Here is a 56,040-nt window from a genome sequence, read left to right as displayed (position 1 = left end):
GCTTCGAGCCCTTGAGCGCCGCTTCCAGCGGCGAGTCGCCCTGCTCCAGGTAGCGGGCGATGTTCTCCACCATGACGATGGCGTCGTCGACCACGAAGCCGGTGGCGATGGTCAGCGCCATCAGGGTCAGGTTGTTGATCGAGAAGCCGGACAGGTACATCACGCCGAAGGTGCCGATCAGCGACAGCGGCACGGCGAAGCTGGGAATCAGGGTGGCGTAGACGTTGCGCAGGAACAGGAAGGTGACCATCACCACCAGCGCCACCGCCAGCGCCAGCTCGAACTGCACGTCCTTGACCGAGGCGCGGATGGTGGTGGTGCGGTCGGTCAGCACCTGCACGTCGAGATTCCCCGGCAGGGTCGATTGCAGCTGCGGCAGCAGCGCCTTGATCCGGTCGACCACCTCGATCACGTTGGCCCCCGGCTGGCGCTGGATGTTCAGCACCACCGCCGGCAGGTTGTTGGCCCAGGCGGCCAGGCGCACGTTCTCGGCGTCGTCCTCGACGCTGGCGACATCGCGGATGCGCAGCGGCGAGCCGTTCTTGTAGGCGATGATCAGGTCGCGGTAGGCGTCGGCCGAGCGCAACTGGTCGTTGGCGTCCAGGGTCGAGGCACGGGTCGGGCCGTCGAAGCTGCCCTTGGGGCCATTGAGGTTGTTGCTGGTCACCGTGCTGCGCAGGTCCTCCAGGCTCAGCCCGGCCGCCGCCAGCGCCGTCGGGTTGGCGCGCACCCGCACCGCCGGGCGCTGGCCGCCGCTGATGCTGACCAGGCCGACCCCGGAGATCTGCGAGATCTTCTGTGCCAGGCGGGTATCCACCAGGTCCTGGATCTGCGGCAGCGGCATGCCGTCGGACATCACCGCCAGGGTCAGGATCGGCGCGTCCGCCGGATTCACCTTGCTGAACACCGGCTGGTTCGGCAGGTCGTTGGGCAGCAGGCTCTGCGCGGCGTTGATCGCCGCCTGGACCTCCTGCTCGGCGACATCGAGGTTGCTCTGCAGGCTGAATTGCAGGGTGATCACCGAGGCGCCGCCGGAACTGCTGGAAGACATCTCGTTGAGCCCCGGAATCTGCCCGAGCTGGTTCTCCAGCGGCGCGGTGATCGACGAGGTCATGATCTCCGGGCTGGCACCGGGGTACAGGGTGACCACCTGGATGGTCGGGTAGTCCACTTCCGGCAACGCCGAGATCGGCAGGAAGCGGTAGGCGATCAGGCCCGAGAGCAGGATCGCCACCATCAGCAGGGTGGTCGCGACCGGCCGCAGGATGAACGGGCGGGACGGGTTCATTCAGCGCTCCCGCTACCCACCGAGTCGCCCTGGAGGCCGCTGGGGCGGCCAGTCTGCGGTTTCTGCGGCTCGCCCTCGAGGACCTGCGGGGAGGCCTCGGCGACACGCACTTCCATACCGTCGCGCAGGCGGTCGGTGCCTTCCACCACCACCTGCTCGCCGGCCTTCAGGCCGCTTTCCACCACCACCCGCTCGTTCTCGCTGGTGCCGATGGCGACGCTGCGCTGGCTGACCTTGTTGTCGGCGCCGACCACGTACACATAGATACCGTTGGTGCCGCGCTGCACGGCGTTGGCCGGAATGGTCAGCACGCCCTTGAGGGTCTGCGCCAGCAGGCGCACGTTGACGAACTGGTTGGGGAACAGCTTGCCGTCGGCGTTCTCGAAGCGTGCCTTGAGCTTGACCGTGCCGGTGGTGGTGTCGATCTGGTTGTCCAGGGTGGTCAGGGTGCCTTCGGCGAGAACCTTGTCCTGGTTGCGGTCCAGCGCGGTGACCGCCAGCTTGCCGGGGCCGTTCATCTGCTCGACGACGGTGCCGATCTGCTGCTGCGGCAGGCTGAACACCACCGAGATCGGCTTGACCTGGGTGATCACCACCAGCGGCGTGGTATCGCCGCTGGTGACCAGGTTGCCGATGTCCACCTGGCGCAGGCCGAGGCGCCCGGAAATCGGTGCGCGGACCTCGGTGAAGGTCAGGTTGAGGCGGGCGTCGTCGACCTGGCCCTGGTTGGTACGGATGGTGCCCTGCAACTGGCGGACCTGGGCTTCCTGGGTATCCAGGGTCTGCTTGGCGATCGAGTCCTCGGCGTACAGCCCCTTGTAGCGCTGCAGGTCGATCTCGGCGTTCTTCAGTTGCGCCTGGTTCTGCATCAGCGTGCCCTCGGCCTGGGCCAGCGCCGCCTTGTAGGTACGCGGGTCGACCACCGCCAGCAGGTCGCCGGCCTTGACCTCCTGCCCCTCCTGGAACAGCACCTTGACCAGCTCGCCGTTGACCCGCGGCTTGACGTTCACCGTGTTGAAGGCGGTGACGGTGCCAAGCGCGTTGAAATGCAGCGCCAGGTCGCCCTGCTCCACCCTGGCCACGCCGACGGTGAGCGCGTTGGCCTTGGGCAGCGCGGCGCCCGGCTTGCCGCCGCGACCGGGTCGCCCGTCGGAGGACGGTGCCGAGGCGGGCGCCGCCAGCCACATCACCAGGCCGATCACGGCGGCGAAGGCCAGGGCGGTGATCAGCCACGGGCGCAGGGTACGGAACTTGGATTTACCGGTCGTTGGAGTCATGGTTCTTCTTCAGGCTTAGAACGGAGGCGCTTTTTCCAGGCTGCACGATAAGCATTGCGGGGGCCCAGGCAAAGCCTCTTTACCCGCTATTTACCCTTGCTTTACCGATAGTTAGGCATTCCGCCCGCATGCTTCGGCGAGCCACCCGCAGCCTGGCACCAGGCTATGACAACAAACGGCTTGCTCCGTTACGGGCGAAGGCTTGAAATAGAGCGTCCTGCACTCGCCCACTCCGCAATCGGCCAGGGACGCACAGATGATCGACCCGTTGAAACACCGCTTCGCGGCGCTCCGCAGTCGCGCCGAATTCCACTCCTTGCGCTACGTCCAGCGTAGCGGCGAGTACCTCTCGGTGCGCCGCAACGTCAGCGAACCGCCGCACTTCAGCCAGGACCGCGGCGCCATGCTCTGCGTACGGCTGAACGGCGTGGAAGCCTACGCCGCCACCAACGATCTCTCCGCGGCCGGCCTGCAGGCCGCCCTGGAGCAGGCCGAGCGGCAAGCCGAGCGGATCGCCCGGCACGCCCTGTTCGACGTCCGCGGATTGCCGCCGGCAAGCGGCCGCTCGCAGTATCGCTCGCCGAACCAGGACGCCCCTTTCCCCTCCCTCGCCGAGTGCTACGAACTGCTCGCCGAGGAGTCCGCCAAGGTGCCGCGCGACGAGCGCCTGGTGAACTGGAGCGTATTCCTCGAAGTCAGCCGCCAGGAACAGCTCTACCTGAACAGCGCCGGCGCCGAGCAATACCACGAGCAGCGCTTCGTCTATCCCGGCGCCAGCGTCACCGCCTACGACGGCCATGACAGCCAGACCCGCAGTTTCGGCGGCCACCATGCCGGCCAGCAGGGCGGCGCCGAAGTGATCGAGCGCCTCGGCCTGGTCGGCGCCGCGCCGCGCATCGCCGACCAGGCCCTGCAACTGCTGGCGGCGCCGAACACCCCGAGCGGCCGCTGCGACCTGCTGCTGATGCCGGACCAGATGATCCTGCAGATCCATGAGTCGATCGGCCACCCGCTGGAGCTGGATCGCATCCTCGGCGACGAGCGCAACTACGCCGGTACCAGCTTCATCAAGACCGAGGACTTCGGTCGCTACCAGTACGGCTCCAGCCTGCTCAACGTCAGCTTCGACCCGGAAATCCCCGAGGAGCTGGCCAGCTACCGCCAGGACGACGACGGCAGCCCCGCGCGCAAGGAATACCTGATCCGCGAAGGCCGCCTGCTGCGCCCGCTCGGCGGCGCCCTGTCGCAACACCGCAGCGGCCTGGAGGGCGTCGCCAACAGCCGCGCCAGCAGTTGGAACCGCGCGCCCATCGACCGCATGGCCAATCTCAACCTGGAGCCCGGCGACAAGAGCTTCGCGCAGCTGGTGGGCGGTATCGAGCGCGGGGTGCTGATGTCCTACAACCGCTCCTGGTCGATCGACGACGCACGCAACAAGTTCCAGTTCGGCTGCGAATGGGGCCAGTTGATCGAGGACGGCGAACTCAAGGGCGTGGTGAAGAACCCCAACTACCGAGGCATCTCCGCGCAGTTCTGGCGCAACCTCAGCGCGGTGGGCGACGCCGGCACCTTCGAGGTGCTCGGCACGCCCTACTGCGGCAAGGGCGAGCCGAACCAGGTGATCCGTGTCGGCCATGCCTCGCCGGCCTGCGTATTCAGCGATGTGGACGTATTCGGGGGAGACGCCTGATGCACCAGAGACAGCATTTCGAAGCCCTCGCCGAGGACCTGCGCCGGCATCTGGCCGAGGGCGAGGACTTCACCCTCTGGTACAGCGCCGAGGACTCCGAGTTCATCCGCTTCAACCGGGCGCGGGTGCGCCAGGCCGGCCGGGTGCGCCAGGCCAGCGCGCTGCTCCGGCTGATCCGCGACGAACGCCAGGCGAGCCTCGACCTGACGCTCTCCGGCGCGCCGGAAGAAGACCGCCAGCGTCTGGTCGAAGGCCTTCGGCAACTGCGCCAGAGCCTGGCCTGGATTCCCGCCGATCCCTATCTGCTGCTCGACACCACGGCCTGGCAGCGAGAGAACCAGGACCTCAGCGCAGCGCCCAACAGCGGCGCGCTGCTGGCCAGCCTCGAACGCCAGGCGCGCGACCTCGACCTGGTCGGCATCTATGCCGCCGGACCGCTGTTCCGTGGCTTCGCCAACTCCTGGGGCGCCTTCGGCTGGCATGCCGGCAGCAGCTTCAACTTCGACTGGAGCCTGTTCCACGGCAACGGCCAGGCGGTGAAGGCCGACTACGCCGGCCAGCGCTGGGACGACGAAGCCTTCGCCCGGCGCTTCGAACAGGCCCGGGAGCAGCTCGGCCACCTGGGCAAGCCGCTGCGCCAGTTGCGCCCCGGCGACTACCGCGCCTACCTGGCGCCGGCGGCGCTCGAAGAAGTCATGCAGATGCTCTGCTGGGGCGGTTTCTCCGCACGCGCCCTGGCTACCGGCGAAAGCCCCCTGCAACGCCTGCAGAACGGCGACGCCCTGCTCAGCCCGCTGCTGAACCTCGCCGAGCGCCCTGCCACCTCGCCCTCCCCGGCATTCAGCGCGGAAGGCTCGCCGCGCGCCGAGGTCGAACTGGTCGGCAACGGCCGCCTGAGCGGACGCCTGGTGAGTTCGCGCAGCGCCCGCGAATACGGCCTGGTAGCCAATGGCGCCGGCGCCAACGAGGCGCCCACGGCGCTGGACATGGCCGGCGGCAGCCTGGAGCAGGCGCGCATCCTCGAGGCCCTGGATACCGGCCTGTACATCGGCAACCTGTGGTACCTGAACTACTCGGACATGCCCGCCGCACGCCTGACCGGAATGACCCGCTTCGCCACCTTCTGGGTGGAGAACGGCCAGATCCGGGCGCCGGTCAGCACCATGCGCTTCGACGACAGCCTGTACAGCTTCCTCGGCGCCCACCTGGAAGACCTCAGCCACGAGCGCGAACTGCGCCTGTCCAGCAATACCTACGGCGAACGCCAGACCGACTCGATGCACCTGCCGGGCGCGTTGACCGGGCGCTTCACCCTCACGCTCTGAGCCCGCGCGGCGCTCCCCGGCGGTTCGCCGCCCGGGAGCGCCGCGTGCGCAATCCGAAGAACACCCGCCGATATTCTGGCGCCATTATCACGCCACCATAAACGGACCGGCTCCCTCCTCGTTCTCCACTCTGGTGACACACGCCCGAGAGGAACCCACCGCACGCATATCCCATTCGGTACACGGAGGTGAAGCTATGCCCGCTTTGAGTCGTCGTTCGTTCGTGACCCTGACCGCCCTGGCCTCCAGCAGCATCCTGCTGAGCCCGCGAGCCTTCGCCGGGAGCGGCGCGACAAGCGCCGCCGGGAAGCCGCAAGAGACCTTCCTGGATTTCAACGAAAGCCCCTACGGCCCCTCCGCCAAGGCCAGGGCCGCCATGCAGCAGGCGGCCGCGCTCTGCGGCCGCTACGACTACGACGCGCAGGACGCCCTGGTCGGCCTGTTCGCCAAGCAGAACGGCATCCCCGCCGAATGCGTGCATGCCTACTGCGGCTCGCGCCAGCCGCTGCAATACGCCGTCGCGGCGTTCACCGGCAAGGAGCGCAGACTGGTCATGGCCGATCCCTCCTACGACTCCGTGGTCGGCGCCGCCCAGGCCCAGGGGGCGAAGGTCGCTGCCGTGCCGCTGGACGCCGAGGCGGCCCACGACATCGAGCGCATGCTCGCCGCCGCGCAACGCGACGCCGGGCTGATCTATATCTGCAACCCGAACAACCCGACCGGCACCCTCACCCCGCACGAGCGGATCGTCAGGGCGATCGAACGCAAGCCCGAGCGCAGCGTGGTGCTGGTCGACGAGGCGTATATCCATTTTTCCGACGCACCCAGCGTCGTTGGCCTGGCCGTCCAGCGCCAGGATGTGCTGGTCCTGCGTACCTTCTCGAAACTCTACGGGATGGCCGGCGCCCGGCTCGGCCTGGCCATCGGGCATCCGCAGCTGCTGGCGCGGCTGGAGCGCTTCGGCGGCCACAACGTGGTGCCCTCGCCGACCGCCCACGCCGGGCTGGAAAGCCTGCGTGACGACGATCTGGTGCCACGGCGCAAGCAGCAGAACGCAGAGGTCCGCGAGCGCACCATCGCCTGGCTGCGCCAGCAGGGCTTCCGCTGCACCGCCTCGCAGTCCAACTGTTTCATGGTGGATATGCGCCGTCCCGCCGAGCTGGTCATCGCCGAACTGGAGAAACAGCGGGTGCACGTCGGCCGCCCGTGGGCCTCCTGGCCCAACTGGGTCCGTGTGACGGTAGGCAGCGAGGAAGAGATGCAGGCGTTCCGGAGCGCCTTCGCCAGCGTCAGCCGGCGCCACCAGGTCGCCATGCGCTAGCGCTGCGTCTCTGCGACGCAGGGCGGATGACCGCGCTGCGATTATCCGCCCTGCTCATGGCCCGAGGCGAGCAGCCAAGGGAATCGGGTTCGCCCGTTACCAGCCAGCCTGGCCGACGGTCATGGGACGAAGCGGGTTGGCCGTGGGGCTCAGAGAGCCGCCAGGGCCGCCGCGTAGTTCGGCTCGTCGGCGATTTCGCCGACCAGTTCGCTGTGCAGCACCTTGTTCTGCTCGTCGAGCACCACCACGGCGCGCGCGGCCAGGCCGGCCAGCGGGCCGCTGGCGATGGCCACGCCATAGTTCTCGAGGAACTCGCGACCGCGCAGGGTCGACAGGTTGACTACGTTCTCCAGGCCTTCGGCGCCGCAGAAGCGCTTCTGCGCGAACGGCAGGTCGGCGGAGATGCACAGCACCACGGTGTTGGCCAGCTTGCCGGCCTCGACGTTGAACTTGCGCACCGAGGTGGCGCAGGTCGGGGTGTCGACGCTGGGGAAGATGTTCAGCACCTTGCGCTTGCCGGCGAAGTTTTCCAGGGTCACGTCGGCGAGGTCGCCGCCGACCAGGCTGAAGGCCGGAGCCTGGGCGCCTTTCTGCGGGAGCTGGCCATCGACGTTGACCGGGTTGCCCTTGAGAGTCACTTGAGCCATTGCGTTGATCCTTCTAGTCAGTGAGAAGCCGCCGGCCCTGTGGCCGGCAGCGGAAGCATTCGGGGCCGGCGACGATGCTAGCACGCTTTACCCGAGCGAAAACCTCGGGTTTGAGCGTCGCCGTCCCCCGAGGCTCAACTCCTGGCCTTGGCGAAATACTCCCGGGTCAGGCGGAACACCACCGGACTCAGTAGCAGCAAGGCGATCAGGTTGGGAATCGCCATCAGCGCGTTGAGGGTATCCGCCACCAGCCAGGCGAAGTCCAGCTGGGTCATGGCGCCGAACGGAATCGCCAGGGTCCAGACGATCCGGAACGGCAGGATCGCCCGGGTGCCCACCAGGTACTCCCAGCAGCGCTCGCCGTAGTAGCTCCAGCCGAGGATGGTGGTATAGGCGAACACCACCAGGGCCAGCGACAGGATGTAGTGGCCGACGCCCGGCATCGCCGCCTCGAACGCCGCCGAGGACAGCGCCGCGCCGCTGGCGCCGCTGGTCCAGACGCCCGAGGTGATGATCGCCAGGCCGGTCAGGCTGCAGATGATCAGGGTATCGATGAAGGTGCCGAGCATACCGATCAGGCCCGAACGCACCGCGCTATGGGTCGTGCCGGCGGCCTGGGCAATGCCGGCGGTGCCGAGGCCAGCCTCGTTGGAGAAGATCCCGCGTGCGACGCCGAAACGGATCGCCGCCATCACCGCTGCGCCGGCGAAGCCGCCGGTGGCGGCGATCGGCGTGAAGGCGTGGGTGAATATCAGTTGGAACGCGCCGGGAATCGCCTCGGCATGGACCACCAGGACGATCACCGAGGCGACGATGTAGCCGACGCACATGAACGGCACCAGGGCTTCGGCGACCTTGCCGATACGGCGGATGCCGCCAAGGATCACCAGCCCGGTGACGAGCATGGTGGCGACCCCGGTGACCCAGTCGGGCACGCCGAAGGAAACCTCCAGGGCATCGGCCATGCTGTTGACCTGGACCATGTTGCCGATACCGAAGCCGGCGAGCCCGCCGAACAGCGCGAAGGCCGCGCCGAGCCAGGCCCAGCGCTTGCCCAGACCGTTCTTGATGGCATACATCGGACCGCCGACGTGTTCGTTGCGCTCATCCTTCTCGCGGTAGTGCACCGCCAGCACCACTTCGGAGAACTTGGTGGCCATTCCCACCAGCGCGGTGCACCACATCCAGAACAGCGCGCCCGGGCCGCCGAGGAAGATCGCCGTGGCCACCCCGGCGATGTTGCCGGTACCGACGGTGGCCGCCAGGCAGGTCATCAGCGCCTGGAACGGGCTGATCTCGCCGCTGCTCTCGTCATCCTTGCTACGCCCCTGCCAGAGCAGGCGAAAGCCGACTCCCAGGCGCACCAGGGGCATGAACTTCAACCCCAGCATCAGGTACAGGCCGGTGCCGAGAATCAGCACCAGCATCAACGGCCCCCAGACCACGCCGTTCAGGTCGACCACCCACTTCTGCAAGCTTTCCATCAGCGATCCTTATTCTTGTTCGAATGAATGCGGCCTGGCGGCAGTGGGCATCCGGAACTCGGACGAACATCCCTGCTCGACAGGCCAAGGCTGCCGATCCTAACGAGGTTATCCCGGCGAAATCGAGAAAAATCTTCACCAGGAAGCCTGCGTCTCATTGCGTCTCGCCGGCCGCCTGGCGACCGAACAGTTCCACCAGCCAGTCGACGAACACCCTCACCCGCGGCGACAACTGGCGCTGCGAGGGATACACGGCATGCAGCGGCAGCGATGGCGGCAACCATTCGCCGAGCACTTGTCGGAGGCTGCCGTCGGCCAGGCCGGCGGCGACGTGATAGTGCGGCGCCTGGATCAGCCCGAGCCCGGCCCGGCAGGCGGCGACGTAGGCATCGGCGTTGTTGACGCTGACCCGGCTGCGCATCGGCAACGTGCGCAGGCGCCCGTCGACGCTGAACTCGAAGTCGAAGGTACGCCCACTGGAAGGCGACTGGTAGTTCACCGCGAGGTGCCCGCCGAGTTCGGCGAGCTGCCGCGGATGGCCATGACGCTCCAGGTAGGCGGCGCTGGCGCAGGTCACCTGCTGCAGGTCGGCCAGGTGCCGGCCGACCAGGCTGGAATCGTGCAGCTCGCCGACCCGCAGCACGCAGTCCGCACCCTCGCGCAGCAGGTCGACCAGGCGATCGTTGCTGCTCAACTGCAGCTCCAGTTCCGGGTAGCGCTCGCAGAACTCCGGCAGGAACGGAATCACCCGCATCCGCCCCAGTGCGCCCGGCAGGTCGACCCGCAAGCGCCCGCGCGGGTTGTTCAGGACGCGTGGAAAGCAGCTTTCCGCCTCCTCCAGGTCCGCCAGCAGGCGCACGCAACGCTCGTAGTAGGCCTGCCCGTCGAGGGTCAGGCTGACCTGGCGGGTGGTGCGCTGCAGCAACTGCACGCCAAGGTGCGCCTCCAGTTGCTGGATCGCCTGGGTCACGCTGGCGCGCGGCAGCTCCAGGCTGTCCGCGGCCTTGCCGAAGGCGCCCAGCTCGACGATGCGGGTGAAGGCCTGCATGGCCTGGAAACGATCCATCGGACGTCCTCGATTATTTGGAAAATACGAATGGTAAAACCGTAATTATGGGCTTTATCCAGGCCAATGCGGAGCGAAGAATGACGGCGTTTTCCTTCCCTCCCGCGAGGCTCGACACATGAAAACCCGTCAACTCGGCCACAACGGCCCTTCCGTCTCCGCCATCGGCCTCGGCTGCATGGGCATGACCGACTTCTACACCACCGGCGGCGACCGCCAGGAGGCCATCGCCACCCTGCATCGCGCCGTGGAACTCGGGCTGAACTTCTTCGATACCGCCGACATGTACGGCCCGCACAGCAACGAGGAACTGCTCGGCGAGGCCCTGCGCGGCAAACGCGAGCAGGTGTTCCTGGCCAGCAAGTTCGGCATCGTCCGCGACCCTGCCAATCCCCAGGCGCGCGGCGTCGACGGCAGCCCGGCATATATCCGCCGCGCCATCGAAGGCAGCCTGAAGCGCCTCGATACCGACCGCCTGGACCTTTACTATCAGCACCGCATGGACCCGCAGGTGCCCATCGAGGACAGCGTCGGCGCCCTCGCCGACCTGGTGAAGGCCGGCAAGATCCGCCACATCGGCCTCAGCGAAGCCTCGGCGGAAACCCTCGAACGTGCCCATCGGGTGCACCCGATCAGCGCGTTGCAGAGCGAGTACTCGCTGTGGACCCGCGATCCGGAGGACACCGGGGTGCTCGCCGCCTGCCGTCGCCTGGGCATCGCCTTCGTCCCCTACAGCCCGCTGGGCCGAGGTTTCCTTACCGGCACCCTGAAGCGCCCGGAAGACTTCGCCGCCGACGATTACCGTCGTTTCAGCCCGCGCTTCCAGGGCGAGAACTTCGCGAAGAACCTGAAGCTGGTGGACAAGGTCGGCGAACTGGCCGCGGCCAAGGGCGTGAAACCCTCGCAACTGGCGCTGGCCTGGGTGCTGGCGCAGGGCGATGACCTGATCCCGATTCCCGGCACCAAGCAGCAGCGCTACCTGGAGGAGAACGTCGCCGCGACGGAACTGCGCCTGAGCGCGGCGGAACTGGCCGAGCTGGATGCGATCTTCCCCGCCGAGGCGGTCGCCGGCAGTCGCTATAGCGAGGAAGGCATGCGCCTGGTCAATCTCTGAGACAGTGAAGCTGCGGTCACGTCTCCATATGCCGGAGCCTGGTTGTAGGGCGAATCACCGCTTGCGGTTATCCGCCGCTTATCCGGGGTATCGGCGGATACCGCCTGTGGCGGTATTCGCCCTACGGGTCTCTATCGCTCGCAATTTCCTGGCTGCCTACACGGCGGGGAAACGGCGCCAGGCGAACCTCAGGGCGTCCACCAGTAGCGCACCACGTGGAAGAAGATCGGCGCGGCGAAGCACACCGAGTCCAGGCGGTCGAGCATGCCACCGTGGCCTTCGATCATGTGCCCCCAGTCCTTGACCCCACGGTCGCGCTTGATCGCCGACATCACCAGGCCGCCGAAGAAGCCCAGCAGGTTGATCAGCAGCGCGATCAGCGCCGCCTGCCAGAGGTTGAACGGGGTGATCCACCACAGCGAGGCGCCGATGGCGGTGGCCAGGGCGATGCCGCCGACGAAGCCTTCGACGGTCTTCGACGGCGACAGGTTGGGAGCGATCTTGCGCTTGCCGAACAGCTTGCCGCAGATGTACTGCATCACGTCGGAGAGCTGCACGACGATCACCAGGTAGGCGATCAGCAGCAGGTTGCGCCCCTCGAAGCCGGGGATGTCGAGGGTCAGCAGCGCCGGCACGAAGGAGATACAGAACACCGCCAGCATCAGGCCCCACTGCACTTTCGAGGCGCGCTCGAGGAAGTGCTTGGTGTCGCCGCCCAGCGAGGCGAGGATCGGCAACAGCAGGAACACGTACACCGGGATGAAGATCGAGAACATGCTGTACCAGTCGATGTAGATCAGCAGGTACTGCATCGGCAGCACGAAGTAGAACGCCGCCACCAGCGCCGGGTAGTCGCTGCGCCGGGTCGGGGTGAGGGTGATGAACTCGCGCAGGGCGTAGAACGACACGCCATAGAACAGCAGGATCACCGCCGCCTGGCCGAGCCAGAAGGCGAAACCGATCACCAGGACCATCGCCCACCAGGCGTTGATCCGCGCGTTCAGGTTGTCGATCACCGCGTTCGGGCCGGGACCGGCGCGCCACTTGAGGACGAAGCCGACCAGCGAGGCGAGCAGCAGCAGCGCGCCGATCCCGCCGAAGAGCATCCAGGTCTGTTCGTTCATCTCAGGCCTCCTCTTCCGGCGCCAGGTCCAGCAGGGCCATGCGCGCTCGTTCGAGGAACGCCTCCTTGCCTTCTTCCGCCGTGGCGACCAGCGGCTTGCCGAAGCTCAGGGTGCAGAGCAGCGGCAACGGCAGCATGCGGCCCTTGGGCATGACCCGGTTGAGGTTGGCCAGCCAGACCGGCACCAGCTCGACCTCCGGGTGGGCCAGGGACAGGTGGTAGATACCGCTCTTGAATGGCAACAGCTTGACCTCGTCGTCCAGGTTGCGGGTGCCCTCGGGGAAGATGATCAGCGAATCGCCGCCGTCCAGGGCGCGGTCGAGGGGTTCGAGCGGATTGGCATTGGCATCGCTGCGCTGGCGGTCGACCAGCACGCCGTTGAACACCTTGTTGATCACGTAGCTGCGCAGGCCGGCCTTGTTCCAGTAGTCGGCGCCCGCCACCGGCCGGGTACGCCGCCGCACCTCCGGCGGCAACGAGGCCCAGAGCAGGACGAAGTCGCCATGGCTGCTGTGGTTGGCGTAATAGATGCGTTGCTTGGGGATCGGCGTGGTGCCCAGCCAGAGGCTGCGCAAGCCGGTGATGGCGCGGGCGCCGGCGATGATGCCATAGGCGACGACTGATTCGAGCATGGGAAGACTCTTCAGGTTTGAGCGTTGAATAGAGGGATCGACAACAGGCACGACAAGGCCAGCAGGAACTGGGCGCCACAGGCCAGCGCCTGCCAGCGTAGCAGGCGCAGGGCGCCGCGGCTGCGCTGGTTCCAGGTGCGCCCCGCGGCGTCCGCGCGGGCCAGGCCGAGGTCGGCCAGGGCCCGGTCCAGGTCTTGGGTCTGCGCCTCCAGCCTGTCGCCGGCGCGGCTGAAACGTTCGAACAGTTCGGCGTCCAGGGCCACTCGCAGCGCCCAGTACTTCTGCCACAGGCCGAGCATGGCGATCGCCAGCATCGCCGCAGCGAAATAGCGCCAGCCGATGCCCTGCACGGCCTGGTACAGGCCCAGCCCGATGGCCAGCAGGGTCAGTGCGGCGGACAGCCGGTCGATCTCGCGGCCACGGCGCAGCAGCGCCGCCACCAGGGCCAGGGATTGCTCAGGCATGGCGCACCTCGCCCAGTTCCGCCGATGGCTCCGGCACGCTCCCGCTCAGCGCCGCGAGGGTCCGCCGCTGGGCCTCGCCCAGCACCACTTGCGGTCGCGCCCGGCGTAACACCGCCACGGCCGACTCGACGTCCGCCGCGCGGCCGCTGAGCAGCAGCCAGGCGGCGACCAGCGTGGCGCTGCGCGAATAGCCCAGGGCACAGGCCACCAGCAGCGGCCCTTGCGCCAGCAGTTCGTCGATCAGCGCGGCGGCGCGCCGGCAGTCCCCGACGTCCGGCGCGACCAGGTCGAGCAACGGCAGGCTGCGATAGGCCAGCCCCTGCGGCTCGCAGGAAAGTTCGGCGGTAGCGTCGAGCAATGCGCGGAAGCGGCCGTCGGCCAGTTCCGCGGACGACGGCAGGCGCCCCAGCCAGAGGCCCGGCAGCACCTCGTCCGGCTGCGGCCGGCGACGGGTCCAGAGCCAGGCATTGATCCGCGCGGCAAGCAGATATGGCGCCAGCAGCCAACGCGCGGCGGCGCTCAGGCGGCCAGTGCTGCCCTTCTGGAAGCCGGCGGCGCCGAACAGCAGGTAGTTCAGCGCCACCAGCGCCAGCGCCAGCGCCGGCCAGCACAGCCACAACGCCGCACCGCCGACGGCAAAGGCGACGGCGGCGCAGGCCAGCGCGCCGAGGCCGTAGCGAGCAGCCAGCCGCCGCCGTTGCCGGTCGCGGCTCAGGCTGGCGCGGGCGAACGGCGCGGGCTGCGCCTGCGGCCACAGCCAGACGCACAGCCAGCCGGCCAGCGCACCGGTGGGCACGTCGATGAAATGGTGCTGCCAGGTGGTCAGCACCGACAGCCCGATCAGCGCGAACCAGCCATGCAGCAGCCAGCGCCAGGCGCCGCTGGCGTAGCGCGCGTAGCAGACCCAGAGCACTACCAGCAGGGCGATGTGCAGCGACGGTGCCTGGTTGTACGGTTTGTCGAACCCCATCAGCACGTCGAACAGCCAGCCGAACACGCCGCCCAGTTCCGGCCGTTCGAAGGTGAAGCGCAGGGGGAACAGCAGGAAGCAGGTCACCGACAGCACCTGGGCGCTGAGCAGGCGCAGGCAGTGGGTGTCCAGCTCGCGCTTGTCTCGCGGCAACAACAGCGACAGGCCGTAGAGCAGGTCGATCGACCAGTACGGCAGGATGGTCCAGGGCCACAGCGGCATCCCGCGTTCCCAGTCGAAGACCAGGCTGCCGACGTCGCCGCGCTGGCTGGTCAACCAGTTGGCCAGGCCATAGCTGGCGAAGAAGAACGGGCCGAGGAACAGCAGCCAGAGCACCGCCCGTTTCAGTACCCCCGGCTCGCGCGGCGCCATCAGCGGGCGACCTTCTGCGCCAGCGATACGCTGAAGATGCCCCACTGGTCGACCCGCTGGGTGATCTTGCGGAAGCCGGCGGCGGCCACCAGTTGGTCCATTTCCGCCTGGGTCCGGCGCCGCATCACCCAGGCCTGGCCCTGGCGGTGGCTGGTCAGCGCGCGGGCGATCAGTTCCAGCTGCGGGTGCCAGGGCTGTCCGGTGTAGACCAGGTAGCCGCCCTCCTCCAGCGCCTCGCCGAGGCCGGCGAGGGAGTCGCCGACCATGCGGTTGTCGGCGAACAGCTCGTAGAGCCCGGAAACCACCCCGAGGCTCGGCTTCGGTTGCAGCGCCGCCAGGTCGGCGCGATCGAAGGCGTCGCCCTTGACGAAGCGGGCGATGCCGGCGAGGCCCTTGCTTTCGATCAGGGCGCTGCCGTCACGCACGTTGATCTCGCTGTAGTCGCGCAGAAGGATGCTTTCCGGCAGCGGCTCGACGCCTTGCAGGGCTTCGAGGATGTAGCGGCCGTGGCCGGCGGCGATGTCGACGATGCGCACCTCGCGCTGCTCCTCGCGCAACCGCTGCATGGCCAGGCGCAGCAGCTCCTCGGCGTGCAGCTTGCGCTGGCGGATGCCGCGCCAGCCGATGGAGTCCAGGTAGTTGCGGTCGATCAGGCGACCCAGCGGGCCGCTGCCGCTGGGCTGGTTGCGGTAGACGTAGTCGAGGGTGCTGCCGGAATCGAAGCCGGTGTCGAAGCCCAGCTTGACCCCGTCCGACCACAGGCTGCCCAGGCGCAGGCCGGCACGGGTGGCGCGCCAGTAGAGATCACGCGGCGAGTTCTTCGGCAACGGCGCGGCCAGCGCCTCGGCCTCGGCGCAGGTATGACCCAGGCGGTCGGCATCGAGCAGGCTCGGTCGTTCGGGGGCCGTGGCGAATGCCTCGAGGAGGAAGCGCCGGGCACGGCCGACGGCCAGGTGACGATCGCGCTCGCCAAGGGTGTCGTGGAAGAAGCCGGGCAGGATGTGCTTTTCCTTGCGCAGGCTGCCGAGACGCTCGAAGAAGCGCTCCTGCGGCGCACGGTGGACGACGAAGTCGGCCCCGGAAATCAGCAGTTGGGTGGGAATCTGGATCGCCTGTGCGTCCGCTACCACCCGCTCGGCAGCTTCGTAGAGGCCGAGCAGGACGTTCACCGAGATCGCCTTGGCGATCAGCGGGTCGCTGTCGTAGGAGGCGATCCGCTGCGGGTCGTGACTGAGGAAGCGTGCCTTGACATAGCTGTTGACGAAGAAATTGCCGCGCCACAGGCGCATCAGTTTCAGCCCGCTGCGGGCGAACGGCACGTAGAGCTTGACCTGGAACGCCGGCGAAGCCAGCACCAGTGCGCGCACCTTCGGCGCGTAGTCGTGGGCCCAGGTGGCAACCAGCACCGCGCCGACGCTCTGCGCCACCACCGCCATCCGCTCTTCGGCGATACCGTGGACGGCCTGGATATGGTCGACGAAGGTCTGTACGTCGCGCACGCTGGTGGCGAAGCTCGGGCTGTCGCCGCGGGCGCCTGGCGAGAGGCCGTGGCCACGGGCGTCCCAGGCGAAGAAGTCGTGTTCCGGCAGGTCGAGTTCGTCGACCAGGTGGGCGATCCGCCCGGAGTGCTCATGGCCGCGGTGGAACAGCAACACCGCCTGGCGCGTGCCGTCCAGCGCCGGGCGGCTGGCCGGCCAGTGGCGGTAGAAGAGTTCTACCCCGTCGTGGGTGGTGAAACGCAATTCCTGTACGTCGCGCATGTGATGTCCCTATGTCGTTGCCCCGGCCGGGAACCCGGCGGGGTTGCTTCCTGCGGGCGCCCACCTCCATGGTGCTCGCCCATTCCCGCTCAGGCCTGCTCGTCGCGGCCCCGCCGACTCGCGGCCAGCTCGGCCAGGCCCTGGCGCACACGGTTGCCGATGGTCAGCAGCAGCAGGGCCGCGATCAGCAACATCAGCCAGTCGATCCAGGCCAGCGGCAACAGGCCGCTGGCCACCCCGGCGCCGATCACGCCGAAACACACCGCCCGGTCGCTCTTGCCCATCGGGCCGTCGTAGCGGCGCGAAGCGCCGACCATGGTGCCCAGCGCGCCGGCATATTCGCTGATCACCGCCAGCAGCACCACCAGCACCACCCACAGCGGATTGACTCCCGGCAACAGGGCGAACGGCAGGTACAGGCCGCTGTCGGCGATCACGTCGGTGAGTTCGTTGAGGTAGGCGCCCAGGTCGGATTTCTGGCCGAACTCGCGGGCGAGCATGCCGTCCACCGCGTTCAGCGCCATGCGCAGGAACATCCACAGCGGAACGAGGGCGAACAGCCAGAGATGGCTGGCGAAACCGGCGACCAGCGCGCCGACCAGCAGGGACAGCAGGCAGGCCGCCAGGGTCACCTGGTTGGCAGTGATGCCGCGCTGGTAGAGGCGCTGCACGCCGGGACGAAGAAGATTCTGAAAGCGCGGTTTGAGTTGATAGACGGAAATCATGTCAGCCAGTCCTTGTGCCGAGTTGCTTCGGGCACCGACCTGGCGGTCGGCGCCCGCTCCATTCTACGACGTCGATGCGCCGCTAAAAGTGACACACTTTTATGCGTTACGCATGGTCCGTATCAGCGCATCCGTCAGAAATCGCGCTTGAAGAACAGGTCCAGCGAACTGGCCAGGCCGCTCGCCGCTTCGAGATAGAGGCGTTTGGTCAACTGGTAGCGCAAGGCGATGGTATTTGCCGGTTCGAACACTCCAACACCATAGCGCAGGCTGAGCTTGTCGGTGATATTCCCGCTGGCGACCACGCTGGTGCTGTTGCCGGTGCCCTCGGTGTCCAGCTGGAAGTCCTGGATGCCGAGCTGCTTGGCGATTTCCCCGGTGAGCGGTGCGCTACCCGCCAGGCCCAGGGCCAGGGCCGCCTCGCCGAGCATGTTGCTGTCTTCGCCGGTGCTCATCGGCCGCCCCAGCACCAGGTAGGACAGCGCCTGCTCCTGGCTCATCGCCGGTTCGGAGAATACCGCGCTGGTCGGCTGCTCGGCGCTGCCGGTCAGGCGCAGGCCGGCGACCACATCGTCGACCCGGCGGATCGCCTCGATATCCAGGTACGGCTGGTCGATCGGTCCGGCGAAGAACAGCCGCGCCCTACGGATCGTCAGGCGCTGGCCGTAGGCACGATAGCGGCCCTTGTTCAGGTTCAGCTCGCCGCGGGTATCCAGGTTGTCGCCGATGTGCAGGTGGCCGGCCAGTTCGGCGCTGAGGCCGAAGCCGGAGAACGCCAGCTTGTCCTGGCCGACCTCGACATCGATGTCCATCTTCATCTTCAGCGGCTGCTGCTCGGGCTGCTCGGAGCCGACGATCACCGCGTCGTCGGAGACCTTGACCGTCGATGGCGGCAACTGGCGGATGGTGATGTCGCCACGCGGCACCAGGACCTTGCCGGAGATCGCCAGCTCCTGGCCGGCCATGCCGATCTTCAGGTCCGGTTCCACCTCCAGTTGCGCATAGGGATCGACCACCACCGGCAGGCGGTTGCCACGAATGTTCAGGGCGACGTTCAGCGCCTCGCCCCAGCTCAGGTTGCCGGACAGGCTGCCCTGGCCGTACCTGCCGCTGCGCCAGCCGCCGCCGAGTTCCAGGCTTTCGCCAGCGATGCGAGCGTCGAGGGAAAGGTTCTCGAAGCTGGTCGGCAGCTCGCCGCCGCCGATGTTGCCGTCGCTCAGCGTCACCCGTCCGTCGACCCGCGGCGCCAGCAGGCCGCCGGACAGCCGGCCGCTGCCGTTCAGCCTGCCTTGCAGTTTCTCCACCATCGGCACGAACGGGCGCGCCACCGACAGATCGAGGCCGGCCAGGCTGAACTCGCCGCTCAGCGGCTTGCTCGCCGGGCGCGGGTCGATCTGCGCCTGCACCCGCAACTCGCCGAGCTTCGGTCCGCGGAAGTCGAGGGAGGTATCGACGCGGTTGGGCGCCAACCGGCTCTCCAGGCGCAGTCTGTCGTAGCCGACGTCGACCCACTGGCCCTGGTCGCGCAGGCGCAGCGTACCGCTGCCGGCGTCCAGGCTGACCACGCCGCTCGGGCCGCGGGCCGGAACGTCCAGTTGCAGATCGCCGTTCAGCTTGCCCTGCCAGGCGAAATCCTCGGGGAACCATTGCTTCAGGCTGTCCAGCGGGAAGTCGCGCAAGGTGTAGCGCAGCCGCGGCTCGGGCAGCAGGCGCTGCTCGCCGCCGCAGAGGCTGGCGGCGCCGGATACCCAGCAATGTGCGCCGAAATTGACCCTGCCGTCGGCCAACCGCTCCAGGCGCGCCGGCTGCTGTAGCTTCCAGTCCTGGCCGCCACTGCTCAACTCGCCGCGCGCCAGGCGACCGCGCCAGTTGCCGCGCTCCAGTTGCCCGTCGAAGGCCAGGCCGAGCTTGAGCAAGGCACCTTGCAGGTCCAGTTCCAGTTGCTGGCGGCGTTGGTCGCCGCGGGCATTGGCCTTGAACAGGCCGAGATCGGTTTCGCCGCTGCGCAGGCCGGAAGCGACCAGCGCCAGGGTGCCGTTCTGCCGGGCATCGAGGTTCGCCTGCAGGTCGAGGCCGGCGATGCGCTGCTCGGCGTAGGCGATCTGCTGTCCCTTGAGGTTCAGCCTGCCTTGCGGCGCCGCGAGGCTGCCAGCCAGGTCGAGGCGTCCGTCGAGGCGACCGAAGAGTTGCGGCCAAAGCTGGCCGAGACGGTTCAGGGCGATGTCCAGGCGGCCTTGCAGGCGCTGGTCGAGCGCCCCGCTGCCCTGCACCTTGTTATCCCCCAGGCGCAGGTCGAGGTTGCCCAGCGTCCAGCGCTGCCCCTCGCCTTCGGCGCGCGCCTGGAATAGCGCCGGCTGGCCGCGCAGGCGGCCCTTGACGTCGAGATCCACGCCCAACGCCAGGCGCTCGTCGCGAACACTTCCCTGGCTGCGCAAGGGACCGGCCAGTGAACCCGGCAGCTCGGCGACCCAGTACGCCGGGTTCAGTTCGCTGAGCTGCAGGGCGGTATCCCAAGCCACGCCATTGTCGAAACGCAACGTCACCCGGCCCTCGGCCTGGCCTTGCCCGGCGCGGAGCTGCAACGACGGCAGGTTGAGCTGGACGAGGTCGCCGGACACCGGGCTGGCCAGCGTGAAGTCGCCCGCCGGACCGCTCGCCGCCGCGCTGAAATTGCCCAGGTAGCGCTGGTCCTGGTAATGCACTTCCGCCTTGAAGGTCTTCAGCGTCACCGGCGGCGGCTCCGCCAGCGGATACAGGCGCAGCCAGGGGAAGTCCTTCCAGTCCAGGGTCGCGTCGGCGGCCAGGCTTTCGCGCCAGTCCAGGCGTCCGACCAGCTCCAGGCGCTGCTCGCCGCCAGCGTCCAGGCGCAGTTGGCGGATATCCGCGCCCTGGGCGTCGACCCGCCCGTCCAGGCTCAACGCCACCGCCCCGCCCTCGCCCGGCAGGCTGGCGCCGCCGCGGATCAGGTAACCGCTCTTGAGATCGCCGCCGGCATCGAGCTGGATGGCATTCAGGGTCAAGGTGTCCGGTAGTCCGGCCGTACCCTTGAAACCGTCGGCGCGGATCAGCAATCGTGCCGGCAGGTTTTCCGCCAGCGCCTGCAACTGTCCTTCCAGGCTGCCGTCCAGGTAACCGCTGCTGCGGCCTTTCAGGGTCAGCGCCTGCTGCAGCTCACCGCCGACCTGGACGGCCAGCTTCCACGGCTTGCCTTCGGGAGCGGGCAGGCCGAGCGTGGCTTCGGCCTGCAAGGGCCAGTCGCCGCTCGGCTGCAAGCGCCCCTGGAGCGCCAGGTCCAGGCCGAAGCCCCGCGCCGTCAGCGAGTCGATGTGCAGGCCGTCGGCCAGCCAATGGGCCGCCAGCTTGAGTTCGGCGACCTGCTGGTTGCCGTCGAGCAGGAAGCTGCCGACCGCCACTTCGCCGAGTTCGATGCTCAGCGGCAGTTTCAGCGTCGGCAGGCTGATCGGCCCGCTGTCGGCGCTGTCGCCGCTCGGCGGCAGGTCCAGCGCGACCCGCTCGGCGGCCACCCGCTGCAGGCACAGGCGCAGCCCCGCCAGGCAAGCCGGCGACCAGCGCAGTTCCGGCCGCTCGACGACCAGTTGCGTACCGTCCTGCGCCCAGGACAGCCGCTGTGCCTGCCAGGCGCCACCGAGGCGACCCTCGAAGCCGCTGACCTGCAGGCCCGGCACGCGGCCGAGCAGCCAGGCGCTGCCGGCCTGGGTGCCGAGCAGCGCAGCGAGTCCCAGGAGCAGCGCGAGGAGCAACCCGACTATGGCCAGCAGGGTGATCTTCAGCGCCTTCACAGTTCTGGCCCCATGGAGAAGTGCAGGCGGAAACCGCCGTCGTCGTCGAGCGCATGGGCCAGGTCGAGGCGCAACGGGCCGACCGGCGAGACCCAGCGCACGCCGAAGCCGACCCCGGTCTTGATCGACGGGAAGTCCAGCGAGTTGAAGGCGTTGCCCTGGTCGACGAAGGTCGCCAGGCGCCAGCGCTCGGCCAGCGGATATTGATACTCGACGCTGCCGGCGATCATGTAGCGGCCGCCGATCTTGTCGCCATCGGAATTCTCCGGCGACAGCGTCCGGTAGTCGTAGCCGCGCACGCTCTGGTCGCCGCCGGCGAAGAAGCGCAGCGAGGGCGGGATCGACTTGTAGTCGTTGGTGGCGATTCCGCCTACCTGCAGGCGGCCGAGCAGGCGATGGCCGCCGGCGAAGCTGGTCAGGCCCTTGGCCATGGCGTCGACATGGAGTACGTCGGCGTCGGCCAGCAGGCCTTCCTTCGCCCCCTTGACGTTGAACTGCAGGCGGTAGCCATGGCTGGGGTCGACCTTGTTGTCGGTCTCCAGCAGCGAGTAGCCGATCCCCGGCATCAGGAAGCTGCTCAGCCCGGAGTCGTCGCCCAGCTTGTACTCCTCGCGCATCCAGTTCAGCGAAACCACCCGCTGCCAGCCATCGGGCTGCTTGCTGTGCCATTCGCCGCCAAGGGTCAGCAGCTTGCTCTCGGTGTCGACCAGGTCTTCGAACTGGTAGCCGCTGGTGAAGCGCAGCTTGTCGGTGAGCGGCGGATCGAGGGGAATCTCGTACCAGGCGCCGACGTTCTGCCGTGGTGCGGAGATTTCCGACTCGAATCCCAGGCTATGCCCTTCGGCATTCACCCAATGGCGGGTCCAGTTGAACCTCGCGCGCGCCCCGACGTCGGTCGAGAAGCCGAGGCCGACGCCCATGGTCCGGGGCTTGCGCGCGTCCAGCCGGACCGCTACCGGGATCGCCTGGCGCGCGCCGTCGGCCTGCGCCTGGGTCGGCGCGGCGTCGACCCGCACGCCCTCGAAGTAGCCGCTGGATTGCAGGTTCTGGTTGAGTTCGGCGATCAGTTCGGAGTCATAGGGTTGGCCGGCCTTGAACGGCACCATGCGGCGCAACAGTTCTTCCTCGATGATCGAGTCGCCGTCGAAGCTCACCTTGCCGAAGGTGTAGCGCTGGCCGCTGTCATAGACCAGGTCGATGTCGGCGATGCCGGCGCGCGGATCGATGCTCAGGCGCTGGGTGCTGAAGCGGCCCTGGAAGAAGCCGTAGCGCGAGGCCTGGTTCTGGATCAGCCGCTTGGCGTCCTCGTAGACACCCTGGTTCAGCTTCGCGCCCGGTTTCAGCTGCTTGCCCGACGGCAAGCGGAAGCTCTCCAGGCTGGCGGCCTCGCCGAGCACCTGGATGTTCACCTGGCGCAGGCGCACGGGCTCGCCGGGCACTACCTTGAGCGTGAGCTTCGGCGGCTTGCCATCCTTCACCTCGCTGTCGATCTGCGCCTGGAAGTAGCCGAGCGCCTGGGCCGCCTTTTCCGCCTGCGCCTCGGCATTGCGACGGAAACGTTGCAACGCCGCCTCGTCCCGCTCGCCGAGGCTACCCACGTAGGCCTCGATATTGGCCTTCAGGGCGGCATTGGCGGGGGTGACGCGCACGCTAAGCTGGCTCTCCGCGAAGGCGGCCGTACTCAGGCACAGCAGCCCGGCCAGCGGGAACCGGAACAATCCTTGAGTCAGTCTCATGGCGCGGATGCTACGCAGGCGGGTGGCGCGCGTCCAGATTTGCGCGGACGCCGCCGACCACCTCCTGACATTCGGGTTTTATGACGCCAAGCGCCTGACAGGCATGGCTTTTCTCGCGCGTCCGGGGGAACGCTCAGGTCGCCGCCGGCGTCTCGCCAGGATGCAGGAGGACGTGCTCGCGCACCGCTCCCAGCGTCACTTCGCCGATCTCGCGGTAGCCGTGCCGCTGGTAGAAGTCCAGGTAGCGCGCATTGCCAGTATCCAGGACCAGCCCCTGCGAAGCGGAGTCCTCGGCGCACCAGCGCTGCACGGCCGCCAGCAACTGCTCGCCGATCTGCCTGCCCTGGTACTCGGGATGCACGCCGAGCATCGGCAACTGGTGATGGGGGCCGACCGGCAGGCAGGCCTGCACCGCCCGGTGGTAATCCAGGTAGCGCCGGGTCGCGGCCAGGCCGACGCTGAACAGCATGCGCAGGCGCCAGCTCCAGCTCTCGGTGATATCCAGGCGCCGCTGCGGCGGCGTGATCAGGGCCGCCGCGACCAGCCGATCGTCGATGAACAGGCCGATGGCCGGCAACTCTTCGCCCAGATGGCGCTCGACCATCTCCCGGACGCAGGCACGCACGCGCTGGTCGTAGCCGGCGCGCTGCGCATCCATCAGGTAGGCGAAGGTCGGTTCGTGGCGGTAGGCGTGGTAGAAAAGCGAGCGGACTTCGCGGCTATAGCCGTCGTCGAGCAGACGGACATCGGTGACCTGATCAGGCATGGAACGCATTCCTTGTCGGCCGCCGGCGCAGCGACACGCACGCTTCGCCACGGCGATTGGTCGAGCGGATGGCCTGGCCATCCCCGTCCGCGGCAGACCACAGGGCCGGCAAAGCGCCAAGCCACACAGCCATCGGGTACCCGGCGGACACTAGCACAGCGCCTCCAGGGTCGCCAGGCATCCCCCGGCTGGGCTAGCATTCCTGTTTTTGCCAGGACGCCCACCATGAAAATCGTCTCTTTCAATATCAACGGTCTGCGCGCCCGGCCGCACCAGCTGGCGGCGCTGATCGAGCGGCACCAGCCCGACGTGATCGGGCTGCAGGAAACCAAGGTCGCCGACGACCAGTTTCCCCAGGCCGAGATCGAGGCGCTCGGCTACCACGTCCACTACCACGGGCAGAAAGGCCACTACGGCGTCGCCCTGCTCTCCCGCCAGGCGCCCCTGGAACTGCACCGCGGCTTCCCGAGCGACGGCGAGGAGTCCCAGCGTCGCTTCATCTGGGGCACCTTCAGCGACGCCCAGGGCAACCCGATCACCGTGATGAACGGTTACTTCCCGCAAGGCGAGAACCGCGAGCATCCGACCAAGTTCCCGGCCAAGCAGCGCTTCTACGCCGATCTCCAGTCGCTGCTGGAGAACAGCTTCAAGCCCGAGCAGGCCCTGGTGGTGATGGGCGACATCAATATCTCGCCGGAGGACTGCGACATCGGCATCGGCGAGGAAAACCGCAAGCGCTGGCTGAAGACCGGCAAGTGCAGCTTCCTGCCGGAAGAGCGCGAATGGCTGGCTACCTTGAAGAACTGGGGCCTGGTCGACAGCTTCCGGGCCCTGAATCCGGAGGTGAACGACCGCTTCAGCTGGTTCGACTACCGCAGCCGTGGCTTCGAGGACACCCCCAAGCGCGGCCTGCGCATCGATGTGATCCTGGCCAGCCGGGTGCTGCAGTCGCGCTTCAAGGACGCCGGCATCGACTACGACCTGCGCGGTATGGAGAAACCCTCCGATCACGCCCCGATCTGGCTGGAACTGGCCTGAGACCCAGCCTAAGGAAAAGGCTCATCCCCGGATGAGCCTTCAGGCGGTCGCTGCCTGGCCCGGGCGATCTCGCCGACGCCCCCCTATCCGGCGCGCGACCTTTCCCTCAGGCAGGATTGTCCACCCGCGGCCCCTTCAGCTCCACTCGATTGCCGTCCGGATCGAAGAAGTATAGCGACCAGCCGTCGCCCTCGGCGCCGAAGCGGATTTCCGCGGGAACCTGCGGGACCAGGCCGAACCCCTCGAGATGGGCGATCAGCGCGGCCTCGTCGAACGGCTCGATGCGCACGCAGAAATGATCGACGTTGCGCCCTTCCCCACCCGGCGCCGCACCGCCCTCCCGGCCGAGCGACCCGGACACCGCGACCAGGTCGAGCATCGACGTGCCCAGGCGCAGATGGGCCAGCTCCAGGTCGTCGCGCCACTTCACCACCACGCAACCGAGGACATCGCGATAGAACGCGATGCTGCGTTCCAGGTCGCGGACCCGCAGGACGATGTGATCGAGACGTTCGACGACGAAGGGTTGCATGGTCATTCACCTCTAGGACCGTGGACTATGGCGAGACTTTAGCCAGCACACCTCGGGTTGATAATGCTTTAATCCCTGATTCATTGATTACTGACAGTGAATTATCCCTGTGGATCACCTCACCGCCCTCAAGGTCTTCCGCGCCGTGGCCGCGAATGGCGGCTTCGCCGCCGCGGCCCGGCAGATGAATCTCTCGCCGGCCGCCGTGAGCAAGAACGTCGCCGAGCTGGAAGCGCACCTCAAGGTGCGCCTGATCAATCGCACCACCCGCAGCATGAGCCTGACCGAGGCGGGCGAAGTCTACCGGCAGCGCCTGGAGCGCATCCTCGACGACCTTGAGGCCGCCGACGCCGCGCTCACTTCGATGCAGCAGGGCCCCAGCGGCCTGCTGCGGGTCAGCGCCCCGCTGACCCTCGCCCTCACCTGCCTGACCCCGGCCATTCCGGCTTTTCTCCAGCGTTATCCGGACCTGCGCCTGGAACTGCTCCTGCAGGACGGCCGCCAGGACCTGATCGCCGAAGGCATCGACCTGGCCCTGCGCGGTAGCGACCGGGTTGCGGACTCCGGCCTGGTCGCCCGCCCGCTGCTAGTCTTGGAGCACGTGCTCTGCGCGGCGCCGGCCTACCTCGGTCAGCATGGCCAGCCGCTGCGGCCGGAGGCCCTGCGCGAACACGAGTGCATCCGCTTCAGCCTCTCTGGCCATGCCGACCGCTGGACCTTCCGCAAGGAACGCGAGTGCATAGCGGTGCCTATCGCCGGGCGTTACCGGGTGTCCTCCAGCCTGGCGGTGCGCGATGCCCTGCTCGCCGGCTTCGGCTTGAGCCTGATCCCACGGCTGTACGTACAGGCGGAACTGGCCGAAGGCCGCCTGGTTGAATTGCTGGCCGGCTGGAAGGCCGACGAGACGGCGATCCACGCGGTCTATCCATCACGCCAACTGGCCGGCAAGACCCGAGTGTTTCTCGACTTCCTGACCGAGACAATGGCGCAGGGCCATGATTCCCCAACGCTGTAACCTTAGCGTCACCCGTCTGACTTAATCTCGCCGGCAAATTCCCTTCCCCCATAGAAGACGATGCCCGCGATGCCACACCGCCAGCGCGCCAGTGACAAAGACCTCTGGAGCCGTACCCTGAGCCTGGTTTTCCTCGGATTCCTCTGTTACGCCTTCCGCTGGACGGTATTCGCCGCCCCCTTGCCGATCCCCTCGGACGACACGCCGGCGCTGCGCATCCAGGGTTCCAACACCATCGGCGCAAAGCTCCTGCCGGCCCTGGTCGAGGGCCTGATGGAAGAGGAAGGCCTGGAGGATATCCGCCGTACCCCCGGAGAACGGGAAAACGAACTCCATCTGCTCGGCAAGAGCCGCGACGGCCGCCTGGTGAGGGTGGAGCTATCCGCCCACGGTTCGAGCACCGGCTTCGCCGCCCTCCTCGAACGCCACGCCGAACTCGCCGCGGCCTCGCGCCCCGTCAAGGACAGCGAAGTTCGCGCCCTGGCCGGCTTCGGCGACCTGCGCAGCCCATATGCCGAGCAGGTGATCGCCATCGACGGACTGGCGATCATCCTGCATCCGGACAACCCGCTGGCCTCGCTGGACACCGCGCAACTGGCGGCGGTGTTCGCCGGCGAGGTGCGTACCTGGGAAGAACTGGGCGGCAAGGGCGGCGCCATCCGCCTGTACGCTCGCGACGAGCAGTCCGGCACCTACGACACCTTCAAGGAACTGGTGCTGGCCAGTCACGGCAAGAGCCTGGCCAGCGACGCCCGCCGCTTCGAATCCAACGATCGGCTGGCGGCCGCGGTGAGCGCCGATCCGCACGCCATCGGCTTCGTCGGCATCGCGTCGGTGGGCCGGGCCCGCGCCTTGGCCATCGCCGACGGCGAATCGCTGCCGATGGCGCCCCAGGAAAGCCTGATCGCCACCGAGGACTACCCGCTGTCGCGCCGCCTGTTCCTCTACCTGAAGCCCGGCGAGAAGAACCCCTGGGCCCAGGCCCTGGTACGTTTCGCCCAGGGCCCGCGCGGCCAGGCGATCGTCACCCGCAGCGGCTTCGTCGCGCAGAAGATCCAGGCGGTGCAGATCGCACCGCGCCCGCAGATGCCCGCCGAATACCGCAAGCTCGCGGAACAGGCGCGGCGCCTGACGGTGAACTTCCGCTTCCAGGAAGGCAGCGCGCTGCTCGACAACAAGGCACTGCTCGACGTACAGCGTTTGCTGGACTACCTGCGGCAAAATCGGAAGTTGCAGGAGCGCACCGTGCTGGTGGGCTTCGGCGATCCCAAGTCCGACGCCGAGCGTTCGGTCCTGCTTTCGCGTCTGCGCGCCATGGCCGTGCGCCGCGAACTGGCCCGCGGCGGCGTGAGTTTCCGCGAGATCGCCGGCTTCGGCGACGAGTTGCCGGTCGCCAGCAACGACCAGGAACTGGGCCGACAGAAGAACCGGCGGGTGGAAGTCTGGGTCTACTGAACGCTGTAGCACTTTGTAACCTCGCCGTTTTGCCGGCGCCCGGAGCCTGGTTTATTTTTTCCGAGTGACTGCGGGCCCCTCTGACGGTAAGCAATTGCCGCCATGTCGGAGTCACATGACCATCCGACAATTCGAAGCGAGGGGGCCCAATGGCAGCTCTGCATGCATTTCTCACCGAACCGTTCCTCGGTACGGCTATCTGGTTCTGGCTGGCCTTCCTGGCCATCGTCATCGTTCTCCTGGTCCTCGACCTCGGCGTGCTGCAACGCGACCACCACGAAATCGGCGTGCGCGAAAGCCTGCTGCTGTCCGCCGGCTACTTCGCCTGCGGCCTGGCCTTCGGCGGCTGGGTCTGGTACGCCTTCGGCCCCACCAGCGCGGTGGAGTACTACACCGGCTTCCTGGTCGAACAGTCGCTATCGATGGACAACGTGTTCGTCATGGCGATGATCTTCAGTTTCTTCGGCATCCCCCGCCGCTACCAGCACCAGGTGCTGTTCTGGGGCATCCTCGGCGCCATCGTCCTGCGGGCCATCATGATCGGCCTGGGCGCCGCGCTGGTGAAGGAATTCGACTGGATCATGTACGTGTTCGGCGCCTTCCTGCTGTTCAGCGGCGTGAAGATGCTGTTCAACAAGCACGAGGAAGAACCCGACCTGGAGCACAACCCGGTGCTGCGCTTCCTGCGCAAGCACATGCGGGTGACCAAGGAACTGCACGAGCATCACTTCTTCGTCCGCCTGCCGGACGCCAGCGGCAAGCTGGTGCGCTACGCCACCCCGCTGTTCTTCGCCCTGGTGCTGATCGAGCTGGCCGACCTGGTGTTCGCGGTGGACAGCGTGCCGGCGATCTTCGCCATCACCCAGGACCCGTTCATCGTCTACACCTCGAACATCTTCGCCATCCTCGGCCTGCGCGCCCTGTACTTCTCGCTGGCGGCGATGATCCACCGCTTCGTCTACCTGAAATACGCCCTGGCCCTGGTGCTGGTGTTCATCGGTGCGAAGATCATGCTCCATGGTGTGATCGGCAAGATTCCCGCCGGCCTCTCGCTTGGCGTAACCTTCGGCCTGCTGGCGGGCGGTATCCTGCTCTCCCTGCTGAAGACCCGCACGCCGAAAGCCACCGTCGAGGACAAGGCCGAACCGAATGCCGAACACGCTCTGGATCGAACGTCTGGACACCCACGCTGAACCTTTCTGGCGGGTCCGCCTCGGCACGCGTGGGATCTGCTTCCGCAACGAGCGGGCGGCCCGCGAGTTCGCCGCCCTGCTGCACAGCCGTCGCGCGTGGCAGCTGGAACGCAACGCCGAGGAAAAAGGGGCGGACTCCCCGGAATGAAAAAGGCCCGCACCCGCGGGCCTTTCCCCTATACCACAGCCGTCAGCGGCTGCTGCGCAGCATCTCCCTGGGCACGTACTTGCCCAGCTCGAACTTGCCGATCGCCGCGCGGTGCACCTCGTCCGGACCGTCGGCCAGGCGCAGGGTGCGCTGCATGGCGTACCAGTAGGCCAGCGGGAAGTCGTTGGAAACCCCGGCGCCACCGTGCATCTGGATCGCCCGGTCGATCACCTTCAACGCCACGTTGGGCGCCACCACCTTGATCTGGGCGATTTCGCTCTGGGCAATCTTATTGCCCACGGTATCCATCATGTAGGCGGCCTGCAGAGTCAGCAGGCGCGCCATGTTGATCTCCATCCGCGAGTCGGCGATGTGGTCGATGTTGCCGCCCAGGCGCGCCAGCGGCTTGCCGAACGCGGTACGGCTGACCGCGCGCTTGCACATCAGTTCGAGGGCGCGCTCGGCCATGCCGATGGAGCGCATGCAGTGGTGGATGCGGCCCGGGCCGAGGCGCCCCTGGGCGATCTCGAAACCGCGGCCCTCGCCGAGGATGACGTTCTCGTAGGGCACCCGCACGTTCTCGAACAGCACTTCGGCATGGCCATGCGGCGCGTCGTCGTAGCCGAACACCGGCAGCGGACGGAGGATCTTCACCCCGGGGGTATCGACCGGTACCAGGATCATCGAGTGCTGCTGGTGGCGCGGCGCGTCCGGGTTGGTCAGGCCCATGAAGATCAGGATCTTGCAGCGCGGATCGCAGGCGCCGGAAGTCCACCACTTGCGCCCGTTGATCACCCAGTCGTCGCCCTGGCGCTCGGCGCGCGCCTCCATATTGGTGGCGTCGGACGAGGCCACGCCCGGTTCGGTCATGGCGAAGGCCGAGCGGATCTCGCCGCTCAGCAGCGGTTCCAGCCAGGTGCGCTTCTGCTCCTCGCTGCCGTAGCGCACCAGCACCTCCATGTTGCCGGTATCCGGCGCGGCGCAGTTGAAGGGTTCCGGCCCGATCAGCGAACGGCCCATGATTTCCGCCAGCGGCGCGTATTCGTGGTTGGCCAGCCCGGCACCATACTCGGACTCGGGCAGGAACAGGTTCCACAGCCCTTCGGCCTTGGCCTTGGCCTTCAGCTCTTCCATGATCGCCGTCGGCTGCCAGCGGTCGCCCTCGGCGACCTGGCGCTCGAACACGGCCTCGGCGGGATAGACATGCGCTTCCATGAACGCGCTGACACGTTCACGCAGCTCCTGGACCTTGGGGGAATAGGCGAAATCCATGGGGGATACCTTCTGACGGGTTGGCAGGCGAGGCATCGGACAAAGGCGCTGGTAACGATGCCGGAACAGGGCTTAAGATTTGCCCAGTCTATTTTTTCCGTCCATGAACATTCATGATCCATATGGGGGTCATCCAAGCCCCCAATAACAAGAAAAGTCGCGGAGCCAGTGCCATGAACCTGAACAAAGTCGACCTGAACCTGTTCATCGTGTTCGATGCGATCTATACCGAAGCCAACCTGACCCGCGCCGGGCAGATCGTCGGCATCACCCAGCCAGCCGTATCCAACGCCCTTTCCCGCCTGCGCGAGACCTTCAACGACCCGCTGTTCGTGCGCACCGCCCAGGGCATGGTGCCGACCCCGATGGCGCAGAACATCATCGGCCCGGTGCGCAACGCGCTGCAGTTGCTGCGGGTTTCGGTGCAGGAGAGCCGCAGCTTCGATCCGCAGCAGGCGAACAAGACCTACCGCATCAGCATGACCGACCTCACCGAGGCGGTCATCCTCCCCCCGCTGTTCCAGCGCTTGCGCCGCCTGGCGCCGAACGTGCATATCGAGAGCTTCCTCGCCAAGCGCCGCGAGACCACCAAGGAACTCGCCGCCGGCCGCCTCGACTTCGCCGTCGACGCGCCGCTGAACACCGATCCCCAGGTGCGCCACGTCAAGCTGATGGAGGACCGCTACGTCTGCGCCATGCGCCGCGGCCACCCACTGGCGGGCAAGCCGAAGCTGGCCCTGGACGATTACCTGGGCCTGACCCACATCCATATTTCCAGCCGCCGCAGCGGCCTCGGCTACATCGACCTGGCGCTGGGCAAGATGGGCATCCAGCGCAAGATCGCGCTGCGCTCGCAGCACTACCTGATGGCCTCCACGGTGGTCCAGCAGACCGACATGGCGATGACCGTGCCGGAACGCTTCGCCCGTCACCACGACCTGCACTACGCGGTGCTGCCGGTGAGCGACGTGCCGAAACTGGAAACCCACCTGTACTGGCACGAGAGCACCGACCAGGACCCGGCCAACCGCTGGATGCGCGAACAGATCATCGAGCTGTGCCAGCAGGTCACCGCGCGCGAGAACAAGGCGGCACAGCCGGCGTGAGCGCCTGCCAAGGGGCGTAGGGCGAACGAGGCCACAGTCGTTTGCTTCCGAGGCGCCTCAGCGCGCCCTCTCCCTGAAGGGAGAGGGCGCCGTTGCGGAAACGACGGATAGTCGCCGCTACAGGCTGCGCGCGATCACCAGGCGCTGCACGTCGCTGGTGCCCTCGTAGATCTGGCAGACCCGCACGTCCCGATAGATGCGCTCCACCGGGAAGTCCTTGAGATAGCCGTAGCCACCGAGGGTCTGGATCGCCGCGGAGCAGACTTCCTCGGCCATTTCCGAGGCGAACAGCTTGGCCATCGAGGCTTCGGTCAGACACGGCAGGCCGGCTTCGCGCAGGCTGGCGGCGTGGTGGACCATCTGCCGCGCCACGGCGATGCGGGTAGCCATGTCGGCCAGGCGGAAGGCCACTGCCTGGTGCTCGATGATCGGCTTGCCGAAGGTTTCCCGCTCGTGGGCGTAGTCGCGCGCCGCCTCGAACGCCGCGCGCGCCATGCCGACCGCCTGGGCGGCGATGCCGATGCGGCCGCCTTCGAGGTTGGCCAGGGCGATGCGGTAGCCCTCGCCCTCCTCGCCCAGGCGCAGCGCGGCCGGGATACGCAGGTCGTTGAAGGCCAGCTGGCAGGTGTCCGAGGCGTGCTGGCCGAGCTTGTCCTCGATCCGCACCACCTCGTAGCCGGGCGTGTCGGTGGGCACGATGAACGCGCTGATGCCGCGCTTCCCGGCATCCGGATCGGTGACCGCGAAGACGATCACCATCCCCGCGTGGCTGCCCGAAGTGATGAACTGCTTGGCACCGTTCAGCACGTAGTGGTCACCGTCGCGGCGGGCGCGGGTCTTCAGGAAGCTGGCGTCGGAACCGGCCTGCGGCTCGGTCAGGGCGAAGGCGCCGAGCATCGAACCCTGGGCCAGCGGACGGAGGAAGCGCTCCTTCTGCTCGGCGCTGCCGAACTTGTGGATCGGCATGCAGCCGACCGAGTTGTGCACGCTCATGATGGTCGAGCAGGCGCCGTCGCCAGCGGCGATCTCCTCGAGGGCCATGGCGTAGGCCAGGTGCCCGGTCTGCGCGCCGCCCCACTCCTCGGGCACCAGCATGCCGAGGAAGCCGAGGTCGGCCATCTCGCGAATCGCCTCGGCCGGAAAACGGTGCTCGCGGTCCCAGTCGGCGGCGAACGGTTTCAGCCGTTCCTGGGCGAACTGCCGCGCCATGTCACGGATCTGGATCTCTTCTTCGCAGGGAATCATCGCGGGTTCCTCTTCTTCACTGCCTGCATCAGCGCAAGCGCTCGACGGCGATCGCGGTCGCCTCGCCGCCGCCGATGCAGACCGCCGCCACGCCGCGTTCCAGGTCGTACTGCTGCAGGGCGTTGAGCAGGGTCACGACGATCCGTGCGCCGGACGCGCCGATCGGGTGGCCCAGCGCACAGGCGCCGCCGTGGACGTTGAGGCGTTCGTGGGACAGGTCGAGGTCGCGCATCGCCGCCATGCCGACCACGGCGAAGGCTTCGTTGACCTCGAACAGGTCGACCTCGCCCAGCGACCAGCCGGTACGCTGCATCAGGCGCTTCACCGCACCGACCGGCGCGGTGGGGAACAGGTTCGGCGCGTCGGCGAACGAAGCATGCCCACGGATCGCCGCCAACGGCGCGAGCCCGCGTCGCTCGGCCTCGGAAAGGCGCATCAGGACCAGCGCGGCGGCACCGTCGGAAATCGAACTGGAGTTGGCCGCGGTCACCGTGCCGCCTTCGCGGAACGCCGGCTTCAGGGTCGGGATCTTGTCCAGCCGGGCCTTCGGCGGCTGCTCGTCGCTATCCACCAGGCGCTCGGTCTTGCCGGCGGTGACCGTCAGCGGCACGATCTCGGCCTGGAAGCGCCCGTCGCGCATGGCTTGCTGCGCGCGGGTCAGCGAGGCCACGGCGAACTCGTCCTGTGCTTCGCGGGTGAAGCCGTAGGCCTCGGCGCAGTCCTCGGCGAAGGTGCCCATCAGGCGGCCCTTGTCGTAGGCGTCTTCGAGGCCGTCGAGGAACATGTGGTCGAGCACCTTGCCGTGGCCCATGCGGTAGCCGCTACGGGCGCGCTCCAGCAAGTAGGGCGCGTTGGACATGCTTTCCATGCCCCCGGCCAGCGCGACCCCGGCGCTGCCGGCGAGCAACGTGTCGTGGGCGAGCATCAGCGCCTTCATGCCCGAGCCACACATCTTGTTCAGCGTCGAGCACGGCGTGCCGCGCGCCAACCCGGCGCCAAGCACCGCCTGGCGCGCCGGCGCCTGGCCCTGGCCGGCGGCGAGCACGCAGCCGAGCACGGCCTCGTCCACTTCGTCGGCTTGCAGGCGCGCCCGCTCCACCGCGGCGCGCACCGCCGCGGCGCCGAGGGTAGCGGCGTTGACGTCCTTGAAGTCGCCGAGGAAGCCGCCCATCGGGGTGCGGACGGCGCTGACGATGACGATCGGATCTTCGCGGGTCATGGGATCTTCCTCCTGTATTAGCGGGCGGCCATGCGGATGGCGCCGTCGAGGCGAATCACTTCGCCGTTGAGCATGCTGTTCTCGATGATCTGCCGGACCAGCGCGGCGTATTCGTCCGGACGCCCCAGGCGCGGCGGGAACGGCACGCTGGCGCCGAGGGAGTCGCGCACCTCCTGGGGCATGCCGGCCATCATCGGTGTCTCGAAGATGCCCGGGGCGATGGTCATCACTCGGATGCCGAAGCGCGCCAGCTCGCGGGCGATGGGCAGGGTCATGCCGACCACCCCGCTCTTCGAGGCGGAATAGGCGGCCTGGCCAATCTGCCCGTCGAACGCCGCCACCGAGGCGGTATTGACGATCACCCCGCGCTCGCCGCCCTCGTCCGGCTGGCCCTGGGACATGGCCTCGGCGGCCAGGCGCAGCATGTTGAAGCTGCCCACCAGGTTGATGTCGATGACCCGGCGGAAACTCTCCAGGGCATGGATGCCATTGCGTCCGAGGACCTTCTCGGCCGGCGCCACGCCCGCGCAATTGGCCAGGCCATGGAGGCCGCCGAAGGCCTCCAGTGCAGTGGCCACGGCCTGGCGGCCGTCGGCCTCGCTGGCGATGTCGGCCCTGACGAAGCGCGCCTGGGCGCCAAGCTCGGCGGCCTTGGCCGCGCCGGCCTCGGCGTTGATGTCGGCCAGCACCACCTTGCCGCCCTGCTCCACCAGCATCTTCGCGGTGGCGGCGCCGAGCCCGGAGCTACCGCCGGTGACCAGGAACACTCGATTTTCGATACGCACGTCGTTTTCTCCTGCTGAATCAGTTCGCGGCGGCCGCCTGTGGGGCCGCCTCGCGTTGCCGGGCGATCTCCTGGTTGCGCAGGAGAAAGCGCTGGATCTTGCCGCTGGGGGTCTTCGGCAGTTCCTCGAGGAACTCGATCTCCCGCGGGTAGGCGTGCGCCGACAGGCGCTGGCGCACGTATCGCTGCAGTTCGTCCGCCAGTTCCGGCGTCGGCCGGTGGCCGGCGCAGAGCACGACGAAGGCCTTGACCAGTTCGGTGCGCTCCGGGTCGGGCTTGCCGATCACCGCCGCCTCCATCACTGCCGGGTGTTCGATCAGCGCGCTCTCCACATCGAACGGGCCGACCCGGTAGCCAGAGGTGGTAATGACGTCGTCGGCGCGGCCGACGAAGCTGATGCTGCCGTCTTCGTTGAGTTCGACGGTATCGCCGCTCAGGTAGTAGTCGCCGACGAAGGCTGCGGTTTCCAGGCCCTGGTAGCCGGGGAACCACATCAGCGGCGAACGCCGCCGGTCGAGGGCGAGGATGCCCGGCTGGCCGGGCGGCAGTTCGTTGAGATCGTCGTCCAGCACTACCACCCGGTGCCCGGGACAGGCGAATCCGGCGGCGCCGACCCGCACCGGATGCGCCAGGGCATGGTGGTTGCACAGCACCATGCCCAGCTCGGTCTGCCCGTAATGGTCGTGGATGGTGGTGCCGAGCCTGTCGGCGAACCAGCGGATCACCTCCGGCGTCAACGGCTCGCCGGCGCTGCTGACCGCGCGCAGGCGCCCCTTCAGCGCAGTTTCCGCGGCCGCGCCGGCGGCCATCAGCAGGCGATAGGCGGTGGGCGATCCGGCGAGGTTGGTGATGCCGTAGTCACGGATGATCCGGCAGGTGCTTTCTACGCTGAACGGCCCTTCGTAGAAGGTGGTCGGATGGCCCATGGCGAGGGGACCGGCGACAGCGTAGTAGAGGCCGTAGGCCCAGCCCGGATCGGCGAGGTTCCAGAAGGCGTCCTCGGGGCGCAGGTCCACCGCCTCGCGCAGGTAGCCGACGAAGGCGAGGATCGCCTTGAGCGGCACCGGCACCGGTTTGGCCAGGCCGGTGGTGCCGGAGGTGAACATCATCAGGAACGGATCCTCGCCGCTGCGCGGAACCGGCTCGAATTCGGCCTGATAGCGCTCCAGCTCGGCCCAGAAGCTGAAATCGCCGCGACGGATGCCCTGCCCCTTCGGTCCGCCGACGGTGACGGCCAGAGGCGGATCGGCGAGTTCGTCGAGCTTGTCGCGGTTGGCCGCATCGGTGACCAGCACCTTGCTGCCGGCGGTCGCCACGCGGTGTTCGATGGCCTTCGGGCCGAAGGCGGTGAACAGCGGCTGGTACACCGCGCCCAGGCGCCAGGCGCCGAAGATGGTGACCAGCAGCTCGGGCGTGCGCGGCAACAGGCCGGCGACGCAATCGCCCGGGCGTACGCCCTGGGCCTGGAGGAAATTGGCGAAACGTCCGGAGAGCGCTTTCAGCTCGCTGAAGGTATAGCTGGCGCGACTGCCATCCTTGCCCTCCCAGAACAACGCGATCCGACCCGGCAGGGCATGCCGGTCGCAGCATTCGACGCAGGCGTTGAGCGCCTGGAGCGTGCCGGAAAGCGTGGCGGCGGCGGTCCGCTGCAAGTCGAACCCGGCGGCAGTGGTGGCGTAGTCGCGCATTGCAGGACTCCTCGGCTTGTTTTTGTATGGAGTAGCCGGAATCTTCACGCCGTGGCTGGCGCGGGGCAATGTCGAAAGGCTTCAATCTGCCTGAGCGGTTTGGACAATCCGGGCTGGCTGCCTGTCCCCCCGAACCGTTCGCGACATACCGCGGATGATGCTGCGCGGCATTCGCCCTATCGACGGCCGAGCGTTTCGGACAAGACGCCTGACGACTCGGCCGACGCGGTTTCCGCCGCGACCTGCGCCCGGTACTGCCCGGGGGTCGAGCCGGTCCACTTCTTGAACGCCTTGTGGAACGCGCTGCCATCGGCGAAGCCCAGCTCCAGCGCCAGTTCGGCGAAATTCGCCGCGCCGGCGTCCAGCCGCGCGATGGCCAGGTCGCGGCGGACCTGGTCCTTCAGCGCCTGGTAGCTCTGCCCTTCCAGGGACAGCTTGCGGCGCAGGGTCGAGGGCGCCATGAAGAAATGCCCGGCGAGCGCGTCCGCGTCCGGCCAGCGTCCCGGCCGCAGGCTGCGCAGGTAGGCCTTGATCCGCGCCGCCAGGCTCTGCGGATCGCGATAGCGGACCAGGATGTTGGCCGGCGCGCCGAGCAGGAAGCGTCGCAGCTCCCGCTTGTCGCGGCGGACCGGCAGAGCCAGGCAGTCGGCATTGAACAGCAGGCGGCTGAGGGGACGGGAGAAACGCAGGTTGTCGCTGAACATCACCCGGTAGTCCTCGATGTAGTCCGGCTGCGGACAGCGCAGGTCGATGGCCAGGATCGGGATGCGCCGGCCGACCAGCCAGCAGGCCAGGCCATGGGTGATCATCCACAGGGTGAAGTAGGACAGCGCTCGCCCGTACCGGCCCGGCGCCTCGTCGAGGACGATTTCCGCCAGGCCGCCGCGGCGCTGCAGGCGCGGCTGGAAGTCGTCGAACTGCAGGCAGAGGAATCGCAGGATGCCGGTCAGCGCCGGTTCCAGGGTCTGCTCGTGGATCGCGCAGCGGCTCATGAAAGCGAAGCTGCCACTCTTCAGGCGCCGCGCGTCCATGCCGAAGAACTCGTCGTCCATGCGCCGAGCCAGATCCAGCCAGAGCCGCGAATAGGCGTGCGAGGTGACCCGCGCGTAGGGTTTGCCGAGCAACTGCGGATCGATACCGGCGGCCTGGAGGACCTCCCCCTCCTCGCCGCCCTGCCGGCGCCACTCCACCAGCGCCTCGCCGACCAGGCGCACCGAGATGGTGCCCTTGGTGCTCGCCTGAGTCTCGCCGTCGTTCTTCACCCGTCCCTCTCGCCTCGCTGCGCGCCGCCCGCCACCTTAGCGCAGGAGCGGGGCGCGGCTCCATCCTCTCAATCGCGCCCCTGGCGCAGCGCGAGCAGGCGAATCTCTTCGATGCTGACTTCGCGCATGCGGAACTTCTGGATCTTGCCGGTAACGGTCATCGGGAACTCGTCGACGAACTTGAAGTGGCGCGGGATCTTGAAGTGAGCGATACGCGCCTTGCAGAACGCCCGCAACTGTTCGTCATCGGCGTGGTGGCCCGGATGCAGCTTGATCCAGGCGACGATTTCCTCGCCATAGCGCTCGTCGGGGATGCCGATCACCTGCACGTCGGCCACCGCCGGGTGAGTGAAGAAGAACTCCTCCAGTTCGCGCGGATAGATGTTCTCGCCGCCGCGGATGATCATGTCCTTGCTGCGCCCGACGATCCGCACGTAGCCGTCGTCGTCCATCACCGCCAGGTCGCCGGTGTGCATCCAGCGCGCCGGGTCGATGGCCTCGGCGGTGGCCTGGGGGTCGTTCCAGTAGCCGAGCATCACGCTGTAGCCGCGGGTGCACAGCTCGCCGATCTCGCCGCGCGGCACCACCCTGCCCGTCTGGTCGACGATCTTGCTCTCCAGCCTCGGCTGGGTGCGTCCGACAGTGGTCACGCGCAGCTCCAGGCCATCGTCCGGACCGGTCTGCAGCGACACCGGGCTGGTCTCGGTCATGCCGTAGGCGATCTGCACCTCGGCCATGTGCATGTCGCCAATGACCCGCCGCATCACCTCGATCGGGCAGGTGGCGCCGGCCATGATTCCGGTGCGCAGGCTGGAAAGGTCGAATTCGCGGCGGCGCGGATGATCCAGCTCGGCGATGAACATGGTCGGTACCCCGTACAGCGCGGTGGCGCGCTCCTCGGCCACGGCCAGCAGGGTCGCCTCGGCGTCGAAGCTGGGCGCCGGGTAGATCATGGTCGAGCCGTGGGTGACGCAGCCGAGGTTGCCCATCACCATGCCGAAGCAGTGATACAGCGGCACCGGGATCACCAGGCGGTCTTCCGCGCCGAGTCCGAGGCTTTCGCCGACCATGTAGCCGTTGTTGAGGATGTTGTAGTGGCTGAGGGTGGCGCCCTTGGGGAAGCCGGTGGTACCGGAGGTGTACTGGATGTTGATCGGCTCGTCGAACTGTAGCGAGGCCTGGCGCTGGCGCAGTTCCTCGGCGCCTACCGCGGCGGCCAGCCCCGGCAGGCCCTGCCAGTGCAGGAAGCCCGCCGGCGCCCGCTCGGCCAGGCTGATCACGCCGCGCAGCTCCGGCAGGCGCTCGCTGGCCAGTTCGCCCGGACGCGCCCGCGCCAGCTCCGGCAGCAGGTCGCCGAGCATCGCATGGTAGTCGCTGGTCTTGAAGGCGTCGGCGCAGATCAGCCAACTGCAACCGGACTGCTTGAGAGCGTATTCCAGCTCACTGCTGCGGTATGCCGGGTTGATGTTCACCAGGACCGCGCCGACCTTGGCGCTGGCGAACTGGGTAATGCACCATTCGGCGCAGTTCGGCGCCCAGATCCCCAGGCGTTCGCCGGGGCGCAGGCCCAGGGCGATGAAGGCACGGGCGTAGGCATCGACCCGCTCCGCCAGTTGCCGCCAGCTGTAGCGCAGGCGTTGATGCCGCACCACCAGCGCCTCGCGCTCGGCATGACGCGCGACGGTGGCATCGAAGGCGTCGCCGACGGTGGTCGCCAGCAAGGCGACATCCTGGCGACCCGAGGTATAGCTCGGCTGATTCATGGCTTTCCCTTGTTGTGGTTGTTCTGGGAATGTCGCTGAACCGTCGTCCTGCGCCGCCGGGGCGCTACGACGGACACCGGCGAACGGTGTCGGTGAAGTCGATGAGCATGTTTACGTTAACGTAAAGGTAAACGCAAGAGGCTTGTCCGCCCGGGGCCGCTGGTCCCGGCGTGAACCAGCGGAACGGCGTACAATGGGCGGTTTCTCACAGGAGCACAGCATGACCCCGGAAATCGCCATCGGCCTGGTGACGGCCCTCGGCCTCGGTGCGCTGGTCGGTCTCGAGCGGCAATGGCGACAACGCTCTTCCGGCATGGCCACCCACGCGATGGTCGCACTCGGTGCGGCCAGCTTCTCGATCCTGCCGCTGTTGCTCGACAACGAGGTCAGCGTGACCCGCATGGCGGCCCAGGTAGTCAGCGGCATCGGCTTTCTCGGCGCCGGCGTGATCATGCGCGACGGCCTCAGCGTACGCGGCCTGAGCACTGCGGCGAGCATCTGGAGCACCGGCGCGATCGGCGTACTGGCCGGCAGCGGTTTCATCCTGGCGGCCTGCATGACGACCGCGCTGATCGTCATCGCCAACCTGTTCCTGCCCGCTCTCGGCCGGGTGGTGGACCGCCACACCTCGGGCGAGGCCGAGCAGGAGCGCTTCTACCAGATCAGCGTGTCCTGCGAGGCGCGCAACGAAGCGCTGGTGCGCATGCAGTTGCTGCAACGCATGGGCGACAACCGCCTGAACCTGCAGAGCCTGGAAAGCCACGCGCTGAAAGGCAGCGGCAACGTGGAAGTGAACGCCGTGGTGTTCACCCTGCACAAGGAGGATTCGCTGGTGGAACAGATGGTCGGCGAGCTGTGCCTGGCACCGCAGGTCACCGCCGCCAGTTGGGTGATGAATCCCGCCGCGGAATGAACCGGCGAATTTAGGTTGCCCATTCTAGACGCTTCGCCGCAGGCTTTTCCCACCTCCAGACAAGAACAAGCCGGAGTGAACCACACCACCACTGCCTGTTTCGTGGACGGGGCGAGCCGCCCCGCGGGGAGGAGTCATGCGCTTGCGTTGTTTCTTGCGAGGTTGCCGCTGGGACGAAGGTAGCCTGGTCACGGTAGGCCCCGACCTGATGCTGCGCCAACGTTGCCGGCGTTGCGGCGCCCATCGCTATCTCAGCGTCGAGGCGCCGCCCGAGGAAGCCTGAGCGACGCCGGTCGCGTCCAGGCGTCGAGCGGCTGGCCCTTCAGCGCAGGACCAGGCTGGCCCGGGTGCGCAGGTAGCTCTGCCGGTAGACCACGCTGTTGGCCGGACTGGCGGTATATACCAGGGAGTACATCGCGCGCTGTCCCAAGGCCATCGCCACGATCTGGGTCAGCAGCACCTCGTTGCCCTGGCTGATCCGGCAGTGGGTCTCCAGCGATGCCAGGCCGCCGAGGTTCGAGCGGATCGGTGTGGTGCAGCGCGAGCCCAGCCCGGCCTTGCGGTAGCCCGATTGGACGACATCGAAGACACTCTGGAACTGGCCGTCGATCTCCACCGACTCCTCTTCCATCATCTTCAGGCTGAGCAACTCGATGCTGGCTTCCTTCTCACCTCCCGGCCCGAGCTTGGTCGCCAGTTGCCGGGAGCCCAGTTGCTCCACGTCGCTGGCCTCGGGTGGGATGCTCTCGGTGATCACCTGCCAGCCGGCCGGCCAGTCGACCTCGGGCTGATAGCCACTGCTGGCGCAACCCGCCACAAGCCCCGCCACTACCACCAGCGCCAAGCCGGACGCCTTGCTTCTCATAGCATTTCCTTACTCGCAAAACCCATCGGAGGGAAAGGTCGGACCTGTCGCCATGGCGCCGTCCGCGCAGTCTCCGAGCCCATGGCGACAAGGTTCCCAGCTTACCGGAGAGACGGCGAGCGCCAAGGCGCAAGCCTGAACAAGCTAGCCGACTTGGCGAGGAACGCACAAATTTCATCGGCTGGCGTACAGGTATGGGACATCGGTACCAATAGCGAAGTCGCGCAATCCGTCAGTTTTTTTTGAATTTTTGCCATTGGAAAAAGTCTGTTCAGCGCAGCGTTTTTCCAAGTCCCATCCGGCCCGCAAGGAGAACCCATGGCTGAACCCCAGGACAAGTACACCCGGCGCACAGGTAGGACCTGGGCGGACGACCAGGCGACCTACAACCGTCTGCGCGAAGAAGCCGACGCCGCTCGCCAGAAGCTGCGCGAAAGCGGCTACAGCGGCGCCGAGTACGACCAGTTGCGTCAAGCCGCCTTCGATCTCAACCGCAAGGCCAACCAGTACTGGGAGCAGATGCTCAGCGACCTGCGCCAGGAAGACTGATCAGCGCCACGCCGGGAGACTGCCGCTCTCGGCCCGCACACCCCCTCCACTCTTTGCGTGCTCCTGGCGTCGGCTCATTCGGGCGCATCCGGGTATTGCACCTCGTCCAGCAGGCGAAACCCCACGCTGTCGGCGTCCAGCGCGCCGAGCAGCTCGATCTGTCGATCGATGTCCTGGTTGATATTGGCCAATTGGCCGATGAAGGCATTGGCCGCCTGGCGGGTGCCAGGGTCGGAGCTGCGCGACAGCTCGAAGCCGAGCTGGGTCAGGGCGGCAGCCAAGTGAGCGAGATTGCGCACACTCAACGAGTGCAACTGGCGGGAAACGGCCTGTTCATCCTGAACGGTGGGAGGGACATCCATGAGTCAGATCCTTCGACTGGCACAATGTGACATTCGTCACAGAGATTAACCGAAGCCCCGCAGAACATCCATGCCAGCTATTTCCCTTCGTCGGCTCTGGCCCGGCCCCTGCGTCGTCCTCAAGTTGTCAGATCCGCTGTCGATACTCTGCGAGCCGGAACACGCGCCATGCCCGCCTCGCCGGGCCACAGGGACGTCCTCGGCTGCCTCGTCGCAGCCTGCGTGCCGGTCCAACCTGGCAATCCATCGAGGCGTTCCATGCTGCAACAATCCCTACGTGCGCAAATCCTTGTCCTGCTCGGCGGCAGCCTGGCGGCGCTGCTACTCATAGCCCTGGCCTGCTTCGGCTCGCTGACCGGCGACGTACGCGCCTACCGCGAGCTGCTCGGCGGCCCCGTGCGGGCGGCGCAACTGATCGACGAGGCCAACCTGCAATTCCGCGGCCAGGTCCAGGAATGGAAGAATGTCCTGCTGCGCGGACGCCAGGCAGAGGCCCAGACGAAATACTGGAGCCAGTTCGAAGCCCAGGAACGAGCGGTGCAGGACATCCTCGGGCGCCTGGGCAGCGTGGCCGAAGGCGAGTTGAAGGATCGTGTCGAGCGCCTGCGCGAAGAGCACCGGCGACTCGGTACGGCTTACCGACAAGGCAGGCAACGGTTCCTCGAGGCGGGCGCCGACCCCATCGCCGGCGACCAGGCGGTGACCGGCATCGACCGCGCCACCACCGCGCAGATGCAGGCCTTGCGTGACGAACTGCACCAGGCCAGTGATCTCCGTTCCGCCGCCATCAGCGCGGAGGCCCGGCGCACCATGCTGCTCGGCAGCCTGGTGCTGATCGGCGCCAGCCTGGCCGTCGCCCTGCTCAGCCTGTGGCTGGTCAATCGCAACCTGGTCCGTCCGGTGCAACGCCTGATCGAGCACATCGCCCAGCTCAGCCATGGCGACTTCGGCGAGCGCATCGAGATCCGGCGCAAGGACGAACTCGGCAAGCTGGCCCTGGCCGCCAACACGCTGCGCGACTTCCTGGTGGACATCTTCGAGCGGCTGCGGCGCAGTACCCGCGACCTGGACAGCGCCAGCGGCTCGCTGAACGCGATCGCCAGCCTGATGGCGGCCGGTACCCGCGAGCAGTTCAGCCGCACCGACCAGGTCGCCACGGCGATGCAGGAAATGTCCGCCACCGCCCAGGAAGTGGCGCGCTACGCCGGCGACGCGGCCAAGGCCGCCGACGAGGCGGACGATTCCGCCCAGCGCGGCGAAGACGTGATGGAAGAAACGATTCGCAGCATCGGCGAGATGCGCAAGGAGATCGACCATACGGTGGAGGTCATCCGCCAACTGGAAAGCGATAGCGGCAGGATCGGCAAGGTCCTCGACGTGATCCGCGGCATCGCCGAGCAGACCAACCTGCTCGCCCTCAACGCGGCCATCGAAGCCGCCCGCGCCGGCGATGCCGGCCGTGGCTTCGCGGTGGTAGCCGACGAGGTCCGCACCCTGGCACAGCGCACCGCCGAGTCCATCGCCGAGATCCACCAGATCATCGATACCGTGCAGAACGGCGCGGTGAATGCCGCACGCGCCATCGAAAGCGGGCAGTCGCGCAGCGAGGCCGGTGCCGAGCAGGTTGCCAACGCCGGTGCCATGCTGCGCCAGATCACCGCCTCGGTCGAATCGATCCGCGACATGAACCGCCAGATCGCTACCGCCGCCGAGGAACAGACCGCCGTGGCCGAGGACATTTCCCGCAACCTCACGGAAATCGCCTCGATCGCCTCCAGCAACCAGGAACAGGTGGAGCAGACCGAAGCCGCCAGCCGCGATCTCCACAGCCTCTCCGCGCAACTGGGCGATGCCCTGCAACGCCTGCGGGCCTGACCTGGGGTAAGGAAACGACTTCCATGAGGTAAGGCGGACAACCGCAACGCGATTATCCGCCGCTCCAACGGGGGGGCATGGCGGATAGCGTTGTGGCGCTATCCGCCATGCACAGCCAGGGTTCGATCAGTCGAGGACGTTGTCCAGCACCTCGTAGATCAGCCCGGTCGCCACCGCCACCAGCAGCAGGTCGGTGCCGGCCTGCATCCACTCGTAGCCGTCGTAGTGCGGCAGCCGGCCTAGCAGGCGGCCGTCGAGTTTCTTGGCGATGCCGGGCGGCAGCGGCTTGCCGCGCGCCAGGTTCTTCTGGATGCCGGGCGGCAGGGCCGGCCCCGGATTCCAGTAGCCGCGGTTGTCGCCGAGGATCACCCGTACCCCGCCGACGTCGATACGCGGTCCCGAGTCCCAGTTGCCGCCGCCGTTGCCCTTCTGGCCGGCGCCGCCGCCCTTGTTGCCGGGGCCGCCCTGGTTGCCTTTGTTGCCCTTGTCAGCCTTTCCGCCGTCCATCTGGTTGCCATGCGGATTGCCCTTGCCATTGCCCGGGTCGGCCAGGACGGCAGGCGTACCGCCGATCAGGGACAGGCTCACGACCAGCGCGAGCACAGAACGAGTGTTGAACATGATGATCTTCTCTCCATGCGAGGACGATCCCTCGATAGCTTAGAACCGTTTCGCCTGTTTGATTCAGCGCCACCGATTGCGCCCCCAGGGAATGTCCGGAGTAGAGCTTGGTCGGGCCTATCGAATCGGCTATGCTGCCGCTCCCTGCAAGCGACCACCTGCACTCCCCGATGACCTGGCTGCCCACTCCGCCATAGCCATGCCTGCCCCTTCCGGCAACGGTCCGAGCGACCGCGGCCAGCGTGCGTTCGCCTGAACGCCTGTCGTCATCCCTTGTTTTTTCAATGCCATCCCACGGCCCGCACCGTCGACCGACGGCACGGGCCGCGCCTCGTCCCTGGATATCCCGATGCTACAGACGCTGAAACAGAACTGGTTCTCCAATATTCGCGGCGACCTGCTCGCCGGCCTGGTCGTCGCCCTGGCGCTGATCCCCGAGGCCATCGCCTTCTCCATCATCGCCGGGGTCGACCCGAAGATCGGCCTGTACGCCTCCTTCAGCATGGCGGTGGTGATCGCCTTCGCCGGCGGCCGTCCGGGAATGATCTCCGCCGCTACCGGCGCCATGGCGCTGCTGATGGTCAACCTGGTGAAGGACCACGGCCTGCAATACCTGCTGGCGGCGACCCTGCTCTGCGGCGTGCTGCAGATACTCGCCGGCTACCTGCGCCTGGCTTCGCTGATGCGCTTCGTCTCGCGCTCGGTGGTGACCGGTTTCGTCAATGCCCTGGCGATCCTCATCTTCATGGCCCAGCTACCCGAACTCACCGATGTCGGCTGGCCGGTCTACGCGATGACCGCCGCGGGCCTGGCGATCGTCTACGGCTTCCCGCAGCTGCCACGGATCGGCCGGCTGCTGCCCTCTCCGCTGGTATGCATCCTGGTCCTCACCGGCATATCCATCTACCTGGGCCTGGACATCCGCACCGTCGGCGACATGGGTCAGTTGCCCGACAGCCTGCCGCTGTTCCTCTGGCCGGACGTGCCGCTGAACCTCGACACCCTGCTGATCGTCCTGCCCTACTCCGCCGCCCTGGCGGTGGTCGGCCTTCTGGAGTCGCTGATGACCGCCACCATCGTCGACGAGATGACCGACACCGGCAGCGACAAGAACCGCGAATGCAAGGGCCAGGGGCTGGCGAACATAGCCACCGGCCTGCTCGGCGGCATGGCTGGCTGCGCGATGATCGGCCAGTCGGTGATCAATGTTAAATCCGGCGGGCGCAGCCGGCTCTCGACCCTGGTGGCCGGCGTCGCGCTGCTGCTGATGGTGGTGTTCCTCAGCGACTGGGTCGGGCGGATTCCCATGGCGGCCCTGGTGGCGGTGATGATCATGGTGTCCATCGGCACCTTCCGCTGGGAGTCGATCCGCAACCTGAAGCGCTACCCGCTATCGACCAACCTGGTCATGCTGGTGACGGTCGGCGTGGTCCTCGCCACCCACAACCTGGCCTTCGGCGTGGTCGCCGGCGTTCTTCTGGCCTCGCTGTTCTTCGCCAACAAGATCGGGCACTACCTCGATATCGACAGCGAACGCTCCGCCGACGGCACCCGCCGCCACTACCAGGTGAGCGGGCAGGTGTTCTTCGCGTCGTCCGGCAGGTTCGTCGCTGCCTTCGACCTGAAAGAGACGCTGGAGCATGTGCTCATCGACCTGCGCCACGCCCACCTGTGGGACGTCACCGCCGTCGCGGCACTGGACAAGGTAGTCCTGGGCTTTCGCCAGCGCGGCGTGCAGGTCGACGTGCTGGGCCTGAACGCCGCCAGCGCGACCCTGGTCGATCGCTTCGGCGCCTACGACAAGCCGGGCGCCGTGGACATTCTCTCCGATCACTGAAACGCCCGTTCAGCGGCCGAGACTGGCGACGATGAATACTCGGCGGAACGGGAACAGCGTTCGTCCATCCAGTTCCCGTGGATAGTGACGGTGCAGCAGTTCCAGGTAACGGTCGAGGAAGCGCCGACGCGCCTCCTCGTCCAGTTCGCCGAGCACCGGACGCAAGGCGGAGACCTTGATCCAATCGAAGACCGGGTCGTTGCCGTCCACCACTTGCAGGTACTCGGTCTCCCAGATGTCCAGCTCCGCCGTCAGCGGTGCCAGTAGCCGGTAGTAGTTGTCCAGCGACAGCACATTGCGCCGATGCAGCCGGTAGCGCAACGCGGGGCTGCCCAGCGATGCACCGCCGGGGCCCGCACTGTCCAGCGCATCGAGCATCAGGCGATACCAGGAAGCATCGCGCCAGTTCGGCATGTGCGCCGCCAGGCAGCCTCCCGGAGCCAGTTGCCCCAGCAGGCGTGGCAGCAGCTTGCCGTGATCTTCGAGAAAGTGCAGTACCGCCGCTGCGAACAGCAGGCTGGCAGGGCGCTCGGCGCACCAGTGGCGCAGGTTGGCGCGTTCCCAACTGGCCTTGATCGGCAAGCGCGCGGCCTCCTCGAGCATCTCCACGGAGCTGTCCACGCCGTGCAGTTCGGCCAGCGGCCAGCGGCGGGCGAGCAATTCGGTGGCGATGCCGGTTCCGCAGCCAAGATCGTAGATCCGTTCCGGACAGCACAGCTCGATATGGTCCAGCAACTCAACCACCGGCCGCTGGCGCAATCGGGCGAACTGCATGTAGGCGGAAGGGTTCCAACGCGCCTCTAGATCCGCACGATCTCGGAGAAGGTCATGCACCATGGGCAACCTCCTGCTCCGCGGCGAGTTGGCACCCCAGGCTGCGCAAACTACCCAGCACGAGAGCCAGCCCGCGCCGGGTATCGGCGTCGCGCAACAACCGCAGCAGGTCTTTCAGGCTTGGCGGCTGCTCTCGGAGCAGCTCCGCCTTGGCCACGCGTACCGCGTTACCGACTGACCAACCGACACTGGTGACCTGCTCGAAGAGCTGCGCCAGCCTGTCCACCATGGCCGGGTCCAGCAGATCAACGATATCCGAAAGCAGTGACAGCAGATCCACCAGGTTGTCCAGGCGGTGGCCCTCGATCAGCGGCTGCAACTTGACGGCCAGGGCCTGGAGACTCTCGCGGGCCTGCTCGGGAAACAGGGTGGTATCGGCCTGCGCCTGCGACGCGTATGGCTGCTGATGGCTATCCATGTCGGCTCCTCCCCGTGCGGGGTCAAAGCATTCCACGGGCTACGGCCCAGTACAGGCCGCGATTGAAACCCTGGCGCAACAACCCGCCAAGCTTGGTCGGCGGGGTCGGCTTTACGTCGTGCCGATAGTCGTACCAGAGCGGCATTCCGGCGTTCAGGCCCATCTGCGCGACAGCCTGGACTCGTCCATCGTAGATCGCGCAGGGCTTACCGAGACGAATCTCGGCAGCGATGTTGCTGGCGACTACCGGCGCCTGGTTGTGACAGGCACCACCGGCCTTGCTCACCGGCAGATCGACGGTATCGCCCAGGGTATACACCCGGTCGACGCCATACACCTGCAAGGTTTCATGGTTCGTCGGCAACCAGCCTTCGTCGGCGGCGGCCTGGGACAGGCCGCACTCCCGGACCGCATCCACGGCGTGGATCGGCGGTGTCGCCATGAGCAAGTCGAACGGCTGCTCGTCGCCCTCCTCCGAATAGGCGATGCGCCGCTCCGGGTCGACCCTGGCCAGGGTAAAACCGCGCTGGAAACGGATGCCGCGTTGCTCGAACAGGCTCGGCAGGATTTCGCAGGTCGGTCGTTGCAGGAACAGACAGTTGCGCAGCAACTGGGCCGTGGTGGGATAGGTGTAGACGATCTCGACACGTTCGCGGACACCCCGGCGGCGCAAGTAGTCGTCGAGCATCAGGGTCGTCTCCACAGGCGCGATCCCGCACTGGTGGGGCACATTCGGCGTCCTCGGGAAGCTCACCGTGATGAATACCCGCCCCGACTCCAGGCTCGCCAGCCGCTCGGCCAACCGACGGGCCGGCTGGTACTGGTAGAAATGGTCGCCAGCCTCTTTCAGCCCCTCGATACGTTCCGGAGCCGGCACGCAACCCGTGGCGATCACCAGGTAGTCGTAGCCATGGCGCCTGCCGCTGCGGGTCTGCAGTTCCTGGCGGGGGAAATCGAAACGGTCGACCCGGTCGAGCTGGAACATCACTTCCGGCCGCAGCAGCGAGCGCTGCGGTCGTTTCAGATCTTCGAGGAAGAATTGCTCGAAGGCGACGTACATGAAGGCCGGCTTGTAGTAGTGATCCGGCGAGTCGGAAATCAGCAGTACCTGCACCTCGCCGCCGAGTATCTCCGGGTAGAGCCGGACGACCAGCAGGTTGGCGAGCATAGTGCCGCCCACTCCGCCCCCGACGATGACGATTCGTTGCATGACTTCTCCTTAACCCTGAGGAAGCCATGGGTATATCTAGATGAACCGGGGGATTAGGCAAGCACGGCTTCGCCACGGAAACAGGACAAATCCGGAAACCTCACCCAGTTCAAGCGCTTGCCTGCGAAGACCCGCCGCCTACCAGAACTGGCAGGGTAGAACGACGGGAATACAGCGCTGCCTCGCTGACGCCTAGCGCCTCGTTCGGGCGAGGGCCCGGAACGTATCGAACGCCAGCACCAGCACGAGCATCGGCATGAGCAACGGGACGAAGGCGGACATGGCGTCCTGGTAAGGCCGCCCCAGCCACCACAGGTAGAGGCTGGCTCCGCCGATCAGCAGGATGACGAGAAGGATGACGAACTTGCAGAGGCGCGAGGCGAAGGAGAACGTATCGGACATGTCTTTTCTCGGTGGAAGCATGTGCGACCGTTTTAGCGAGCGGTGGTGCCGGTCGATATAGGAAACGTCCGATTGGCAGGTAATCGGTTTCGCAGAGCTGGCGTCGGCGTCGAAGGCCCTACCGGCATGACCGCGATCAACCCCCATGCCCTTTCATCGCTGCAATCTGGGAAAGAGCCCGCGCTCCACGAAATAAAGGCACAATGACATCATTGATTGCCGATGCCCGACATCGCAGTAGCCCAGGAGTCCAGCATGGCAACCCCACCCTATCCCGCGAACGAGCATTCCAGGCAAGCCTACGTCGACCAACTCGGATTGCTGGAAGAAGGTGCGGACGAGGTATTCGAGGAAATCCTCGCCGCCGCTACGTCCTACTTCCAGACGCCCATCGCGCTCATTTCCATCCTCGACCACCAGCGCCAGTGGTTTCGCGCGAGCATCGGCCTCGATACCCGGCAGACGCCGCGACGGGATTCGTTCTGCGCCTACGCGATCCTGGGCAAGGGAGTCTTCGAGGTGGCCGACGCCACCCTCGACCCGCGCTTCCGGGACAATCCCTATGTGCAAGGCGAACCGCGCATCCGCTTCTACGCCGGGGCTCCGCTGGCCACCGCGGAGGGTCTCAACCTCGGCAGCCTCTGCGTCATCGACCGGGAACCACGCGGGCCGCTGTCCGAGCGCGACATCGCCATGCTCGAGCATTTCGCCCGCCTGGTGATGGCCCGTATCCATACGCTGCGCTCGACCAACTACATCGACGAGCCAACCGGCCTGTACAACCGTCTCCGCCTGCAGGAGGACGTTTCCCTGCGCCTGCAGCGCGACGGCGCCCTCACCGTGATCGCCGCCGACCTCCTGCCCCTCGCCCTGCTGAATACCATCATCCGTACGCTGGGCTATCCCTTTTCCAACGACCTCATGCTCGAGGCGCGCGACCGCATCCGCGCGGCACTGCCGGATTTCACCCTCTACAAGATCAGCCCGACGCGCTTCGGACTGCTCCTGCCACGGCAGCAACAGGAAGAAACCGAGTCGGTCTGCCTCCGCTTGCTGCGGGCCTTCGAAAGCCCCGTCGTATGTCGCGGGATCCCGATCAAGGCCATCGTGGGACTCGGCGTACTACCGCTTGCCGACGATCCCCTCGACGGCGACCAGGACTGGCTGCGCCTGGTGGTCAGCGCGGCCGACGACGCCCGCGACCGCGGTGTCGGCTGGGCCCGCTACAACCCGCCGCTGGACCAGGCCCAGCAGCGCGCCTTCACATTGCTGACCTCGCTGTCCCAGGCGATCGGAACCGAAGAAGGCTTCCATCTGGTGTATCAGCCGAAAATCGACCTGCCGACAGGCAGGTGCACGGGCGTGGAAGCGCTGCTGCGCTGGCGGCACCCGCAACTCGGCTTCGTCAGCCCCGCCGAATTCGTGCCCCTGGCGGAGAAAACCGCACTGATGCGCCCCCTCAGCGACTGGGTGCTGCGCCATGCCATGGCCCAGCTGGCGCAATGGAACGCACGGAACATCCCGCTCAGGCTGGCGATCAACGTATCGGCATCGGACATGGAAGACAGCAGCTTCCTGGAAGAGGCCGTCAGACTCGCCAAAACCTACGACATCGACCTTTCCGCCCTCGAGCTGGAATTCACCGAAAGCGTCCTCATCCGCGACGCCTCGGCGGTCGGCTCGGTGCTGCTGCGTGCCCGGGAGCTTGGCATGGGCATCGCCGTGGACGACTTCGGCACCGGCTACAGCAACTGGACCTACCTGCGCGACCTGCCAATCACCGCCATCAAGCTCGACCAATCGTTCACCCGCGACCTCGCCGGCTCGCCGAAGGCGCAGAGCGTCACCCAGGCGGTGATCGGCCTGGCCAGCCAGTTGGGTTATCGGGTGGTCGCGGAAGGCATCGAGACCCACGACACCTTCCACCTGCTGCAGGCCTGGGGCTGCCACGAGGGCCAGGGCTATCTGATCGCCCAGCCGATGCTGCCGGAGCAACTGGAGGACTGGCTGCGGCGCTAGCCGACGCAGGCACGTGGAATGGGCCGTACCAGCATGCTCGCCAGCCTCGGCGCGTCGCTCAGGGACTGGCGAGCAAGGCCCAGACCAGATAGATCGAGTAAAGGGTCAGGAGTATCAGTGCCGACAGCACCGCCCTGCTGGCATGGCGCGCAGCCACCCAGCGGGAGTTGCGCCCGCAGCGCCAGACCACGACGAGGCTGAGGCACAGGTAGGCCAGTCTCACCAGCTCGACACCGATCATTCCCCACAAGGTCAGGGCCACCGCATGTTCGCCGGGAGCTTCCTGCATCAGCGGATCGACAATGGCCACCATCGCCTGCCTGGCGGCGACACTGAGCAATAAGAAACCCGCAGCGAAGAACAGCCAGAATGCCTTCCACAGCGGCTGCCCGCCGGAAAGGAAACCTCCCGCAGTCAGCCTCTCGTCGGCCAGGTCGGCCTCTGGGGTCTTGTATGGGTGCTCCATGCCCTGGGTCCTCCCTGCAAACGGGCACCCTAGCACATCCCGATCCGCTCGCCTTCTTCAGCGGGCGGCAGACCGTCCGTTGCGCCTCGCGATGTTTCCAGCGCTCCGGGTGTGCGGCCGAACCGGGTAGCGTCTCTAGCGCGGGCAGGAGACCTGCGTGCCTTCCACCTTGCGGATGTGATCGCGATAGGAGCCGGAAACCAGGATCGATTGCGTGCCGCCCTTCTCGCTGAGAATGCCATCGCAACTGTAATCGCAGCCAGCCTCGATGCTGAGGCACACGTCCTGTCCCTCGAAACGGTACAGGTTGGCAGGCCACCCCGTGCAATCGTACAGGCCTGCGCCAGGGCATTCGACGGCCTCGAGTCTTCCGGCAACGACGATGGTCGAACCTGCCATGTCCTTGAGTTCCTCCGCGGCGCCAGCGGCAATGGAGAAGAGAGCGGGAAATACAACCAGGGAAAGTCGGCAGGGCATCGGCTTCGGTACTGTCTACTATGTGGACGGAATTCTGAATCGGGTCAGGAATCGATATTCCCGTTCAGACCGAAGCGTGTTGAAGCAGTTCCCCGCCCCCACTCGCTCGGTTTCCCACGACCGCGGCAGCCCCAGGAGTTCGAAACCCTTGTCATTGGTAGTCGCAACTGCGAAGCGCTGCCTGTCCGTTCATACCGGCCACACGGGCAACTTCACTTTATTTGTATTTAAAAAAAGAGCCCATTCGGGCCCTTTTTTTTCAGAGACAAGTTATCAGGACTGATCCTTTCCAATATTGACGCTGAACGAGCCGGAGTTGTTGCCATAGGTTCCGGGCACGTCGTTGTAGATAAGAGTGATTGCGCCCTGGACATTACTGGGTGCAACCCAACGGAACAACCCGGTATTGACCGGAATGGTTCCGCTGTTGCCAATCTTCATGACCAGCGCGCCACAAAACGCATCGTGGCAGATCAGCCCTTGGTCCGGATGCTCCCGATCGCCCTGCGGCCCCCATTTCTGGGTAGGTCCGTAACTGGCCCAACCGGCGGCGACGATGGTAATGACATCGCCCGGATTGTAGATAATCGACGTTACCTGCCCTGCTTCGTTATTAGCCAGAACCTCACCTTTCCAAGCCATGATTGATCTCCGATATATGAATTCCTGTTCATAAACGAAAGAGGCGAAAAACCCTGATTCGCGATCCTTCCCTGTCAGCAAAGCACAGCAACGAGGAAGTACCGCCTACCAATTCATGCAGGAGAAAAGAGGATAATTCCGCCAGTGAATTGAATGTATTCGGAAAGGAAATTAAAAAGCAGGAGCAGAAGATAACGACAAAAAATCAAACTTCCAAAGACAACTACTTCAAGCTGAACAAACACTCCCGCTCGCCAGCCAGGGCGAACCCTATACGGAGCCGTACTAGAATGAAACGCCTCCAAGGCCGAGGAGGGAAAGAAGGCAACGTCGACTCGTTGACTGCCGCGCGATGGCGGGCCGGAAGAAAATCGGGGAAGGAGCGCAGAAGTCGGCTGAACGCCAGGAAACACGATGGTGCCCGGAGCCGGGGTCGAACCGGCACGGGGTTACCCCCGAGGGATTTTAAGCCAGAGCATGGCTTCCGCACCGGGACACCTATGGGGTTGGATGGGGCTTGCTGTAGCAGGTTTCCCAGCTAATCAATGCCTTCCATCATATCCCGGTGCGCGATGCAATCCGCCCCGGTTCCCTTTCGCTTGGCTCCTAGCCGGCCCCTGGAATCGGGGCCTTTCAGGAGCACCCTCATGGCGAAAATCAAACTCACCAAGTCCGTCGTTGACACGGCACAGGCGCGAACCTGCGACGTGGAACTCCGAGACACGCTCGTTCCAGGCTTCTTGTGCAAGGTTACACCAACCGGGCGCAAGGTATTCATGCTTCAGTACCGCACGAACTCCGGCGTGCGGCGCAAGCCATCGCTCGGCCAGTTCGGCGAGCTGACGGTCGAACAGGCCCGGTCGCTGGCGCAAGACTGGCTGGCCGAAGTCCGGCGCGGCGGCGACCCCGGACTGGACAAGGCGGATGCCCGCAAGGCCCCAACGGTCAAGGAGCTGTGCGGTCGGTTCATGGATGACCACTCCAAGCCGCACAACAAGCCGAGCACCCAGGCCGGCTATCAGTACCAGATCGACACCTTCGTCATTCCGGCCTTCGGCACCAAGAAGGTTCACGAAGTCACGCGCAACGACATTACCGCGCTGATGAAGCGCATGGAGAAGTCGCCCACCCAGGCCAATCGGGTGCTGTCGCTCGTGCGCAAGATGTTCAATCTGGCCGAGCTGTGGGGCTACCGGCCGGACGGCTCCAACCCGTGCCGCCATGTGCCCAAGTACCCGGAGAAAGGCTCGACCCGGCTCATTACCGATGACCAGATGGTCAAGCTGTTCGCCTATCTGGACAAGGCCGAGGCCGAGAACTTGGAGCATCCCATCCTCTTGCTGGCCGTCCGACTGCAATTCGAGTTCGCCGCGCGCATGTCGGAAATCCTGCTGTTGCAGTGGGATTGGCTCGACCTGCCCAATGGCCGGGTGGTCTGGCCGGACAGCAAGACCGGCGATATGTCCAAGCCCTTGAGCGAGGAAGCCAAGCGGCGGCTGACGAGCGCCCCCCGCTATGGCGATTCGCCCTATGTCTGCCCGGCGATCATCGACCACCGCCAGCCCCTCAGCCCCCACACCTACTATCAGGGGTGGCGGCGCATCCTCAGCAATGCCGGCGTGCCGAAGGTCGGCACCCACGGCATTCGCCATCGCTCCGCGACCGACATTGCCAATTCAGGCGTCCCGGTCAAGGTCGGCATGGCGCTGACAGCGCACAAGACCGTGGCGATGTTCATGCGCTACGTCCACACCGAGGACGATCCGGTGCGCCAAGCCGCCGAACTGGTGGCGACCCGTCGGCAGACCATCACCGGGAAGCGGCAACCGCAGCCGCAGGAGGCCATGGCATGAGCGCCCGGACGCCCAAGGCCGCCAAAGACGCCGCCCTGCCTGCCGGCTACGCCGGCATCCACGGCGGCATCGTGGAACTGCTGGACGCCGCGCGCCAGGCGGCGGCGCGCAGCGTCAATGCGCTGATGACGGCCAGCTATTGGGAAATCGGCCGCCGCATCGTGGAGGCCGAGCAACAGGGCAAGCGGCGCGCGGGCTATGGCGAGCAGTTGATCGCCCGGCTGTCCGCCGACCTGACCGCGCGCTTCGGGCGCGGTTTCAGCCCGGACAATCTGGAGAACATGCGGCGGTTCTTCGCCGCCTACCCCCGGCCTATGATTTCCGAGGCACTGTCTCGGAAATCGGGCGACGAGCTGCCTGCCGAGATTTCCGAGACAGTGTCTCGGAAATTCGCCCTGGCCGAGCTGGCGCAGGTGTTCCCGCTGCCGTGGTCGGCCTACGTGCGGCTGCTGGCGGTCAAGGATGACCACGCCCGCCGGTTCTACGAGGCTGAGGCGCTGCGTGGCGGCTGGAGCGTGCGCCAGCTTGACCGGCAGATCGGCAGCCAGTTCTACGAGCGCACGGCCTTGTCCAAGGACAAGGCGGCGATGCTGGTCAAGGGCGCAGCGCCGAGGCCCGAGGATGCCGTCAGGCCCGACGACGCCATCAAAGACCCCTACGTGCTGGAGTTCCTGAACCTCAAAGACGAGTATTCCGAATCCGATTTGGAGGCCGCCTTGATCCAGCGGCTGGAGGATTTTCTGCTGGAGCTGGGCGAAGGGTTCACCTTCGTCGGGCGGCAGCGGCGCTTGCGCATCGACCAGACTTGGTATCGGGTGGATCTTCTGTTTTTCCACCGACGGCTGCGCTGCCTGGTCATCATCGACTTGAAGCTGGGCAGCCTGTCCCATGCCGACGTGGGCCAGATGCTCATGTATTGCAACTACGCCAAGGAGCATTGGGCCTATGCCGATGAAAACCCGCCTGTGGGTTTGATCCTGTGCGCCGACAAGGGCCATGCGCTGGCGCGGTATGCGCTGGAAGGCTTGCCGTCGAAGGTGATGGCGGCGAACTACCGTACCGTGCTGCCGGATGCCGAGCTGTTGCAGAAGGAATTGGAGACTACGCGGCGCTTGCTGGAATCGCGCACGCCGAAGCAGCCCAAGAAACTCCCGCAGTAACCGGGCGTCCCGGCGTTCCGCCGTCGAGTTCGCGGGCTGCGCCCCACGCCTCGTTCCGAGTCGCGGCCATTCGGCTTTGACCCCTGACGCCTTCGGCCCTTGCGGGCCTGCGCGCTCCGCTTGCCCCAAAAGCCGAGGGTGTGCAGTGGGCGGGGTGTAGGCGGTCTTGCTGTTCCCTTCACCGTATCACGGCGTTCTCGCCGTCAAGGGCGGCGCGTGCCATGCACGCTTGCGTCCTGGCGGCCGTCTGCGACCCC

At 66.8% G+C, this 56,040-nt stretch carries 50 protein-coding genes (1 of these 50 only partly in view); 18 read left to right on the top strand and 32 right to left on the bottom strand.

Translation table 11 applies throughout. The features are described from left to right. Together muxB and muxA are read right to left on the bottom strand one after the other, a co-directional pair. Positions 1-1,288: the 5' portion of a multidrug efflux RND transporter permease subunit MuxB gene (gene muxB, locus HMPREF2924_RS16285; protein WP_003089920.1), read on the bottom strand. It extends 1,844 nt beyond the left edge of the window; the window shows 1,288 of its 3,132 coding nt (coding positions 1-1,288); it begins with the start codon at positions 1,286-1,288; the stop codon falls past the left edge of the window. Then, a complete protein-coding gene (gene muxA, locus HMPREF2924_RS16280; RefSeq protein WP_003111498.1) occupies positions 1,285-2,565 on the bottom strand; it encodes a multidrug efflux RND transporter periplasmic adaptor subunit MuxA in 1,281 nt (426 codons plus the stop codon). The genes muxB and muxA overlap by 4 nt, the downstream gene beginning before the upstream one ends. A 256-nt stretch (positions 2,566-2,821) precedes the next feature. On the opposite strand from muxA, the gene HMPREF2924_RS16275 reads away from it, so the two are divergent. From HMPREF2924_RS16275 to HMPREF2924_RS16265, 3 genes are all read left to right on the top strand, one after another. Continuing rightward, the gene (locus HMPREF2924_RS16275) at positions 2,822-4,255 is read left to right on the top strand and encodes a TldD/PmbA family protein (protein ID WP_003131289.1); all 1,434 of its coding nucleotides are present in this window, start codon (positions 2,822-2,824) and stop codon (positions 4,253-4,255) included. Further along, positions 4,255-5,580 (top strand): TldD/PmbA family protein, encoded by a 1,326-nt coding sequence (locus HMPREF2924_RS16270; RefSeq protein WP_003131288.1) that lies wholly within the window; start codon positions 4,255-4,257, stop codon positions 5,578-5,580. The genes HMPREF2924_RS16275 and HMPREF2924_RS16270 overlap by 1 nt, the downstream gene beginning before the upstream one ends. Positions 5,581-5,776: 196 nt before the next feature. Beyond that, entirely contained in the window at positions 5,777-6,901 is a 1,125-nt protein-coding gene (locus tag HMPREF2924_RS16265; protein WP_003131286.1) for a pyoverdine biosynthesis transaminase PtaA, read from the top strand. Positions 6,902-7,050: 149 nt separating this feature from the next. On the opposite strand, the gene tpx is transcribed toward HMPREF2924_RS16265, so the two are convergent. The 3 genes from tpx to HMPREF2924_RS16250 form a co-directional block, all read right to left on the bottom strand. Further along, positions 7,051-7,548: a thiol peroxidase gene (tpx, locus tag HMPREF2924_RS16260; RefSeq protein ID WP_003089950.1), complete on the bottom strand. Its 498-nt coding sequence runs from the start codon at positions 7,546-7,548 to the stop codon at positions 7,051-7,053. Between the two features lie 134 nt (positions 7,549-7,682). Next, positions 7,683-9,032, bottom strand: coding sequence for an alanine/glycine:cation symporter family protein (locus HMPREF2924_RS16255; RefSeq protein ID WP_003089954.1), 1,350 nt, complete (start codon positions 9,030-9,032; stop codon positions 7,683-7,685). 154 nt (positions 9,033-9,186) lie between these two features. After that, on the bottom strand, positions 9,187-10,098 hold the full coding sequence (locus HMPREF2924_RS16250; protein ID WP_003089957.1) for a LysR family transcriptional regulator: 912 nt from the start codon (positions 10,096-10,098) through the stop codon (positions 9,187-9,189). A 118-nt stretch (positions 10,099-10,216) separates the two neighbouring features. Here HMPREF2924_RS16250 and HMPREF2924_RS16245 point away from each other — a divergent pair, with 118 nt between their 5' ends. After that, positions 10,217-11,212, top strand: a complete 996-nt coding sequence (locus HMPREF2924_RS16245) for an aldo/keto reductase (protein WP_023124727.1) — start codon at positions 10,217-10,219, stop codon at positions 11,210-11,212. Between the two features lie 188 nt (positions 11,213-11,400). On the opposite strand, the gene HMPREF2924_RS16240 is transcribed toward HMPREF2924_RS16245, so the two are convergent. From HMPREF2924_RS16240 to HMPREF2924_RS16200, 9 genes are all read right to left on the bottom strand, one after another. Next, the gene (locus tag HMPREF2924_RS16240) at positions 11,401-12,336 is read right to left on the bottom strand and encodes a phosphatidate cytidylyltransferase (protein ID WP_003089962.1); all 936 of its coding nucleotides are present in this window, start codon (positions 12,334-12,336) and stop codon (positions 11,401-11,403) included. Between the two features lies 1 nt (position 12,337). Then, positions 12,338-12,967, bottom strand: a complete 630-nt coding sequence (locus tag HMPREF2924_RS16235) for a lysophospholipid acyltransferase family protein (RefSeq protein WP_003112154.1) — start codon at positions 12,965-12,967, stop codon at positions 12,338-12,340. 11 nt (positions 12,968-12,978) lie between these two features. Beyond that, positions 12,979-13,431: a hypothetical protein gene (locus HMPREF2924_RS16230; RefSeq protein WP_003089966.1), complete on the bottom strand. Its 453-nt coding sequence runs from the start codon at positions 13,429-13,431 to the stop codon at positions 12,979-12,981. Next, complete coding sequence (locus tag HMPREF2924_RS16225; protein WP_023094001.1) at positions 13,424-14,773, bottom strand: phosphatase PAP2/dual specificity phosphatase family protein; 1,350 nt, start codon at positions 14,771-14,773, stop codon at positions 13,424-13,426. Before HMPREF2924_RS16225 ends, HMPREF2924_RS16230 begins: the two co-directional genes overlap by 8 nt. Continuing rightward, positions 14,773-16,533 carry a bifunctional alpha/beta hydrolase/class I SAM-dependent methyltransferase gene (locus HMPREF2924_RS16220; RefSeq protein ID WP_003131274.1) on the bottom strand — a complete coding sequence of 587 codons (1,761 nt, stop codon included), beginning with the start codon at positions 16,531-16,533 and terminating at the stop codon, positions 14,773-14,775. Before HMPREF2924_RS16220 ends, HMPREF2924_RS16225 begins: the two co-directional genes overlap by 1 nt. A gap of 89 nt (positions 16,534-16,622) precedes the next feature. Then, positions 16,623-17,258 carry a CDP-alcohol phosphatidyltransferase family protein gene (locus tag HMPREF2924_RS16215; protein ID WP_003131272.1) on the bottom strand — a complete coding sequence of 212 codons (636 nt, stop codon included), beginning with the start codon at positions 17,256-17,258 and terminating at the stop codon, positions 16,623-16,625. A 134-nt stretch (positions 17,259-17,392) separates the two neighbouring features. Beyond that, on the bottom strand, positions 17,393-21,058 hold the full coding sequence (locus HMPREF2924_RS16210; RefSeq protein ID WP_003131271.1) for a translocation/assembly module TamB domain-containing protein: 3,666 nt from the start codon (positions 21,056-21,058) through the stop codon (positions 17,393-17,395). Next, on the bottom strand, positions 21,055-22,794 hold the full coding sequence (locus tag HMPREF2924_RS16205) for an autotransporter assembly complex protein TamA (RefSeq protein ID WP_003131269.1): 1,740 nt from the start codon (positions 22,792-22,794) through the stop codon (positions 21,055-21,057). The genes HMPREF2924_RS16210 and HMPREF2924_RS16205 overlap by 4 nt, the downstream gene beginning before the upstream one ends. A gap of 133 nt (positions 22,795-22,927) precedes the next feature. Further along, complete coding sequence (locus tag HMPREF2924_RS16200; protein WP_003139068.1) at positions 22,928-23,641, bottom strand: GNAT family N-acetyltransferase; 714 nt, start codon at positions 23,639-23,641, stop codon at positions 22,928-22,930. Between the two features lie 144 nt (positions 23,642-23,785). Here HMPREF2924_RS16200 and xthA point away from each other — a divergent pair, with 144 nt between their 5' ends. Next, positions 23,786-24,598, top strand: coding sequence for an exodeoxyribonuclease III (gene xthA, locus HMPREF2924_RS16195; RefSeq protein WP_003089983.1), 813 nt, complete (start codon positions 23,786-23,788; stop codon positions 24,596-24,598). A 106-nt stretch (positions 24,599-24,704) separates the two neighbouring features. Here the strand turns inward: xthA and HMPREF2924_RS16190 are convergent, their stop codons facing one another. After that, the gene (locus HMPREF2924_RS16190) at positions 24,705-25,136 is read right to left on the bottom strand and encodes a VOC family protein (RefSeq protein WP_003131260.1); all 432 of its coding nucleotides are present in this window, start codon (positions 25,134-25,136) and stop codon (positions 24,705-24,707) included. A 94-nt stretch (positions 25,137-25,230) separates the two neighbouring features. Here HMPREF2924_RS16190 and HMPREF2924_RS16185 point away from each other — a divergent pair, with 94 nt between their 5' ends. The 4 genes from HMPREF2924_RS16185 to HMPREF2924_RS16170 all read left to right on the top strand — a co-directional run bounded on the left by HMPREF2924_RS16185 (position 25,231) and on the right by HMPREF2924_RS16170 (position 28,941). Continuing rightward, complete coding sequence (locus HMPREF2924_RS16185) at positions 25,231-26,145, top strand: LysR family transcriptional regulator (RefSeq protein ID WP_078463404.1); 915 nt, start codon at positions 25,231-25,233, stop codon at positions 26,143-26,145. A 60-nt stretch (positions 26,146-26,205) separates the two neighbouring features. After that, positions 26,206-27,600: a substrate-binding domain-containing protein gene (locus HMPREF2924_RS16180; protein WP_074197724.1), complete on the top strand. Its 1,395-nt coding sequence runs from the start codon at positions 26,206-26,208 to the stop codon at positions 27,598-27,600. A gap of 149 nt (positions 27,601-27,749) precedes the next feature. Beyond that, a complete protein-coding gene (locus HMPREF2924_RS16175) occupies positions 27,750-28,793 on the top strand; it encodes a TerC family protein (protein ID WP_003089993.1) in 1,044 nt (347 codons plus the stop codon). Next, positions 28,750-28,941 (top strand): hypothetical protein, encoded by a 192-nt coding sequence (locus tag HMPREF2924_RS16170; RefSeq protein WP_003089995.1) that lies wholly within the window; start codon positions 28,750-28,752, stop codon positions 28,939-28,941. The genes HMPREF2924_RS16175 and HMPREF2924_RS16170 overlap by 44 nt, the downstream gene beginning before the upstream one ends. A gap of 42 nt (positions 28,942-28,983) precedes the next feature. Here the strand turns inward: HMPREF2924_RS16170 and HMPREF2924_RS16165 are convergent, their stop codons facing one another. Next, positions 28,984-30,213: an acyl-CoA dehydrogenase gene (locus HMPREF2924_RS16165; RefSeq protein WP_003089998.1), complete on the bottom strand. Its 1,230-nt coding sequence runs from the start codon at positions 30,211-30,213 to the stop codon at positions 28,984-28,986. A gap of 173 nt (positions 30,214-30,386) precedes the next feature. Here HMPREF2924_RS16165 and HMPREF2924_RS16160 point away from each other — a divergent pair, with 173 nt between their 5' ends. After that, positions 30,387-31,319: a LysR family transcriptional regulator gene (locus HMPREF2924_RS16160; RefSeq protein WP_003090000.1), complete on the top strand. Its 933-nt coding sequence runs from the start codon at positions 30,387-30,389 to the stop codon at positions 31,317-31,319. Between the two features lie 117 nt (positions 31,320-31,436). Here HMPREF2924_RS16160 and HMPREF2924_RS16155 read toward each other — a convergent pair whose 3' ends face one another. The 6 genes from HMPREF2924_RS16155 to HMPREF2924_RS16130 form a co-directional block, all read right to left on the bottom strand. Next, entirely contained in the window at positions 31,437-32,564 is a 1,128-nt protein-coding gene (locus HMPREF2924_RS16155; RefSeq protein WP_003131257.1) for an acyl-CoA dehydrogenase family protein, read from the bottom strand. Between the two features lie 28 nt (positions 32,565-32,592). Then, a complete protein-coding gene (locus HMPREF2924_RS16150) occupies positions 32,593-33,783 on the bottom strand; it encodes an acetyl-CoA C-acyltransferase (protein WP_003108823.1) in 1,191 nt (396 codons plus the stop codon). 17 nt (positions 33,784-33,800) lie between these two features. Further along, positions 33,801-34,568 carry a 3-hydroxyacyl-CoA dehydrogenase gene (locus HMPREF2924_RS16145; RefSeq protein WP_003090005.1) on the bottom strand — a complete coding sequence of 256 codons (768 nt, stop codon included), beginning with the start codon at positions 34,566-34,568 and terminating at the stop codon, positions 33,801-33,803. Between the two features lie 19 nt (positions 34,569-34,587). Next, positions 34,588-36,255: an acyl-CoA synthetase gene (locus tag HMPREF2924_RS16140; protein WP_003131255.1), complete on the bottom strand. Its 1,668-nt coding sequence runs from the start codon at positions 36,253-36,255 to the stop codon at positions 34,588-34,590. Positions 36,256-36,431: 176 nt separating this feature from the next. Next, positions 36,432-37,517 (bottom strand): AraC family transcriptional regulator, encoded by a 1,086-nt coding sequence (locus HMPREF2924_RS16135; protein WP_003131253.1) that lies wholly within the window; start codon positions 37,515-37,517, stop codon positions 36,432-36,434. 68 nt (positions 37,518-37,585) lie between these two features. Then, entirely contained in the window at positions 37,586-39,280 is a 1,695-nt protein-coding gene (locus HMPREF2924_RS16130) for an AMP-binding protein (protein WP_003131251.1), read from the bottom strand. Positions 39,281-39,500: 220 nt separating this feature from the next. Here HMPREF2924_RS16130 and HMPREF2924_RS16125 point away from each other — a divergent pair, with 220 nt between their 5' ends. Both HMPREF2924_RS16125 and HMPREF2924_RS35920 read left to right on the top strand, forming a co-directional pair. Then, entirely contained in the window at positions 39,501-40,193 is a 693-nt protein-coding gene (locus tag HMPREF2924_RS16125) for an MgtC/SapB family protein (RefSeq protein ID WP_003102512.1), read from the top strand. 136 nt (positions 40,194-40,329) lie between these two features. Next, positions 40,330-40,476, top strand: coding sequence for a PSPA7_2676 family Cys-rich small protein (locus HMPREF2924_RS35920; protein WP_003090016.1), 147 nt, complete (start codon positions 40,330-40,332; stop codon positions 40,474-40,476). A 39-nt stretch (positions 40,477-40,515) separates the two neighbouring features. Here HMPREF2924_RS35920 and HMPREF2924_RS16120 read toward each other — a convergent pair whose 3' ends face one another. Continuing rightward, positions 40,516-41,058: a DUF4946 domain-containing protein gene (locus HMPREF2924_RS16120; protein ID WP_003090018.1), complete on the bottom strand. Its 543-nt coding sequence runs from the start codon at positions 41,056-41,058 to the stop codon at positions 40,516-40,518. Positions 41,059-41,376: 318 nt separating this feature from the next. On the opposite strand from HMPREF2924_RS16120, the gene srfA reads away from it, so the two are divergent. Further along, positions 41,377-41,607: a stress response facilitator SrfA gene (gene srfA, locus HMPREF2924_RS16115; protein ID WP_003090022.1), complete on the top strand. Its 231-nt coding sequence runs from the start codon at positions 41,377-41,379 to the stop codon at positions 41,605-41,607. Positions 41,608-41,681: 74 nt separating this feature from the next. Here the strand turns inward: srfA and HMPREF2924_RS16110 are convergent, their stop codons facing one another. Beyond that, complete coding sequence (locus HMPREF2924_RS16110) at positions 41,682-41,969, bottom strand: type 4 pili assembly inhibitor PlzR (RefSeq protein ID WP_003090024.1); 288 nt, start codon at positions 41,967-41,969, stop codon at positions 41,682-41,684. A gap of 168 nt (positions 41,970-42,137) precedes the next feature. On the opposite strand from HMPREF2924_RS16110, the gene ctpH reads away from it, so the two are divergent. Further along, positions 42,138-43,844 (top strand): methyl-accepting chemotaxis protein CtpH, encoded by a 1,707-nt coding sequence (gene ctpH, locus HMPREF2924_RS16105; protein WP_019485295.1) that lies wholly within the window; start codon positions 42,138-42,140, stop codon positions 43,842-43,844. 126 nt (positions 43,845-43,970) lie between these two features. Here the strand turns inward: ctpH and HMPREF2924_RS16100 are convergent, their stop codons facing one another. Then, positions 43,971-44,465, bottom strand: a complete 495-nt coding sequence (locus HMPREF2924_RS16100) for an anti-virulence regulator CigR family protein (protein WP_003131238.1) — start codon at positions 44,463-44,465, stop codon at positions 43,971-43,973. Between the two features lie 349 nt (positions 44,466-44,814). On the opposite strand from HMPREF2924_RS16100, the gene HMPREF2924_RS16095 reads away from it, so the two are divergent. Continuing rightward, positions 44,815-46,302 carry a SulP family inorganic anion transporter gene (locus tag HMPREF2924_RS16095; RefSeq protein ID WP_003131237.1) on the top strand — a complete coding sequence of 496 codons (1,488 nt, stop codon included), beginning with the start codon at positions 44,815-44,817 and terminating at the stop codon, positions 46,300-46,302. Between the two features lie 9 nt (positions 46,303-46,311). Here HMPREF2924_RS16095 and HMPREF2924_RS16090 read toward each other — a convergent pair whose 3' ends face one another. From HMPREF2924_RS16090 to HMPREF2924_RS16075, 4 genes are all read right to left on the bottom strand, one after another. Next, a complete protein-coding gene (locus tag HMPREF2924_RS16090; RefSeq protein WP_003131236.1) occupies positions 46,312-47,139 on the bottom strand; it encodes a class I SAM-dependent methyltransferase in 828 nt (275 codons plus the stop codon). Next, positions 47,129-47,554 (bottom strand): DUF1641 domain-containing protein, encoded by a 426-nt coding sequence (locus HMPREF2924_RS16085; protein ID WP_003131235.1) that lies wholly within the window; start codon positions 47,552-47,554, stop codon positions 47,129-47,131. The genes HMPREF2924_RS16090 and HMPREF2924_RS16085 overlap by 11 nt, the downstream gene beginning before the upstream one ends. 22 nt (positions 47,555-47,576) lie before the next feature. Then, positions 47,577-48,764: an NAD(P)/FAD-dependent oxidoreductase gene (locus HMPREF2924_RS16080; RefSeq protein ID WP_003090036.1), complete on the bottom strand. Its 1,188-nt coding sequence runs from the start codon at positions 48,762-48,764 to the stop codon at positions 47,577-47,579. A gap of 192 nt (positions 48,765-48,956) precedes the next feature. Further along, positions 48,957-49,166 (bottom strand): hypothetical protein, encoded by a 210-nt coding sequence (locus tag HMPREF2924_RS16075; protein WP_003090037.1) that lies wholly within the window; start codon positions 49,164-49,166, stop codon positions 48,957-48,959. Between the two features lie 255 nt (positions 49,167-49,421). On the opposite strand from HMPREF2924_RS16075, the gene HMPREF2924_RS16070 reads away from it, so the two are divergent. Next, entirely contained in the window at positions 49,422-51,185 is a 1,764-nt protein-coding gene (locus HMPREF2924_RS16070; RefSeq protein ID WP_003131234.1) for a cyclic di-GMP phosphodiesterase, read from the top strand. A gap of 58 nt (positions 51,186-51,243) precedes the next feature. Here the strand turns inward: HMPREF2924_RS16070 and HMPREF2924_RS16065 are convergent, their stop codons facing one another. From HMPREF2924_RS16065 to lecA, 3 genes are all read right to left on the bottom strand, one after another. Further along, positions 51,244-51,651, bottom strand: a complete 408-nt coding sequence (locus HMPREF2924_RS16065; RefSeq protein ID WP_003108811.1) for a hypothetical protein — start codon at positions 51,649-51,651, stop codon at positions 51,244-51,246. A gap of 135 nt (positions 51,652-51,786) precedes the next feature. After that, positions 51,787-52,128 (bottom strand): hypothetical protein, encoded by a 342-nt coding sequence (locus tag HMPREF2924_RS16060; RefSeq protein ID WP_003120049.1) that lies wholly within the window; start codon positions 52,126-52,128, stop codon positions 51,787-51,789. 273 nt (positions 52,129-52,401) lie between these two features. Next, positions 52,402-52,770: a PA-I galactophilic lectin gene (gene lecA / locus HMPREF2924_RS16055; protein ID WP_003090046.1), complete on the bottom strand. Its 369-nt coding sequence runs from the start codon at positions 52,768-52,770 to the stop codon at positions 52,402-52,404. Between the two features lie 647 nt (positions 52,771-53,417). Here lecA and HMPREF2924_RS16050 point away from each other — a divergent pair. After that, the gene (locus HMPREF2924_RS16050; RefSeq protein ID WP_003139038.1) at positions 53,418-54,623 is read left to right on the top strand and encodes a tyrosine-type recombinase/integrase; all 1,206 of its coding nucleotides are present in this window, start codon (positions 53,418-53,420) and stop codon (positions 54,621-54,623) included. Then, complete coding sequence (locus HMPREF2924_RS16045; protein ID WP_003139037.1) at positions 54,620-55,783, top strand: PDDEXK nuclease domain-containing protein; 1,164 nt, start codon at positions 54,620-54,622, stop codon at positions 55,781-55,783. Before HMPREF2924_RS16050 ends, HMPREF2924_RS16045 begins: the two co-directional genes overlap by 4 nt. The last annotated feature ends 257 nt before the right edge of the window (positions 55,784-56,040 follow it).

It is taken from the genome of Pseudomonas sp. HMSC063H08, assembly GCF_001813645.1.
GTDB lineage: Bacteria > Pseudomonadota > Gammaproteobacteria > Pseudomonadales > Pseudomonadaceae > Pseudomonas > Pseudomonas aeruginosa.
The sequence above is the reverse complement of the archived record's forward strand: the minus strand, read 5'-3'. Positions and strand labels throughout refer to the sequence as shown.

Coding starts and splice junctions, on each gene's coding strand:
- HMPREF2924_RS16100 (WP_003131238.1), bottom strand. CDS start 44,465: ATGTTCAACACTCGTTCTGTGCTCGCGCTGGTCGTGAGCCTGTCCCTG.
- HMPREF2924_RS16255 (WP_003089954.1), bottom strand. CDS start 9,032: ATGGAAAGCTTGCAGAAGTGGGTGGTCGACCTGAACGGCGTGGTCTGG.
- HMPREF2924_RS16205 (WP_003131269.1), bottom strand. CDS start 22,794: ATGAGACTGACTCAAGGATTGTTCCGGTTCCCGCTGGCCGGGCTGCTG.
- HMPREF2924_RS16095 (WP_003131237.1), top strand. CDS start 44,815: ATGCTACAGACGCTGAAACAGAACTGGTTCTCCAATATTCGCGGCGAC.
- HMPREF2924_RS16150 (WP_003108823.1), bottom strand. CDS start 33,783: ATGACCCGCGAAGATCCGATCGTCATCGTCAGCGCCGTCCGCACCCCG.
- HMPREF2924_RS16155 (WP_003131257.1), bottom strand. CDS start 32,564: ATGATTCCCTGCGAAGAAGAGATCCAGATCCGTGACATGGCGCGGCAG.
- muxA (WP_003111498.1), bottom strand. CDS start 2,565: ATGACTCCAACGACCGGTAAATCCAAGTTCCGTACCCTGCGCCCGTGG.
- HMPREF2924_RS16140 (WP_003131255.1), bottom strand. CDS start 36,255: ATGCGCGACTACGCCACCACTGCCGCCGGGTTCGACTTGCAGCGGACC.
- xthA (WP_003089983.1), top strand. CDS start 23,786: ATGAAAATCGTCTCTTTCAATATCAACGGTCTGCGCGCCCGGCCGCAC.
- HMPREF2924_RS16270 (WP_003131288.1), top strand. CDS start 4,255: ATGCACCAGAGACAGCATTTCGAAGCCCTCGCCGAGGACCTGCGCCGG.
- HMPREF2924_RS16230 (WP_003089966.1), bottom strand. CDS start 13,431: ATGCCTGAGCAATCCCTGGCCCTGGTGGCGGCGCTGCTGCGCCGTGGC.
- HMPREF2924_RS16120 (WP_003090018.1), bottom strand. CDS start 41,058: ATGAGAAGCAAGGCGTCCGGCTTGGCGCTGGTGGTAGTGGCGGGGCTT.
- srfA (WP_003090022.1), top strand. CDS start 41,377: ATGGCTGAACCCCAGGACAAGTACACCCGGCGCACAGGTAGGACCTGG.
- HMPREF2924_RS16165 (WP_003089998.1), bottom strand. CDS start 30,213: ATGGATTTCGCCTATTCCCCCAAGGTCCAGGAGCTGCGTGAACGTGTC.
- HMPREF2924_RS16190 (WP_003131260.1), bottom strand. CDS start 25,136: ATGACCATGCAACCCTTCGTCGTCGAACGTCTCGATCACATCGTCCTG.
- HMPREF2924_RS16200 (WP_003139068.1), bottom strand. CDS start 23,641: ATGGCCAGGCCATCCGCTCGACCAATCGCCGTGGCGAAGCGTGCGTGT.
- HMPREF2924_RS16085 (WP_003131235.1), bottom strand. CDS start 47,554: ATGGATAGCCATCAGCAGCCATACGCGTCGCAGGCGCAGGCCGATACC.
- HMPREF2924_RS16180 (WP_074197724.1), top strand. CDS start 26,206: ATGCCCGCGATGCCACACCGCCAGCGCGCCAGTGACAAAGACCTCTGG.
- HMPREF2924_RS16070 (WP_003131234.1), top strand. CDS start 49,422: ATGGCAACCCCACCCTATCCCGCGAACGAGCATTCCAGGCAAGCCTAC.
- HMPREF2924_RS16080 (WP_003090036.1), bottom strand. CDS start 48,764: ATGCAACGAATCGTCATCGTCGGGGGCGGAGTGGGCGGCACTATGCTC.
- HMPREF2924_RS16125 (WP_003102512.1), top strand. CDS start 39,501: ATGACCCCGGAAATCGCCATCGGCCTGGTGACGGCCCTCGGCCTCGGT.
- HMPREF2924_RS16265 (WP_003131286.1), top strand. CDS start 5,777: ATGCCCGCTTTGAGTCGTCGTTCGTTCGTGACCCTGACCGCCCTGGCC.
- HMPREF2924_RS16050 (WP_003139038.1), top strand. CDS start 53,418: ATGGCGAAAATCAAACTCACCAAGTCCGTCGTTGACACGGCACAGGCG.
- HMPREF2924_RS16130 (WP_003131251.1), bottom strand. CDS start 39,280: ATGAATCAGCCGAGCTATACCTCGGGTCGCCAGGATGTCGCCTTGCTG.
- HMPREF2924_RS16060 (WP_003120049.1), bottom strand. CDS start 52,128: ATGCCCTGCCGACTTTCCCTGGTTGTATTTCCCGCTCTCTTCTCCATT.
- HMPREF2924_RS16245 (WP_023124727.1), top strand. CDS start 10,217: ATGAAAACCCGTCAACTCGGCCACAACGGCCCTTCCGTCTCCGCCATC.
- ctpH (WP_019485295.1), top strand. CDS start 42,138: ATGCCCGCCTCGCCGGGCCACAGGGACGTCCTCGGCTGCCTCGTCGCA.
- HMPREF2924_RS16090 (WP_003131236.1), bottom strand. CDS start 47,139: ATGGTGCATGACCTTCTCCGAGATCGTGCGGATCTAGAGGCGCGTTGG.
- HMPREF2924_RS16065 (WP_003108811.1), bottom strand. CDS start 51,651: ATGGAGCACCCATACAAGACCCCAGAGGCCGACCTGGCCGACGAGAGG.
- HMPREF2924_RS16275 (WP_003131289.1), top strand. CDS start 2,822: ATGATCGACCCGTTGAAACACCGCTTCGCGGCGCTCCGCAGTCGCGCC.
- HMPREF2924_RS16075 (WP_003090037.1), bottom strand. CDS start 49,166: ATGTCCGATACGTTCTCCTTCGCCTCGCGCCTCTGCAAGTTCGTCATC.
- HMPREF2924_RS16250 (WP_003089957.1), bottom strand. CDS start 10,098: ATGGATCGTTTCCAGGCCATGCAGGCCTTCACCCGCATCGTCGAGCTG.
- HMPREF2924_RS16170 (WP_003089995.1), top strand. CDS start 28,750: ATGCCGAACACGCTCTGGATCGAACGTCTGGACACCCACGCTGAACCT.
- HMPREF2924_RS16225 (WP_023094001.1), bottom strand. CDS start 14,773: ATGGCGCCGCGCGAGCCGGGGGTACTGAAACGGGCGGTGCTCTGGCTG.
- tpx (WP_003089950.1), bottom strand. CDS start 7,548: ATGGCTCAAGTGACTCTCAAGGGCAACCCGGTCAACGTCGATGGCCAG.
- HMPREF2924_RS16160 (WP_003090000.1), top strand. CDS start 30,387: ATGAACCTGAACAAAGTCGACCTGAACCTGTTCATCGTGTTCGATGCG.
- HMPREF2924_RS16175 (WP_003089993.1), top strand. CDS start 27,750: ATGGCAGCTCTGCATGCATTTCTCACCGAACCGTTCCTCGGTACGGCT.
- HMPREF2924_RS35920 (WP_003090016.1), top strand. CDS start 40,330: ATGCGCTTGCGTTGTTTCTTGCGAGGTTGCCGCTGGGACGAAGGTAGC.
- HMPREF2924_RS16220 (WP_003131274.1), bottom strand. CDS start 16,533: ATGCGCGACGTACAGGAATTGCGTTTCACCACCCACGACGGGGTAGAA.
- lecA (WP_003090046.1), bottom strand. CDS start 52,770: ATGGCTTGGAAAGGTGAGGTTCTGGCTAATAACGAAGCAGGGCAGGTA.
- HMPREF2924_RS16110 (WP_003090024.1), bottom strand. CDS start 41,969: ATGGATGTCCCTCCCACCGTTCAGGATGAACAGGCCGTTTCCCGCCAG.
- HMPREF2924_RS16235 (WP_003112154.1), bottom strand. CDS start 12,967: ATGCTCGAATCAGTCGTCGCCTATGGCATCATCGCCGGCGCCCGCGCC.
- HMPREF2924_RS16215 (WP_003131272.1), bottom strand. CDS start 17,258: ATGATTTCCGTCTATCAACTCAAACCGCGCTTTCAGAATCTTCTTCGT.
- HMPREF2924_RS16045 (WP_003139037.1), top strand. CDS start 54,620: ATGAGCGCCCGGACGCCCAAGGCCGCCAAAGACGCCGCCCTGCCTGCC.
- HMPREF2924_RS16240 (WP_003089962.1), bottom strand. CDS start 12,336: ATGAACGAACAGACCTGGATGCTCTTCGGCGGGATCGGCGCGCTGCTG.